Consider the following 57,671-nt stretch of genomic DNA (forward strand, 5'->3'; position numbering starts at 1 on the left):
GAAAGCATCAGGAGGGTCATCGACTTTCATTTCACAGCCTTGCTCAAATAGAAAGCGCAATAAAAAAGGAACAACAGGCATTTGCCCATCGTTCCTTTTCCTTTTTCCCATCTGACTTGAGTCGTCAGGCTTCCTTACTCTTTAGAGCGCATGTGAGGGAACAACAGCACGTCGCGGATCGACGGCGAATTGGTAAGCAGCATCACCAGACGGTCGATACCGATACCCAGTCCGCCTGTTGGCGGCATGCCGTATTCCAAAGCGCGGACGAAGTCATCATCCATCTCATGCGCTTCATCGTTGCCTTGTTCACGTTCGGTCAGCTGAGCTTCAAACCGTTGACGCTGATCAATAGGATCGTTCAGCTCGGTGAAGGCATTGGCATGCTCGCGCGCTACGATAAACAGCTCGAAACGGTCTGTAAAGCGCGGATCCTCGGCGTTCTTCTTCGCAAGCGGAGAGATTTCAACCGGGTGGCCGGTAATAAATGTAGGCTGGATCAGCGTTTCCTCAACAAACTGCTCAAAGAAAGCATTTAGAATATGGCCGAAGGTCATATGTTTTTCAACCGGAACTTTGTGTTCCGCCGCCAGGCGGTGTGCTTCTTCATTGGTCATTTGCACGCCAAAGTCTACGCCGGTTACTTCCTTAACCGCATCCACCATGGATACACGTCTCCACTGTGGTTTAAGATCCACAACATGACCCTGATATTCAATCGTCTGCGTGCCGAGCACTTCCTCAGCAATGTGGGCGACCATATTTTCTGTCAAAGCCATGATATCTTTGTAGTCGGCATAAGCTTCATACAGCTCAATCATGGTGAACTCAGGGTTATGGCGCGTCGAAATTCCTTCATTCCGGTAAACCCGGCCAATCTCGTACACTTTCTCAAGGCCGCCGACGATCAGACGCTTCAGATGAAGCTCAATCGCAATCCGCATGTACAGCTCCATGTCCAGCGCGTTATGGTGCGTAATGAACGGGCGAGCCGCAGCACCGCCTGCAATGTTGTGCAGGGTAGGCGTCTCCACTTCCAAATAGCCCAGCGAATCCAGATAACGGCGCATGGACTGAATAATGCGGGAACGGGTAATGAAGGTCTGCTGAACTTCCGGATTGATGATCAGATCGACATAACGCTGGCGGTAACGCAGCTCCACGTCTTTCAGACCATGATATTTGTCCGGCAGCGGATACAGCGATTTGGACAGCAGCTCAAGGCTGTGTACTTTAACCGTTGTCTCACCGGTCTTCGTCTTGAACACTTCACCGCTGACGCCTACGATATCGCCAAGGTCAAGCAGGTCAAACACATTGTATTCCACTTCGGAAACGGTATCTTTACGGACGTAAATCTGAATTTTGCCGCTAAGGTCCTGAATATGAGCAAAGCTGGCTTTACCCATCGTACGTTTAGCCATAATACGGCCGGCCAGCTTGACGGATACCTTCTTCTCTTCCAGCTCTTCTTTGGTCATCCCGTCATAAACCTTCAGGATATCCCCGGCGTTATGCGTGCGTTCGAATTTCTTGCCGAAAGGGTCTACGCCCATTCCGCGGAGCTCGTCCAATTTGTCGCGTCTGATTTGCAGCAGTTCGCTGACCTCAAGCTCTGAAGCTGCATGTTCCTGGCTTACATTTTCTTCAGTCATTCCTGATTTCAACTCCTTAATTTCGTCCTAACCTGAAGGTCTAACCTAGCACCTCTTACAAAAAAACAGGGAAAGAAGCTTCCGAAGGGAAGCTTCTTGATGAAAAAGAAAAAATCTTATTTCTTGATATCAATAATCTTGTATTGAATCGTGCCGGCCGGAACAGCTACGTCCACGACAGCGCCTTTAGCTTTGCCAAGAATCGCTTTGCCGACAGGGCTTTCATTCGAAATTTTATTTTGCAGCGGGTCGGACTCGGCCGTACCAACGATGACATATTCCATTTTGTCGCCGAATTCAAGATCTTCAACAACAACGGTTACCCCTACGCTTACAATATCGGTATCTATATCATCATTGCTGATAATGCGTGCGTTGCGAAGCATTTTCTCCAGCGTCAAAATCCGGCCTTCAATAAACGCCTGTTCATTCTTAGCGTCTTCGTATTCCGAATTCTCACTAATATCGCCGTAGCCGATCGCCACTTTGATCCGTTCCGCCACTTCGCGGCGTTTCACGGATTTCAAATTTTCAAGCTCTTCTTCAAGTCTCTTTAGACCATCCTGGGTTAAAATAACTTCTTTATCGCTCATCTCAACCGATTCTCCTGTCATGGAAAAAATTTTCGCCTTCTGCACCCCAGGTGCCAGGCCTCTTGGACAAGAGCCTATTCATCGAGGAGGCAGCAAGCACCAAAGACCGGTGCCGGCCGTGAAGTAATCACGTATCATTTGAGAATATCATATGCAATGATGCAGGGATGAGAACGCACTCACCCCTATGGAAGTAATCTCCAAATGGCGAATTTATACTGAGAAATTATAGGTTAACCCATGCCAAATGTCAATGACACGTAAAATGAAAACGGCATGTTCATAACCATGTAAATTCAGGAAATAGGCGTGGTTTTAAACCACCTGCATTTTATCTTCGCCGGCTTCCTGCAGCTTAGCTACGAATTCCTTCAAAATGCGCTCCATTTCATCCCGTTTCGTCTCTTCCATGATCAGGTCCTTGATACGGGAACCGCCCTTGAGCCCTTTCAGGTACCAAGCGATGTGCTTGCGCATCTCCCGGACTGCGACGTACTCTCCGCGAAGAGCGACCAGCCGGTCCATATGCAGAATGGCAATGCGGATCTTCTCTGCGGCATCCGGTTCCGGCATCAGCACGCCGCTCTTCAGATATTCAATCGTACGGTACAGCATCCAAGGGTTGCCAAGCGCACCGCGTCCGATCATGACACCGTCGCAGCCTGTCTCATCCAGCATCCGGCGGGCATCCTCCGGCGTGGCCACGTCACCGTTGCCAATGATCGGAATGGATACAGCCTCTTTAGCCTGCTTGATGTAGCTCCAGTCGGCTTTTCCCGTGTAGTGCTGCTCCCGGGTACGGCCGTGGATGCTGACGGCTTTGCCGCCCGCAGCTTCGACCGCTTTAACGTTGTCCAGGACATAAATATGGTCATGATCCCAGCCGATACGCATCTTGACGGTAACCGGCTTTTGAACGGCGGCTACAACAGCCGCGACCATTTCATTGATTTTGTTTGGATCCAGCAGCCAGCGGGCTCCTGCGTCAGCTTTTGTCACTTTAGGCGCAGGGCAGCCCATGTTGATATCGATGATATCCGCATTGGTTTCCTGGTCCACCACTTTGGCCGCTTCTACTAGGGAGTCTTTGTCCCCGCCAAAAATCTGAAGGCTGAGCGGCTTCTCCCGCTCATCCACAAACAGCATTTCGCGCGTGCGTTCGTTGCCGTGCACAATCGCTTTGCCGCTGACCATCTCGGCACAAACCAAGCCGGTTCCGAATTCCTTGGCGATCAGGCGGAAAGCCGGGTTGCAGACGCCGGCCATCGGTGCAAGCACAACCTCGTTTTTCATTTCAATATCGCCAATCTTCAGCACTTCTGCTCACCTCTTGTTCTTCAATCCTTTAAATTCTGGTGGTCCTGACAAAATTACGCATTCTGATCTTTAAGCTCGGCTACTGAAATTCCCAAAGCCTCTGCAATTTTAGTTAAAATTTGATCTTCCGCACGGCGGTTGCCGCGTTCTACTGCTCCAAGAACCGCGAGCGATATGCCGGTTTCTGCGGCAAGCTGAGCCTGTGTGTATCCTTTTAGTTTTCTGAAGGCGCGGATGCGCTGCGCCAGGTGCACGTTTTCCACAAGCAAATTCCTTTCTTCTCCGGGAGCCGCTCCAATGCGTCATGAAGACTGTCTCGGAGGCCTTTCACGTTCTCGCTGTCCTCGGATCCAACGATGTCTTTCATCGGAACGAGCACAAACGCACGCTCCATCATCCGGGGATGGGGAAGCGTCAATTCCGGGGTATCGAGCGTCAGTCCGTCCATCCAGAGCAAATCCAGATCAACCGTGCGCGGACCCCATCTGATGTTCCTCTCCCGGCCCAGCTGCTGCTCGGTCTCCAGCATAAAGCGCAGCAGCTCCAGCGGCGTCAGACCCGTTCTGACCGAAATGGCCATGTTGACGAAATCCGGCTGATCCAGGTAGCCGACCGGCTCCGTTTCGTAGAGATTGGAACAGCGGGTAACCGTGATGTCCGGGTGAAGGTCCAGCCTGCGGATGGCCTCCATCAAGGTTGCTTCGCGGTCGCCAAGGTTGGCCCCCAATGCTATAAAAGCCTCTGACAGCTCAGAGGACGTGTGATCATTCATCATTTAGGCTCACTTTCTTGTTCTAAACAGCTCGACCGTCACGCCTTCGAAATGAATATCAAACGGCGGATGCGGTTTGGTCAGTTTCACCGTCAAAGCATCTATAACAGTATAAGTGTCCAGCAGATCGGATGCAATATGCTCGGCAAGCGCCTCAATGAGCTTGAAGCTTTTTTTCTCCACAATAGCTTTAACCCGTTCGTGAATTTCGGCATAATTTACCGTTTTGGACAAGTCATCGGATACGCCGGCCTCCCGAAGATCCATCTGCAGCTCCAGATCCACGTAGAAACGCTGGCCCAGCTTTCTCTCCTCTTCAAACACTCCGTGATATCCGTAATATTCCATACGCCGAAGCACCATTTTATCCATAGGCTGCGCCTCCTTGAAAAATTTATTGTATCCATCCGAATCTATTTATTACCCAAAAAACTTCCCGCCTAAGCTCCTATCAGCCAAACAGCATAGCATCGCACATCGCCGCCGTTTGTTTGATCTCCTTCACGTCATGGACGCGTACAATCTGGCAGCCCTGCGCAATGCCAAGCGCTACAGTGGCTGCTGTGCCCATCACCGTCTGTTCGACGGAAACGTCCAGCGCGGTGCGGATGAATCTTTTGCGGGAGGTGCCCAGCAGCAGCGGATAACCCAGCTCCATCAGCTTGTCCAGCGAACGCATCGCTTCAAGATTGTGGGCATAGGTTTTGGCAAAGCCGATCCCCGGGTCCAATATAATCTGCTCCTGCCTTACTCCCGCCTGAAGCGCCAAATCAACACTTTCCTTAAGGTCGGCCATCATATCCTCAATCAGGCTGTTATAGTCCATATTATCCCGGTTATGCATCAGAATAACGGGACATCCGAACTCGGCGGCCACCTTGGCCATCAGCGGATCCTGCTTAAACCCCCAAATATCATTAATGATATGAGCCCCCGCCAGCAGCGACTGTCTGGCAACTTCAGCTTTATAAGTGTCTACGGAAATAGGGCTATGGGGCGCTGCCCGATGAACGGCTTCGACAACCGGAATCACGCGGCGCAGCTCCTCCTCCATGCTTACGCTTTCATGGCCTGGCCGTGTGGATTCCCCGCCAATATCAATGATATCGGCCCCGTCCCGGATCATCTCCAGTGCATGAGCAGCAGCTTGCTCCGCCTCCTGATAACGTCCCCCATCGGAAAAAGAATCCGGTGTGGCATTTAAAATGCCCATCACCAAAGTGCGCGATCCCAGCTCAAAACTGGCCGGTCCGCAGTCATATTTTCGTTTATAATGGATCGGATTCACTTGTATTCTCCTCCTGTCAGATTACCGTAAGCGCTGCGGTAAAGCTCAAGCAGCTTGCGGGTAAGCGTGCCCGCCTTGCCGCCGCTCACCTCAAAGGACGTCCCGTTTGTCCCAATTATCCTCGTGACCGGCACCAGCTCCTGAACCGAATTGGTCAACAGGACCTCCTCGGCTGCAGACAACAGCTCCAAACCAAACTGCCCTTCGACCACCTCGATCCCCAGTTCGCCAGCGTGCCGGATCACCTGACGACGGGTAATGCCCGGCAGGATACCGCTATCAATGGAAGGCGTGTACAGCTTGGAGTCCGCCAGGGCGAACAAATTGCTGACAATCCCTTCGGCGAGCTTCCCATCTCTGGTAAGCATCAGACCTTCAGCCGGGAGCCGGTCCGGGTTAGCAGCCATCCCAAAACGGGCTTCCTTCTCCATCAGCTCCTGCTTGGCCAATAAATTATTCATGTAATGCAGGGATTTAAGCCGTACCGGGCCCTCGGGCGTATTACGCGGAGTATCCAGGACATACATCGCTTTCCCCTTTGTATAAAGCTCCGCAGACAGCGGCGGCAAGGGTTTGACGTAAACAACCTCGGCTGCCTGCTTATAGGGCTCACCAGGCAGGCCTAAAGGCGCCTCCCCTGCGGTAACCGTATAACGAATATAAGCCTCCTGCAGCCTGTTGGCTTCCATCAGGCGCTGGATCAGTCCGGCAATCCGGACTTCATCCAGATCCGCCGGGATTCCGATTGCCAGGCAGCTTTCGTGCAGCCTGTCCAAATGCGCCTTCAGCAAAAAAGGAATACCGCCGTAAGTCCGAAAAGTTTCAAACAAGCCCATTCCGTACAAAAAGCCATGATCCATAACGGATACCATGGCTTCGCCTGCCGGCACAATTCTTCCATTTACTCCAAGATAATTCATGCACTCGCTTCTTTCTTGGTCCGCTTCAGGAAGTTGCGCAGAATCTCGTAGCCGTGATCGGTCACGATAGATTCAGGGTGAAACTGAACTCCTTCAACGTCGTACTCTTTATGCCGCAGGCCCATAATTTCCCCTTCCTGCGTTTCCGCCGTAATCTCCAGGCAATCCGGCAGAGTGCTGCGCTCGACCAGCAGCGAATGATACCGGGTAGCCGTGAACGGAGAGGGGAGGCCGGCAAAGACGGACTTTCCTTCGTGAAAGATAGGCGAGGTTTTACCGTGCATAAGACGCTCCGCCCGGATCACGTTCCCGCCAAACGCCTGGCCGATGGCTTGATGCCCCAGGCAGACGCCGAAGATCGGAATTTCTCCCTTAAAGCGTTCAATCAACGCCAGGCTGATTCCCGCTTCATTGGGCGTACACGGTCCCGGAGAAATCAGAATGTGATCAGGGCTCAGCTTCTCAATCCCCGCAAGATCAATCTCGTCGTTCCGTTTCACTACGACTTCCTCGCCCAGCTCTCCTAAATACTGCACCAGGTTGTAGGTAAAAGAATCATAATTATCAATCACTAATATCATCTAAGCTCAGCTCCTCTAGTCTCTGGCCGTAACTGCCGATACACGGCTTAGCTCGCTGTAGCGAACCGCCGTCCGTGCCGCACGGGCCTTATTCTCGCATTCTCTGTACTCTCTATACGGATCGGAGTCAATGACAACCCCGGCTCCGGTCTGGATATGGCCATAACCGTCTTGTACAATCATAGTCCTGATGACAATATTTAAGTCCATATTTCCCTGATAGTCAATCCATCCGATCGAACCCGTATATGGTCCCCTCGTTACCGGTTCAAGCTCCTCAATGATTTCCATTGTCCGAACCTTGGGCGCGCCGGTAATCGTCCCGCCCGGAAAAGCGGCAGCAATAAGATCAAACAAGCTGTGCCCCTGTCCGAGTTCTCCCTCCACCTGCGAAACGAGATGCATGACATGAGAATAATATTCCACCTTCAGCAGTTCACTGACCTTAACCGTGCCATATGCAGCTACCCGGCCAAGATCGTTGCGTTCAAGATCAACAAGCATAATATGCTCGGCTCGTTCCTTCTCGCTTCCCAGCAGCTCGGCCGCCATGGCCGCATCTTCCTCGGCGTCTCTTCCCCGTCTCCGGGTTCCCGCGATCGGCCTTGCCCCCATTTGACCATCATGAAGACTGACCAGCAGCTCCGGAGAACCGGAGACCAGCTGAAACTCCGGGAACCGAAGCAGCCCCATATAAGGAGAAGGATTGACGATTCTGAACCATTCGTATAATTCCTCTGCAGAGGCCTGCAGCCTGCGCTGACGACGCATCGACAGGTTAACCTGAAATACATCTCCTGCGGCGATATAAGCCTGTATACGATGGACTGCAGCCTCGAATTCAGCCTGGCCGAACGAGGTCGTCCAGCCTTCTTCAGCCATCGGCGTACTTAGATCCCACTCCGGCGGAGAAGCCGCAAGCTGACGGCGGCTGCGGTTCACTTCCGAGTTCTCGGCTTGGCTGACAAGCTGCTCCCAATCGTCCAGCATCGCTTCGGCCCTGTTTATGGCCTGCTTGTAAAGCTGCTCCAGACGCAGCAAAACGGATGTTGAATCTTCCTGCAGAAGTTGGCCCCTTCCAGAAACGGGCACATGGATCAAAGCGTACACCTCTGCGGCCTCATGATCATAAATCCAGACCTCCTCCATCCGCATCCAGATATAATCATCCAGCTGCAGATCATCTTCGGCCTGCTGCGGAAGCTTCTCCAGGGAACGAGCAACATCGTAGCTTAGATATCCGACAAACCCTCCGCCGAATTTGGGCAGCCCTTTCAGCGCCGGAGCCCGGTAAGGGCGCATCCAGTTCTCCAGTACCTGGAGAGGTTGGCCCGACAAAACCTGCTTTTCGTTTTTTTCCACGTGAAACAATTCGGCGGAATCTCCTTTACCGCGCAGCACCTCTACGGGATGCGTCCCTGCCACCGTATATCGTCCGTCTTTGCCGCTCTCCAGCACAAAGGAATAAGGAGAAGCCGATTCCCACAGGCTTTCCCAGCTTTGCGGAAGCCGCCCGCCCGGCCGTTTAACGGCAACGGGAAGCAGGCTCCAGCCTTCTTCATACCCGCTTTTCCATTGATCCCATGTTGTTAGCACCGTGCCCATTTCGTCCTCCATCAACCCATTTCCTCGTCCTATTATTGTCTGCTAGTATACTAAACCGCTCCCGCCTTGACCAGCACTAATCCACCCTTTATAAAAAAACAACCCCGCCGCTCCTTTACAGGAACAGCGGGGCTGTATAAGAACGTTAACCTTAACCTTCGAAGTTATAAAGCGGAGTGCTCAGGTAGCGTTCGCCGTTACTTGGAATAATGGCAACAACACGTTTGCCTTTGCCCAGCTCTTTAGCGACCTTCAGCGCGGCGAATACGGCAGCACCCGAAGAGATACCTGTCAAAAGGCCTTCTTGTTTAGCGACGATACGCGCCTGCTCAAACGCTTCTTCATTCTCCACGTGAATGATTTCATCATAAATCTCACGGTTCAGAATTTCAGGGATGAAGTTGGCGCCAAGACCCTGAATTTTGTGAGGGCCTGGTTTGCCGCCTGCCAGGATTGGGGAAGCTGCAGGTTCAACCGCATAGATCTTGATGCCCGGGAAGTTCTGCTTCAGCACTTCGCCTGCGCCGGAAATCGTACCGCCTGTACCGATACCCGCTACAAATGCATCCAGCTTGCCGTCCAGGGAGTTGATGGCTTCCACGATTTCCGGACCTGTAGTTTCGCGGTGAATCTTCACATTGGCCTGGTTGCGGAATTGGTCAGCCAGAAAATAATCCGGATTCTCGGCCAAAATTTCCTCCGCTTTCTTAACAGCCCCGTTCATGCCTTCCGATCCCGGAGTCAGCACCAGCTCAGCACCGTAAGCGCGAAGCAGGTTGCGGCGTTCCATACTCATCGTCTCAGGCATGATAATGATCGCTTTGTAGCCCTTAGCGGCTGCTACAAGCGCAAGACCAATACCGGTGTTGCCGCTGGTGGCTTCCACAATCGTGCCGCCTGGCTTCAATTTGCCGGATTTCTCGGCTTCTTCCACAATGCTGTACGCAATCCGGTCTTTAACACTCAAACCCGGATTCTGATATTCCAGTTTCACGTAGATTTCAGCACTGTCTTCAGGAACCACACGGTTCAAACGGACAAGCGGAGTATTACCGATAAGTTCGAGTACGTTATTTACAACTTTAGCCATAATGCATACCTCCTCAAATAGAATAAAGTGTATTTCAAATAGGACTTCACTTGTTGGAAAAGCGGCAGGATTGCCGGTAAAGATTTAGCTGGCGCAGTGGAGAATTTTTTTATTTCCGAGTTAATAAGTAGGTATTTGTTACTATTATCTTAACAATCTTCGTTACTTCTTGTCAATAACAACTGATTCCCGGTGTGAACGGCTGAATGCTGCTTCACCGCTCAAAGAAAAGGCCTCGCTTCGTTAACGAAGGAGGCACTTAGCTTTTTTTCAGAAATAGAATTCACTGCTCTTGCGTCCTTACGCTTTCGCCTGCTCGAGCAGTTGTCTCATTTCATCTCCGCTGAACTGGTAAGCTTCGCGGCAGAAGTCACAAACTACCTCTGTAGACTCATCTTCTTCAATCAGACGTTGCAGTTCTTCTTCGCCGAGGCTGATAAGCGTACGCTCCACACGCTCGCGTGAACAGCTGCATTTGAAAGTGATGTCCATTTCGCTCATGATCTGCACGTCGGGCAAGAGCCAGCGCAGCATTTCTTCGACGCTCATGCCTTGCTCCAGCAGCGAGGTTACCGGCGGCATTTGTGCAACCGCCTGCTCGATCGTAGAGATTTCGCTATCTTCCAGACCCGGCAGCAGCTGAAGGATAAAACCTCCCGCTACAATGACTGAGTTGTCGGTATCGACCAGAACCCCCAGTCCAACGGCGGAAGGCGTCTGCTCGGACAAAGCAAAATAATAAGTGAAATCTTCGCCCAGCTCGCCCGAAATAATCGGTACGCTGCCCCGGTAAGGCTCCTTCAGGCCAAGATCCTTGGTGACATGAACGAACCCGGTAGTGCCGACAGCACCTGCCACATCAAGTTTGCCCAGGCTGTTAGCCGGCAGATGGACGTGAGGCTCATACACATACCCGCGGACCTCACCTTTTGCATTGGCATCCACAACGATTTGACCAAGCGGGCCGTCGCCTTTAACCTGGATCGTCAGTCTTTCCTCGCCCTTCAACATAGCTCCCATCATGGCGCCTGCCGTTAACGTACGGCCCAGGGCGGCAGTTGCCGTAGGATAAGTATCATGACGGGAACGAAGCTCCTCCACCAAAGCTGTTGTCCGCACCGCGAAAGCACGTACTTTGCCATCCATTGCGATTCCCCGGATTAACCGGTCTTTTTCCTGTTCCATTTGTACATGCCTCCTCGTTTCCAAAATTTCTTTATTCTATTATGCCCTCAGGCATTCCGCTCATAAATCAGTCTAAGGCCTTCAAGAGTCAGCATCGGGTTCACCTCGCCGATCGAAGCCGTTTCGCTGGCAATCAATTCAGCAAGCCCTCCTGTAGCTACCACTTTCAGTTCGGCGTCCATTTCCTTGGCTATTCGGCCGATAATCCCATCCACCTGTCCAGCATAACCAAAAATAATGCCCGACTGCATCGCATGAACCGTATTGCGTCCAATCACTTTCTTCGGCTTCTCGAGTTCAATGCGCGGAAGCTTGGAAGCCCGGAGATACAACGCTTCTGTAGAAATGCCGATACCCGGAACAATAGATCCGCCCAGATAGTTATTACCGGCATCTATACAATCAAAGGTAGTGGCCGTGCCAAAATCCACAACCACAAGCGGGCCTCCGCCATAAAGCTCCACAGCGGCCACCGCATTGACGATCCGGTCGGCTCCTACCTCGCGCGGGTTCTCATAACGAAGATTAAGTCCTGTCTTGATGCCCGGGCCCACGACTAGCGGCTTTTTCTTCAAATAGGTTTCACACATCCGCTCCAGCACATGCATCAGCGGCGGCACCACCGATGAAATGATAACTCCTTCTATATCCCGTACATCAATTTTGGACATTTGAAACAAGTTGAAAATTAACACGCCGTACTCATCCGTGGTAGCCTGGCGGTTGGTACTGACCCTGAAATGATGCAGGAGCTCCTGCTGCTCGTATATGCCCAATACGATGTTGGTGTTGCCTACATCGACCACAACAATCATGGCTTACCTCTCTTTCTTCGCGTTCAAGTCGAGGCTGATATCCAGATTTTCAAACGAATACGTTAATCGTCCGACAGAAATAAGGTCCACACCGGTCTCCGCAATCGAGCGGATCGTCTGCAGATTCACATTGCCGGAAGCCTCCACGCTGACGTGGGGAGCGGCCGCTTTTATTCGCTTAACAGCTTCACGCATCAGCTCGTTTGGCATATTGTCCAGCATAATAATATCAGCTCCTGCAGCCAAAGCCTCTTCGACCTGCTGCAGGTTCTCGGTCTCTACTTCTATCGTCATCGTATGCGGAATCTGGGCCCGCGCCCGGCTCACCGCCTGGGCAATGCCCCCCGCACCTTTGATATGGTTATCTTTAATCATAACGGCATCATATAAACCGAAACGGTGGTTATGCCCGCCGCCGGTACGAACCGCATATTTCTCCAGCATCCGGTGTCCGGGCGTTGTTTTCCGTGTGTCCACCAAACGGGCCGGCAGGCCTTCCAAGGCATCGACGTAAGTTCTTGTACGCGTAGCAATGCCGGATAAGCGCTGCATGAGATTCAAAGCCAGACGTTCCCCGGTCAGGATACTGTGCGTGCTGCCCTCTACGATAGCCAGTATAGTTCCCTTCGAGACTTTGTCCCCATCCTGAACCTTCGGTGTAAAAATCAAACTCGGATCCACAATTTCAAAGACAAGTCCGGCGATTGGCATGCCGGCAATGATCCCCTCATCTTTAGCATGAATAATGCCTGTGGACTGCTCCCCGGGCGCAATCGTAGCTTGCGTGCTGATATCTCCGGAACCCACATCTTCCCTCAGCCAGCCTTTAATGGACTCGACCAGAGCTTCATTATAACCATTTAGAATCATAAGCTTTGTACCTCCAGCAGTTGTTGATCGCGGCGGCACAGCTGATGTTGGCGCCACTTCTCATCATTTCGTTCCGGGAAGTCTTCCCGGTAATGTCCCCCACGGCTTTCCTCGCGCTGCAGCGCCATCTCCGCTATAAGAAGGGACGAAGTGAGCATATTGGCAAATTCCAGCTGCTCAGCGGTCACCAGTTTGGCCTGAAAAATCCCCAGCTCACGCTTCAGCTCCTCCAGCCCTTCCTGCAAAAGCTCGCCAGTCCGGCGAAGTCCGACCTTGCGGACCATCGTCTTCTGCAGCTTGAGCTTTCGCTCGGCAAGGTCCCGGGCGGGCTGAGCCGTGCGGGTTTCATCGTAGCCGGTGCAAACCTGCTCCGGCAGAACCTCGAGCTTCTGTATCCGCTTAACGATACGGGAACCAAACACCAGCGCTTCCGATAACGAATTGCTGGCCAGGCGGTTGGCACCGTGTACTCCCGTCGAGGAAACCTCTCCACAGGCAAATAACCTTGGAATATTCGTCTCCCCATCCAGGTTGGTCCGAACGCCCCCCATCATATAATGCGCAGCCGGAGCCACAGGAATCCAGTCTGTGGTCATATCGAGGCCATAACTTAAACAGGTTTCATAGATGGTAGGGAAACGATGCCGGATCACCTCCGGCTTCTCGTGCGTAATATCCAAATAAACCATATTGGCATGCGTTTGTTCCATTTCACTTACAATCGCCCGCGCTACTACATCACGTGGTGCCAGCTCAAGCTGAGGATGGTATTTCTCCATAAAACGTTCCCCGCGACTGTTGCGCAGCACCGCTCCTTCGCCCCGCACAGCCTCTGAGATCAGAAACCGGGGAGCTCCCGCATAACAAAGAGCTGTAGGATGAAACTGAATAAACTCGGCATCCCGAATAACGGCCCCTGCGCGATAAGCCATAGCCAGTCCATCGGCCGTAGCGACTTCGGGGTTGGTCGTATAACGATACAGCTGGCCAGCCCCGCCCGAGCATAAAACAACCGCCGTGCTCTGCAAATAAATCCGGTCGCCGTCCGGACGCTGAACCAGCACCCCGCGACAGCCCAGCTCATCCTGCACGAGGTCAATCACATAATGATGTTCGAGAAGTTTAATATTGGCATGGTTCCTTGCTTTGCCGGCGAGCGCACGAACAATTTCAAATCCGGTCGCATCCCCGTGCGCATGCAGAATCCGGCGGTGGCTATGCGCCCCTTCTTTCGTCAAGGCCAGCCTGCCGCCCTCCACATCGAACTCGGCACCAAGAGCCATCAGCTCGTGAACCGCGGCGGGTCCTTCTTCTGCCAACACCTGCACGGCCTCCGGACGGCATAAGCCAGCTCCGGCCACCAGGGTGTCCTGCATATGCTCGGCTGTTGAATCCTCCTCCGACATAACCGCAGCGATGCCGCCTTGCGCGTATCGGGTGTTGCTCTCCATCAGCTCTTTCTTCGTAATCAAGGTTACCTTACGGGTCTCGGCTGCCTTCAAAGCGGTGAACAAACCGGCAATTCCAGATCCGATAATGACGACATCGGTGTAAGCCGACGGCATTGTCTTCAAATCAAAATCGACCAAATATTGCGGTATCATAGCCTTCACCTATCTAAACAAGAGAGTAGCGCATGCTACTGAACTTGTAACATGCGCTCTAGGGATGTTCTGGCCTTGTCGGCAACCTCGGTTGGAACGTAAATCTGCGGCTGCATGGTCTCGAGACATTTGACCAGCTTCTTCAGGTTGTTGACTTTCATATTCGGACAAACCAGAAATTTGGTGGCAAAAATAAATTCCTTGTCCGGGCTGTCCAGACGGAGCTGGTAGCCGGTTCCGTCTTCCGTGCCGACGATAAACCGTTTGGCAGGGGAATTTTTGCAATAATCCAGGATTGCTGTAGTGCTGCCAACAAAGTCGCCCATCGCGACCACTTCGGGCCGGCATTCCGGGTGTACGACAAATTCGGCATCCGGGTATTTGGCTTTCATCTCCATGACATGTTTGACCGTCAGCATATCATGAGTGTTGCAGTAGCCTTCCCAAATGATCATTTTCTTATCTGTATGCTGCTGGACGTAATGACCGAGATTCTTATCCGGCACCCAAATGATTTCTTCCGCATCCAGCGACTGGATCACCTTAACGGCGTTGGATGAGGTGCAGCATATATCGGTTTCCGCTTTGATTTCGGCTGAAGAGTTAATGTAGGTGACAACCTTGGCATTGGGATGCTGGGCTTTCAGCTTGCGAAGACCATCCACATTGACCATGTCGGCCATTGGACAGCCGGCGCGTTCATCCGGAATCAATACCGTTTTGTTCGGGGCCAGAATTTTGGCGCTTTCTCCCATGAAATGAACCCCGCAAAACACAATGACCTCAGCATCGGTTGCTGCGGCTTTCTGGGCAAGGAGAAAGGAATCCCCTCTGAAGTCAGCGACCTCTTGTATTTCATCACGCTGATAATAATGAGCGAGTATAATGGCATTGCGTTCTTTCTTTAAACGAAGAAGCTTCTCTCGCAGCTCGCGGTTCTGTTCCGCTTTCCGCTCCAAAGCTAATGCTTCCACCTTGGTTCCCCCCCAAACTCTCGCAGCACAAGCCGCCGCGGCGTTCATAATAAGCTATAAATTAAGTTTCATAGACAATGTCTTCATTGATAACAACTAATTTACACAACGTTAGTGCCTCTGTCAATGAATACAGCGGCTGTAACAGCCCTGGAAGCTGCCCGATTCTAACCGCTTTAAAGGTAAATATCGTGTCCAAAAAGGGTTTGTTCCACGCGTCAGATAAGGGTCTAAGCGCCTGGCCCCACAATCAGCCTCAGTGAAGGTTTAAAAAGGATACCGTTTGCAGTATCGAAAAAAAAGACTGCCTTTAAAGGAAATCCTCTAAAGGCAGTCTCTATTTATTTCACTTTGATCAAACGCTGCGGTTGCCGCCGCCGTTTGGATCCTCATCTTTATGACCATCCTCGGACGGACCTGTTGGAAGATCTTTTACCGTACCATCAGGGGTATCCAACGGAATATCACGGGAAGGCTCGCCTTCGCCCGGCAGGTTGTTCGGAATATCACCCTGAGGAATATTCGGTTCCGTACCTTCTTTACCTTGAATGCGGACTTTAACGTCACCGACATTATCGATGATTGGGGTACCGGATTCATCGCCGCCATTATGGCTGCCGCCGTCATCATTGTTACCTTCCTCGATGCGGCCGTTCTCGATCAATTGCTTGATATCTTCAAGCTCAAGTGTTTCACGCTCAAGCAGCGTTTCGGCGATTAGGTGCACTTCTTTGGAGTGTTCGGTCAGAAGCTGACGACAGCGCTCGTAACATTCCGTGATGAAACGCTGCATCTCCTGATCGATCTCATAAGCGATCTGATCACTATAGTTCTGCTCGTGGCCGATATCACGGCCCAGGAATACCTGGCCTTGGGAGGTTCCAAACTGCATCGGTCCAAGCTTATCACTCATACCGTATTCCACAATCATACTGCGGACAATGCTGGTCGCCTGCTGGAAGTCACTGTAGGCACCGGTTCCGATTTCACCGATAAACAATTCCTCCGCGACACGGCCGCCAAGCAAACCGGTAACGCGATCCAGCAGCTCCTGTTTGGTTACGAGTGTGCGGTCTTCCTTCGGCATCATGATGACGTATCCGCCAGCACGACCGCGAGGAATAATGGTTACCTTGTGAACCATGTCAGCGTGCTCCAAGAAGTAGCCGACAATAGTATGACCTGCTTCGTGGAAAGCCACAATCCGTTTCTCGCGGTCGCTGATCACGCGGCTGCGTTTCTCCGTACCTACGATGACGCGGTCGATCGCTTCGTCCACTTCGGTCATGGAAATATCTCTGCGGTTGCGTCTTGCCGCCAGGAGGGCTGCTTCGTTAAGCAGATTCTCCAGATCGGCTCCGGTGAAGCCGGTTGTACGCTTCGCGATGGTGTTCAGGTTGACGTTCTTGGTCAGCGGCTTGTTGCGCGCGTGGACTTTCAGCACCGCTTCGCGGCCTTTGACGTCTGGACGGTCAACCGTGATTTGACGGTCAAAGCGGCCCGGACGCAGCAGCGCAGGGTCAAGAATGTCAGGACGGTTAGTAGCCGCCACGATAATAATCCCTTCATTAGCGCCAAAGCCGTCCATTTCAACGAGCAACTGGTTGAGGGTCTGCTCGCGTTCGTCATGTCCGCCGCCGAGTCCGGCGCCGCGCTGACGACCTACAGCGTCAATTTCATCGATAAAGATAATACATGGGGCATTCTTCTTGGCATTCTCGAACAAGTCACGGACACGGGATGCGCCGACACCGACGAACATTTCCACGAAATCCGAACCTGAAATGCTGAAGAACGGTACGCCAGCTTCGCCTGCTACGGCTCTGGCTAGGAGTGTCTTACCTGTTCCCGGAGGACCTACAAGCAGTACCCCTTTCGGGATACGTGCCCCGACTGCCGAGAACTTACGAGGATCCTTCAAGAATTCAACAACTTCGACCAGTTCCTGTTTCTCTTCGTCTGCCCCCGCTACATCTTCAAAAGTAACCTTCTTCTTCTCTTCATTATATAAGCGGGCACGGCTCTTGCCGAAATTCATGACTTTGCCGCCGCCCCCCTGGGCTTGGTTGAACAGGAAGAAGAACAAAATAAACATAATCGCCAACGGAATAATGGAGGTCAGGAAAGTCAGCCAAATGCTTTCCCCTTCCATTGGCTTCATACTGAATTTAACGTTATTCTGCTGGGCCTTAATCGTTAATTCGCTTATGACCGCAGTATCATAAGGAACGTAGGTGGTAAAGTTTTTGGATTTATTATCCCCAATTTGCTCTCTGTATTTGCCGGTTACCCGATAGGTGTAGCCGTCAAATTGCGCGGTCATTTCCTCTACTTGATTCGCTGCAAGCTGCTGGCGCAGTTCATCATATCGAGGGGTATTTGCCGATTCATTACCGCCGCTTAGGAATTGGACAATGCCCACCACTACTAAGAAAAGTATCAAATAAAAACCAGAATTCCGGATGAACCGATTCATCCCCTACCTCCTCTCAAGACACATTAGTTATTTTACCATAGCCGTTGCGGCGTTCTCAACCGGACGGACCGGCGGTGCGGGCAAGGCTCCTAACGCCTTTGTCCTCAGGTTGTATAGACCTCTGGCTTCAGCACTCCGATGAAAGGGAGGTTGCGGTATTTCTCGGCGTAATCCAAACCATAGCCTACAACAAACTCGTCTGGCAATACAAAACCGGTGTAGTCTGCCTGGAGATCCGCCGTCCGGCGCGCCGGCTTGTCAAACAGCGTAACCACCACTGTCGATTTCGCTCCGCGGCGGCGAAGCACGTCAATCAGATAGGTCAACGTGAGTCCGCTGTCGATGATGTCTTCGACAATCAGCACGTCGCGGCCTTCAACGGAGGTATCCAGATCTTTAATAATCTTAACCACGCCGGAGGATTTAGTTGATGCTCCATAACTGGAGACAGCCATAAAATCAAGCTCGATCGGCACGGTGATCTCCTTCACCAAATCCGCCATAAAGATAAAGGCGCCCTTGAGCACGCAAATCACAAGCGGGTTCCGACCTTCGTATTCTTTGCTGAGGATGGCCCCCAATTCCGCTACCTTATCCTCAATTTCTTTCCGTGTGATGAGTACTTCTTGAATGTCATTCTGCAACTTAACGCGAACCTCCTAAAGTTATACTATGAATATCCGTCTCCACCCATGACCAGCCCGGCATTGCCGTCTTCGGCCTCCCAGCTCATCGCGATGACGGTTTCCGTGTCCGCCCGGACCCAAGCCGCATCCGAACGGCGGATGCCTGGAATCCAGAGAATCCGGCCCGCTGCATCCACAACCAAAGGAATTTTGTCACGCGAGGAAGGTGGAACCTTGTCATCAATAAAGATGTCTTTGACCTTCTTGCTTCCGTCGAGCCCCGCCACACGGAGGGTATCGCCCGGAAGCCGGGTACGTACGGTAAGCGGACAGGACAGCTCGTCCGCATCAAACAGAGCTTCGTCTTTGCTAAGCGGTTTCAATGCCTCTGGCACACGAGTTCTCTGCAGCTGCCGGATATGTAAAATCCGGCCTGTTCCCGGAACGGGGACAACAGCCGGCAAAACCTCCACCAGACATTGAAAAACGCCTTTATTCCCTGCCTCTTGATAAGCAAGGAAACTCAAGGTATCGTATTCCCGGCGGCAAATGGACCCGCCGCCCAAATCGATTCTCCACGTGGTCGGATGCTCTTGCAGCGCCCCGTGTCTAACCGCTTCAACCTTGGCAAAATCCGTTTCTTCCGTATTTAAAGGCAGATAAGTTAATATTAGTTTAATCAACCTCCGTTGTAAAGCGACATGTAGCCCGGCCAAAGAAGTACAGCTCAGGTTCAGGGCGCCGCTTCTGTCCCGGCTCACCAGCCGCTTCATCTGTTCTTCCGCGGCCACGTTCATAAAGTCGTCTTCACTTTCGGCGATGATCGCCATCCGGTTTAAAGATGGAACCAACTGACCATTATATTGCCCCAAAAAAGGAAGCACATCCAGCCTGATCGCATTTCTTGTGTACTTGTTGATCAGATTGCTGCTGTCTGTTACGAACTCAAGTCCGCTTTCCTGGCAGATCTGGACAAGGTCCGTCTTGTACATACGCAGCAGCGGACGGATAAGTTCCACATTTTTTTCCTCCCGTTTAAGACGCATTCCGCCAAGGCCGGTTAAGCCGCTGCCCCTGATCAGTTTCATGAGAATCGTCTCGGCTTGATCATCCCCGTGGTGAGCTAAAGCAACGGATCTGGCCCCGTATTCGCGTGCAACTCGGAATAGAAATTCATATCTCAATTTCCTCGCCGCTTCCTGGCTGCCTATGCCGTGTTCCTTCATATAAAGAGGCACATTAAATTCCGCAAGCTCAAACGGCCAGTCATATGACAAAGCCAAATGACGTACAAAATCGGCCTCTCCCGCCGATTCTGCCGGCCGAAATCCATGGTTCACATGGGCAACCACCAGCTTCAGACTCGTTTTCTCTTCGCGGGCAATATGGCTCAATATATGCAAAAGGGCCACAGAGTCCGGTCCTCCCGAAACTGCGACCACGATGACATCTCCAGGCGTCCATAAGCCGTTGTCCTGTGCGAGTTCTTTAACCTGCTGCACCGCTTGGTTTAGGTTCGGTTCCATCAGGCTTCCTTCTTTCTGTCTACTGTCCTGTTTTTAGGTTTCAGTATATAAGTCTATGTATAATAATCAAGTCCTTATTCCGAGCTTACCGGAGAAACAAATATAAAGCACAGCCCAGCAGCACAACGGATACCGCAAAAGTTCCCGTCAGCCATGCTGGCGTAGGCTTTCGGTTCGTCCTCCCGGAAGAGCGCCTGCATACCGTCCGGTCCCAGAGCTCGCAGGCCTCCCTGCTGCTCTCAAACCGTCCGGTTAACCCGCGTTTGAGCCAGCTCGCATAAGGTGTAAGTCTCGGATGGCTCGCTGCAAGGCTGAGAAGATCATCCACTGTTCGCATCTGGGGAAGGACCTTGGCCGCCCTCTTCAGCTCTTCTCCGCAAAGCAGGTGAATGCATACTACCGAGAAAGAGAACCAGTCATAGGCTTCATCAGCTGTCCGGCTCCCGGCATTCCAAAATCCCCGGTCATACCACTCCGTGAACTGCTTGACGCTCCGGCCAATTTGGCTCACTCCGCCATAATCAATCAGCTCAATGCTTCCATAGCTGCCGGCCATAATATTATCCGGCTTCAGATCCCCGAATACATATCCGCTCTCATGCAGCATCCGAAGCTGCTTCAGCACATGCAATCCGGTCAGATCCAGCCAGTCGGGACCTTTGCGTGAGATAAACACGCTTAAAGGTTCGCCTTTTACATAACGCATCACGTAAAAAGGAATATGTCCTCCAGGCAGCTCCGCATCGTCTACCTCAATCAGGAACGGCGCCCCATCTTCCGGGCTTCTTCGTATCCCTTTCTGCTGCAGCGCCTTTAATACGTTAATTTCAGATTGCAGATCCACCGTATCAAAACCAAGCTTAAGCGCATACTGGCGGCCGCCGTTCTCCTGCTGAACAAGATAGACTACCCCATTGGCGCCTTTCCCAAGCAGTCTGCAAATCCGGTAGCTCCCTCTGCGCCAGCGTCCGCGGATGACATCCCCCGGTATGAAAGCATGGTCAGTGGACATAGTCACTGAGAATTCCTTCTCCCGCACCCTTCTCACCCAGATCTGTTTGATATCCATTTAGTGTACCATATCGGAAGAAATCAATCACCTTGAGGAGCGCAGGACCGGTAGGCGTAGCTCCCTTCATCACCAAACGCTGAAACAACGAACGTGTGCTGCTTAAATCTGAGGTCCAGTCCATATCCAGTACAGCCTCTTCGCCGCCATGGTTTCCCGGAAAATGAAACACCGCAATCCGGCTTTGGCCTTCTCTGGCCGCCAGGCTCAGCAGCAGATCCCGGATCGCTTCTTCCACAGCCGCAAGCTTTGGTTTCATGCTGGCACTCACGTCAATGAGCAGAGCTACGTCCAGCGGCGAGGTTTCCGTGAGCTCATCCATGACTTCTACAACTTCGCTGCGTTTAGCCGGAGGCAGGGATTCCAGCGATTCGCCGCCCAGAATTTGCTTTAGCTCCTTATTAACCGCCTGCTGGATGGTCTGAACCACGGTTTTGCGCGTCATCATCTGCATCGTTCTCGCCAGCTGCTTCGTATCCGCCAGCCTGCTCATCCCGCCGCCGGCTTGAGCTATCTCATGAATCTCTTGTGCGCCAAGCTCGCCGATTGTCCCGTAGTCGACAATGCCGACCACATTAACGGTAATCCCTTCCTGTTTGGCATAGGAGGCAGCCATAACCGGGCTTTGTCCCACATTTGAGCAGCCGTCCGTGATCAATAGAATTTGCTTCATCAACGTTTCCCCCGTTTCGATGGTCCGTTTGCAGGCAGGGCAGAAGCGAATGCCTGACAGGTCCCCTTTTGTCTCTAGCTTTGCCATCGAAACTATCATTTAAACGCAGGAAGTCTATTTATTTTGCAGAGGAAGAGAGTTTTCAATCAAAAAACAGAAAGAAGCCGCACCTCACCGTACGACTTCTTCTCAAAAAACGATTTCTGTCCTCAAAGACAGTCAGCTTACTGTCCGCGGTCGTTCCATTCGCTGCAGCCCTGGAATCTGCAGGTTTGACCAAGCCGGCATGTGGTGATTCACCTTGGCAATAACAACGGTCATATCGTCCTCGATCTGATTCTTCTGGTAGCGAATTACAGACTCAAGCAAGCAGTCTGCCATTTCCTGCGGATCGTCGCTTTCAATCTCGGTAATTAAACGTTTGATCCACAGCTCTTTGTTGATCGCATGGCCCGGCGCGTCATAAATGCCATCCGTCATCATGATCAAGGTGTCGCCCGGATGAAGCTGCAGCGTGACCAGATCAATTTCGATATCCTGAATGATCCCGACGGGCAGATTGCTTGCGCTGACGGGGATAACCTCGCTGCCCCGTTTAATAAAGCTCGGCGAGGAGCCTATTTTCAGAAAGGTCGTTTTGGCTGAGTATTCATCTATCAGCGCCATATCAACCGTTGCATAAACCTCATCCGGAGAACGCAGCATGAGCACGGAGTTGACCGACTTGATCGCCAGCGTCTCATCCATGCCGGATTGCAGCAGCTGCTCCAAAATACCCAGTGCCGTGCTGCTCTCCAGCTTGGCCCGCTCGCCGTTCCCCATCCCGTCGCTAAGCGCAACCGCGAATTTGCCGTTGCCAAGCTCAACGGCGCTGAAGCTGTCTCCGGACAGCAGGTCGCCGCCTTTAGCCGTTCCGGCCACGCCCGTCGCAATTTCATAGGTTTTCGCTGAACCAAACGTGACTGTCCGGATACCCTCTTTCACTCCGGCCGTTTCATTCACCACCGTGATCTGCTCGCCTAAAATATCCGATAACAGCGGCGCGATCAGCTTCCGGCATTCATCATAACCTTTGGTGAAATTATGCATCATCTCAATCTCGACCTGCCCGTGGTCAAGCGAAATAATATCAACGCCGTGAATGGATAAACCCATCTGTTCCAAAGCTTCGCGGATCTGCTCCTCCTGCAGCGACATTTCCTGGCCTTCCCTTTTAATTTCTTTGGCCAAGTCCTCCATAACCTGAGAGACGCCGGACAGCTGCTCGGCCACAAGCTGGCGGCTGTCGTAAATTTGACGTTTCCAGTGCATATCATGCTGATACAGATCATATTCATGTTTCATAGCGGCAAGCACGCCATCGGTCTTGATGCAGATTTTTTTCCAGCTTCCCGGCACATCCCCCTTGCCAAACTCCGGGTTCTCTTCGATAGCTGACATTACCTCAGTCATATATTTATAGGTCTGATAGAATTTCCCGTCCCAGCATTGATTCTTGCGGAAGCAGGTCGCGCATACGCCTTCGGTGGCTGCGTTCATGAAATGGTCCAGCTCCTGGGTCCGCTTGGAGATTTCGGAGGCTCCGGCCACCTGTCCGAAGCTGCGCGACAGCTGCTTGAACACCTGAGAGAACTGGGTAACACGTTCCGCAGTAATATCCCGGATCCTTTTTGCATATTCATGTTGTGACTGGCTGTGATCCTGCGTTCCCGGAACATATTTGGCAATCATCGCCGTAACCGTCTTAGGGGTAAGCAGGAACAGCGCCACGGCGACGCAGGTTTCCCAAGTTGAGGCCATGACATCACCCGGCCCTGACAGGTAAATAGATAAAATCGAAGACCCCAGCAGCATGCCAAAGCCGACCGCCCACTTTCTTCCTTCCTTCAGCATACCCGCCAGCATCCCGGAGAAAGCAAGCAGGCTCATCTGATAGATAGCCGACATATCGGCCAGGCTAAGGATCAGCCCCGTCACGACGCCCACGGAAGCGCCGAGCGGGGCTCCCCCCACTAAAGCGAACAGCAGAATCAGATACCTGGATAAAATATGTTCCACCGACAGCCCGTACACCTTCCAGCCCACGGCCCCTGTCATCACCGAAGCCAGCAGAATGATGAGGCATAAAATCTCTTCATTCCTGAGCTGGGTCGTCTTTTTCCGGAAGGTAAACACGGGCAGCGCCTGGATGAACACCAGCGTTAATACAAAGCTGAGCACCGAATCCATCACTGCCATCGTCAGCGCATACCAGGTAAGCGATGGGCCGATGACCGCCTCAAACAGATTAACGAAAAAAGCTGCCGTAAACACCATGATCGGCGCATAAGACAATTCGGAGCGTTCGAACGTCTCCATACCTTTTTTCATCAACAGAATCATGATCATTTCACATAGAACCGTCGGCAAATGAGGCTGAACCGCAAACAGCGAGCCCAGCAGAATCGAACCGAATACCGGAATGATCAAATCCCTCCGCATAAAAGCAATGACCGCAAAAAACGCAGCCGCAAAAGGACTAAGCTCATTCAATATGGTTGCCTTGCCGAGAAGGAATCCAACCAGGGTCAGCAGCATGCCCCATTTATTGGCCGTAACGAACCGAATAAAACGGTCTGCCGCAGGCCACTCTCTCCACTTGCCAGCAAGCCCATTTTTCTCCCCTTGCTCTCTGCTTCTCTTCATTCCCGGAAACGCAATCACATTTCGCTTCTCCATTTAACCGCACCACCTGTTCTCAAGTTTGGGTATGTCCCATTATAGGCGGGGGGTTACGGAAAGTTTGTCAAACAAGGGAGACCGCGTCAAAGAAATTTACGACAAATTGAGAGATGACTGCATATTTTTGCAATTCCCCGCCACAGCTGGAAAAAGAGCGCCTCAGGCGCTTTTATGTTCGCCTTTTGCCAGGCTTATTCGTCTGCTCTTCTCCGGCCATTTGCTAGCGATTCGGCCTGAGATTGATGGAAATGCGTAATAAACTGTCGTTAATTTATTCGGACACGACAAAAAGCCCCGCAATCGCGGAGCTTGATCATCGGCACAAAAAAAACCGCAGTGCGCGATCCGCGCCTACGGTTCTAATCTATATAGGGCAACTACATGCGTTTCGCGCCGCGTCCACCACGTTTGCCTTCGGTGTTCTTCTTCAGCGACGAAATACGCTCTTCACTATCCTTCAGGAAGCGAGACACCTTATCCTCAAATGAAGTCTTGCCGGCTGGAGGCTTGAAAGAACGTCCGCCACGATCACGGTTATAACCGCCGCCACCGCCGCCGTTTCCACCGAAATCTCCGCCTTGGCGATCTGGTCTTGGTGCGCGAGGAGGTCTTGGCGTGGATTCAACCGGTTTATCAACGGCCTGCTTAATCGACAATCCGATCTTGCCGTCCTTATCAACATTGATTACTTTGACGGTCACAACGTCGTTAAGCTTCAGATGGTCGTTGACATCTTTAACGTAATTGTCGGCGATTTCCGAGATGTGAACGAGACCTGTGACACCTCCTGACAGATCCACAAATGCTCCAAAGTGCGTGATGCCTGTCACTTTACCCTCTAACTTGGTGCCCACTTCAATTGCCATAAAATAAAATGATCCTCCCTTAAAAATATACAGCAAGACTTTAGGTCCTTAGCTGCGGTGATTTGATTATACCGAATGACACATAACAGGTCAACCAGTCGGAAGCCTGTTATAGCAAGGAAAGTCCCGGGTTTGGGTCTCCTAATCCATATTATGTTCAATTGCCGCCAGTTGACTTTCGGATTGGCGTTTCTCCCGGCTTGTACAAGCCGTATTTTTTGCGGGCGAGCTGCCCGATATATTCAGGATCATTTAAGCGATTGATTTCATATTTAATCTGATTCAAGCTGTCCTTGGTGGCCTGCTCCTTGGCACGAATGTCGGCAAGCTGCTTGGATTTCTCATGAAGTTCGGATGACTGGGAATAGAAGGCATAACCTGCCCACCCTACAAAAAGAATGATAAAACAAAACCAGAGCCTGAGCCGTCTCTTGGCACCGGCGTTGCTGTTTGTTTTTCGTTCCCGTTGATTTGCAGCGGCTGCAGCACTCATGCGAACCCCCCTGTCTTGTCCGTTATGGCTTCCTGAACCACCGGTTCCGAACAGCTTCAGCCTTTCGATTCACCCATTGCCAAGCTTCGGGCAGCTTCAGCCTCCGACCGAGCGGTAGAAGGAAGAACTTCAGCAGCTTCCAGAGCGGGTGCAGCATTCTGAGCAAAAACAGAAGCGTTACCCCCAGGAATCCGAACAGAAGTTTGGCAGCTTTATAGACAAGCTTCAGCGGTGCGATGATCAATATCTGAACCAGTCGCACACCAGCCAAACAAACCTTGTCCACTACCTTCAATAACATTACCACAAAACGTTCGGTTGGAACACTTAGGAATAAAAAATAGATCAAAACTCCCAGAAACAGGCCTAGAAAAACATAAAACCTGAGCTCCCCGTGATTGGTATGATACAACGTGCGGAATACATACAGCGCTGCCCAGATCCAATAAACCAGATCCAGACCATGGATGCTCCACCTCGGAAACCGGTACCTCGTTTCGACAATCCGTACGCCATCAAACACAACGCCCAGCACACAGCCCGAAATGAGCATCCACAGCAGCGTCATCCACTGCATCTCCAGATTCATCGCAGAAGTTTGCCCAGCAGTCCTTTATTTTTGGGTTGGGAGCCCGGATTTAGATAAGACAAGGAGTTGACGGTTCCTTCGATGGAGACAAACCCCTGTTCCAAATTGAGGTTCTTAATATGGAGATTGCTGCCGCGAATCGTCAAATGCCCCAGTTCAGTCTGCAATAAAAACTCCTCGTTGTCGAAGCTTTCGACATTGTTGACCCCGGAAATCTCCAGCAGCTTGCGGCTATGTAACCTGATGTCCTGCACCTTGTTACTGTTATTGTTCTTGCCTGTTTCGATCATGGCCTGTACCCCTCCTTCTACTGATAAGCTTATGGAGGGCCAACAGCCTTTAGAACAATTTGTTCGGTTGAAAAATAGAAAAGAAGCACATCCAAAAGGATATGCTTCCCGGGCTGATCTTCAGCGGAGAACGGTTCCCGCTGATTGTTCGCGGGTTACCAGTCCAGTCCGCTGCTCTTCGCAATCGGCTCTTCCTTCACCACGGTGTACATCGTAGCGGCCTCTTCCTTGCGGGTCGTTTCGGCCAGACGCTCTACACGAACGGTTACCAGCTTCTGCCCGAACTGCACGGTAATTTCGTCTCCGACCTTAACTGTGCCGCTCGGCTTGGCTTCACGTCCATTAATCAGGACCCTTCCTTGCTCCGAAACGTCTTTGGCTACGGTACGCCGTTTGATCAGACGCGATACTTTCAAAAATTTATCTAAGCGCATTACTTAACAGCTTCTTTAAGTTTGTTGCCCGCTTTGAAAGCAGGAACGTTTGCTTCTGGGATTTCAATTGTGCCGCCTGTTTGCGGGTTGCGGCCGGTACGTCCGGAACGCTTGCGAGTTTCGAAAGTGCCGAAGCCGATCAGCTGAACTTTGTCGCCGCCGGAAAGAGCATCGGTAATTTCGCTGAGCAGGCCGTTGAGCACAACTTCAACGTCACGTTTAGTCAAGCCGCTTTTGCCTGCAATATTGTTGATCAGATCTTGTTTGTTCATGTTTAAAAGCCTCCCAAATTCCAAAAAATAGTTCTTCTTCTTATCCGCCCGCTGCCGGTTTGCAAACAGGTCGTCAGACCGCGAGAGCCCCGTTGTCCGGTTGTCTCTTAGTCTATAGGCCGGATATAGTTACTAATTCTTGTTTCCTTACCAAAATCCTGCCGGGTCTTTAAAATATTTTGTCGAGATTCCCGGAAATCAGCCGAAAGACCTAGACGATAAACACTCCCGGCTTCAAATGCCCCGCCTCTCCGCCTTGAAAGGATGGCTTCGAAATTCGAAAGAGTCAGGAGTGATCGTGCCTTTTCGCTTCCTCCCACAGTTTATCCATCTCAGCCAGTGTGCTTTGTTCAGGGGAAAGCCCCTGTTCTCTCAGCTTGGCCTCAACATAACGAAAGCGGGCAACAAACTTGCGGTTCGTTCTTGACAGGGCTTCCTCCGGGTCGGCGCCAATAAAGCGGGCGGCATTCACCACGGAGAACAGGACATCGCCCAGCTCCAGCTCGATCTCCGCAGCAGGATCGCCCTGCTGAATGGCCTGCTTCAGCTCGGCCAGCTCTTCTTCCATCTTGGCCAGCGCCCCTGCGGCATCCGGCCAATCGAAGCCCACCTTCGCCGCTTTCTTCTGCAGCTTGAAAGCCTTCATAAGTGCTGGCAGGCCGCGCGGAACGCCGTCCAATGCCGACGACTCCTCAGGCTTCAAGCCTTTGCAGCGTTTCTCCTCCGCTTTCATATCTTCCCAGTTGCCCAGCGCTTCGGCGGCATTGCCGGCGTTTCGGTCGCCAAACACATGGGGATGACGGAAGATCAGCTTCTCGTTTAAGGTGCCGATCACATCATAGACATTAAACGTGCCTTCTTCTTCCTCCATCTGCGCATGAAGCATGACCTGCAGCAGCAGGTCTCCAAGCTCCTCCTGCATATGCTCCGGATCATCCTCGTCGATCGTCTCCAGCACCTCATAAGCTTCTTCGATCAGATTCTTCCGCAGCGAGCTGTGGGTCTGCTCCTGGTCCCACGGGCAGCCGCCCGGACTGCGCAAAATATCGACAATCTCATGCAGACGGGCAAAACTCTTCATTTGAAGCGTATCATCTTCGCTTCGCGGAATGTAGATCAGGGAGAGGTTCCCGTAATCCTGAATACGGTCGAGCTCGTACAGAGGCACTTTCAGAATCTGCTCCTGGCCTTCTACACCGAGGGCATGGCCGACGACGACCTCGAAATCCTCCGGATAAAGCTCCATCAGGCTCAGCTTCACATCCGAAGCCGTAAAGGTATCATAGACCTGACCAATCAGCGTATGCAAATTTGGCTTCAAATCCTGCATCGACAGATCTGCCGCATCCAGCAGCTGGAATCCCTCGATCGGGTCAAATCCGAGCCGGGCAAAAGCTTCATCCAGAAAGCTTTCCCCGCCTATGATCTCCAGCGCAATTCCCTGCTGCGGACAGCGCTCCTTGAGCAGCTTAACCGTAGCCTCCGCCACCATCGGATGGCCCGGCACCGCGTAGGTCACGGTCCCCCCGTCCCCGGACACCGCTTCAATCAGCCGCTCAGCGATCTCTTTGTACACGGAAGGGAAGTCATCCTTGGCTTCATAAATACGGTCGAACGACTCGAAGGTGACGCCCGATTCGGCCAGCCAGTCCAGCACCGGATGATCTTTCGTGCGCACATACAGCCTGTCCGCCTGCTGCAGCTTCTTCAAATTACCTAAGGTCAGACGATCGGGATCACCCGATCCCAAACCTATGACCGTTATGGTCCCTTTCACATTCTTTCACTCCCCGGCGCTCCCATTTATCATGTGGACTCTATCCAATACGACCACTATATCACTTGTGCGCAGCCAGCACCAAATTTTGCGCCCGGCGATTGGAAAGCCGGGACGCTGCTGGCGCTGAAGCTGGCGGCCATAGCCCCCGGCAGGCCGCCAGCAGACTGGACCCCGGCAGGTGCTAGGACCGTCGGGGGAGCAGGCGTAGCTTGCCGAGCACAGCGGCAAGCTTTGGGCCAATGCGGGGCAGCGCAGCCAGCTCCGCCCCGGTAATCAGCCGCAGGCGCAGCGCTGCGGCCAGGAACACGGCGGCGCCTAGCAGCACGCCGCCGAGACTTTCGGCGGCCGCGCCCAGCCGGCCGCCGCCCACCCCTGTGGCAGCGAAGCCCAGCCGCAGGAGCAGCACCGACGCTGCCATGGCCGCAAGGCCCAGCAGCGGCTGCCACAGCGCCGTCCGCAGCGACGGCGCAAACCCCAGGCGCCGCGTCAGCAGCGCCAGGTTCACGGCCGCCGCGAGCCCGTACGCGGCGATGCCGGCGAGCGCTGCGCCGCTGACGCCCAGCTGCGGCACGAGCAGTGCGTTCAGTGCCGCCTTGAGCACCGCGGCGAGCACCATGGCCAGGGCCGGAGCTTTCACCGAGCCCAGCCCCTGCAGCAGCGCGGCCGAGACCGTAGCCAGGGCCGCCGGCGCTGCCGTGAAAGCGAGCCACAGGAGCGTGTCGCTGCCTGTGTTATTTCTGTACAGCATGATATTGATCGGCTCTGCCAGCACGCCAATCCCTACCGAAGCTGCGCAGCCAATCAGCCAGAACCAGCGCAGCGCCGTTCCTGCCTGCACCGCTGCCGCGCGCAGCTCGCCTTTGTATTTCAGCTCCGCCATAGCGGGAATAAACAAGACGGACAAGGAGGTTGCCAGCATATTAATCAGTTGAACCAGCGGAATCCCGCGGTTATAAATGCCGATCTGCTCCATCACCGATTGGCCGCCTTCTTCAAGCAGCCTCGGCAGCGAGAAGGTATCAACCAGACTCAGCAGCGGAACCGCCAGCGCTGCAAGGCAGATCGGCAGGGCATAAGCCAGCAGCGGCTTGACTAATCGCATCCCGCTCAAGGGATCAGCTGCATGACGTCTGGCCGACGCCTCCACATTCAGGCCCTTCAACTTGTCCGTAACATGCCCGGTGCGTTCTCCAGTCAAGGCCTCGGTCTCAGCCGCCGCCCCGGTCCCGGTGAAGGCCTTCATCCTCCCCGTCTTCCTGCCGGCATTCCGCCAGAACACAAGCATGGCCAGCAGACCGGCCGCACCTCCGGCCGCTGATCCAAACATCGCTCCGCCCGCGATGGAAGCATCCGAAGCGTTAAGCGAAGTCAAATAAAGCAGCAGCAGGATCATCGTCGCCACCCGGACGGCCTGCTCGGTCACCTGGGAAACCGCCGTGGGCAGCATATTCTGCCGGCCCTGAAAATAACCGCGCAAAGCGGCCGACGCAGGGACAAACAACAGCGCTGGCGCGGATGCCCGAAGCGCCGGGATCAGCTCCCGGCTGCCGATCCAGCCGGCCACCCAGGAGGCGCCGAAGAACAGCAGCGCACTGCCGACCAACCCAAGCGCCATCATGATGAAAGCTGATATTTTCAGAACCTGCCGGGCACCGCGTTCATCCTGGTCCGCCTCACGCTCCGCTACGAATTTCGACACGGCTGCCGGAAATCCGGCTGTCGCCAAAGTGACCAGCAGCGTATAAAAAGGATAAACCGTATTATAAATGCCGAATACTCCGTCACCGCCCAAATTCTGCAGCGGGATCTTCTGCAGGGTGCCGAGCAGCTTGGATAGAATAGCCGCTATGCCAAGCAGCGCAGCTCCCTTTAACAGCTTTGAAGCCGTAGATGATTCTTTCATGTTCCTCTTCCCGCGATCGGCGTATTAGAAGCCTTCCAACCGCTTTTCTTATATAATGGTTTGACTTGATTCATGATGATTCTCCCTGATTCACAGGCCAATGTCCATTATAAAAGGTTTTGCGGGCAGGCAAAAGGTTCCTCAGGCATACAAAAGCTCCCGCATCCGGTTCTTCCTTTACAGGAAAGACGGGCAGGAGCTTTTTATTTGCTTGGTATATGAACCTCTACTGCTCCATTTGTTTCGCAAGGAAACCGGCAGCCGTTTCGGCCATTTTTGTCTCCAGCTGAGACATTTTTACGGATTCGTCTTTATTGAGCAATACAACGGTTCCAATAGGGTCTCCGCCCGCGATAATCGGGGCAATGACGAAGGTCGAGATTTTCTCTGCGTGGTCCTTGCTGATTTCATAATTACCTGTATTCGTTTCCATCACCGATTTACGGCCGTCCATGCAGTTCTCGAGCAGCATGCCCACCTGTTTATCCAGGTATTCTTTCTTCGATGCACCCGCAACGGCAATCAGCGTATCCCGGTCTGAAATAAGCGTAATATGGCCTGTGCTTTCGTAAAGGGATTCGGCATATTCCTTGGCGAAATCCCCGAGTTCACCGATAGGTGAATATTTTTTCAAAATCACTTCTCCATCCCGATCCACAAAAATCTCAAGCGGATCTCCTTCGCGAATCCGGAGGGTACGGCGGATTTCCTTAGGGATAACCACCCTTCCGAGATCATCAATACGGCGCACTATACCAGTAGCTTTCATAACATGTTGCCTCGCTTTCTTAAGAAGTATTGGACTACTGTGTAAATGTGAAGCTTTAGCAAACGCACTATAAGTGCTATTTGTTTTAGTGTGCATACAGACCATAACCTCAGGACGTCCGAACGCTTCCGGTATGCTGCCAATTCTCCGCCCTGTGCAGGAGCCTGTCTCTTGACGTTGTACCGGCTCATTAGAAGTTCCAAGTTTGGTTAAATTCTTGACCATAGTATTCATCTGTTCCCAATTCCTTATTCATGCGCCTGTTAAATCGGGAATGTCTGCCCGGCAATGGCAAAAATCCCCCATGGCCAAGAGTTCCCCCGCCCTTGAAGGCTGCCTGCGGCCATGACCAGGCCCCGCTCGGCAGGCCATTCAGTCCCAAGCCGCAACCGCAGCAAAAAGGACGACACCCGCGGGTATCGTCCTTTCCAATTCCGGACTAACAGATATACGTTTAAAGCCTGTCCATTGTTACTTGGACCTCTCTTACTTCGACGGAGCCGAAGAAGCCGGTGCTTCCGGTGCACCGCTTTCAGCAGGCGCTTCCGAAGCGCTTGTCCCGCCGGCATCAGCGCTGGCAGCCGGTTCAGCCAGCTTAGGCAGATCAATCTTCTTGATGATCTTCTTCTCCAAATCGCCGGACATAAATGTGTCCAGGTTCTGGGAACCGATTGTATTCTTGATCGTATCCTTCTGCTCGGTCGTCAAATCCTCAAATGTTTTGGCTTGACGGGATTCCACACGCATCACGTGATAACCGTAGCTGGTCTCGACCGGATCACTGATCGTATTCAGCGGAAGCGTCAAGGCTGCCTGCTTGAACTGATCTACCCAGGTGCTGACCTGCGTATCCGCATACAACCCGCCGTTATCCTTGGAACCAGGATCTTCGGAATACTCCTTGGCCAGCTCGGCAAAATTCTTGCCGCCGTCCGCATCAAGCTTCGCTTTCACCTCTTGAGCCAGCTTCAGGGCCTCTTCTTTCGTACGCTCCTGGCCTTCGGCATCTTTAAACGTGATCAAAATATGACGGACCGATGCAACGGTATAGTCGTCTTTGGTTGCCTCAAACTGCTTCTTCACTTCATCATCCGTGACTTTAGCCGTCTCAGCCTGTACTACGGTAAAGATGCGCACCATATAATCTTTGAACTCCTGCTCGGATACGTTTTGTTCCTTCAGCATATTGGCAAAAGCTTCATCGCCGAGCTGGGTTTTGAACTGTGAAAGCTGGGAGTCCGCCTGTTTGGCTCCTGCTTCCTTCTCTTTATCATCAGCTTTAGCAGCCAGATACTTATAAGCGATTTCCTGCTTCAGCAGATATTCACGGAAATCGTTGTTGGACATGTATTGTTCCATCTCAGGGGAAAGAATCAACATAATCCGCTGTTCCAGGTCGTATTCGCCTTCCGTGATTTCGCCGCCATCATAAGTAGCGACTACCTTGCCGCTGTCTGCGGAGCTGCCTCCGCCATTCGCGGCGCTGTTCGAGCTTTCAGGTGCATTGCCTGTTTCATTCTTCTTGCTGCATCCTGCCAATACCACGGACAAGCTCAGTACAGCTACCAGAGCCATAAACGCGATTTTCCAGGAACGCCTCTTATTTTGCAACATCTTGTAGTTCCCCTTTCGATTTGAATACCGGTTGTAAAGAGCCCAGGAACTCCTCAAGCAGCTCAAGCATCTCCTTGTCGTCCATTCCTTTGGCTTTGAAATGAATTTCCAGATCAGGCCCTTGAGTAAATTGTACACGTCTTCCATACTGATTGCCAACCTCGGCCAGCTTGGAAAGATTCATCTCTTTGACCTTTTGCGGATAAAATTTCACCGTTACGTCATCGCCGCGCCGGTTCATCGACTCAATGCCGTAGGTTCGGCCATAAATCTTCAGTCTGGCTGCAGCCAAGAGATTGCTGACCGCTGCCGGCGGTTCGCCAAAGCGGTCCAGCAGTTCATCGGCCAGCTCGGACACTTCGTCAAACGTAGCAACAGCCGCTGTCTTCTTGTAGATTTCGATCTTCTGCACACTGTCATAAATATATTCAGGCGGCAGGTAAGCGTCGATCGCCAGGTCCAGCGTGGTGTTCCACTTCTTGTCCTCGGGCTCTTCTTCGCCAAGCAGTGTGACCTTGCGTTTCTGAATCTCTTCAGCCAGCATTTGCGAATACAGATCGAAACCGACGGACGCAATAAACCCGTGCTGCTCGGCACCTAGCAGGTTGCCTGCACCGCGGATCGACAAGTCGCGCATAGCGATCTTGAAGCCGGAACCCAGCTCGGTGAATTCCTTGATGGACTGCAGGCGCTTCTCCGCGACTTCAGTCAGCGATTTGTCCCGCTGATAAGTGAAATAAGCATAGGCAATCCGGTTGGAACGCCCTACCCGACCTCTCAGCTGGTACAGCTGGGACAAGCCCATTTTATCCGCGTCATGTACGATCAGCGTATTTACATTCGGAATGTCTACACCGGTTTCAATAATGCTGGTGCTGACCAGCACATCATATTCTCCATCCAGGAAGTCCAGGATGGTCTTCTCCAGCTCCTGCTCGGACATTTGCCCGTGGCCGATGCCGACTCTCGCCTCCGGCACCAAAGCTGAAATCTGCGCAGCCATCTCCTGAATGCCCTGTACGCGATTATACAGGTAATAAACCTGTCCGCCCCTCGCCAGCTCGCGTTCAATCGATTCCCGGACAAGGGCCTGACTGTGCTCCACCACATAGGTCTGAACCGGAAACCGGTTCTCCGGCGGCGTTTCGATGACCGACAAATCGCGTACGCCCAGCATGGACATGTGCAAAGTCCGCGGAATCGGCGTGGCCGTAAGGGTCAGCACGTCCACGTTCACTTTGAGCTTCTTCAGCTTCTCCTTATGCGTTACGCCAAAACGCTGCTCTTCATCGACGATCAGCAATCCAAGATCCTTAAAGACCAGATCCTGGGACAGGAGGCGGTGCGTGCCGATGACGACATCGACCGTTCCAGCCCGAACCCCTTTGATGGTCTCGTTCTGCTCCTTGCGTGTGCGGAACCGGCTGAGCACCTGAATGTTGAACGGATAGTCGGCAAAACGCTCGCGGAACGTCTCGTAATGCTGTTGGGCCAGAATGGTGGTCGGCACCAGAACGGCAACCTGTTTCCCTTCAATCGCCGCTTTGAAAGCAGCGCGGATGGCCACTTCGGTTTTGCCGTAACCCACATCGCCGCACAGCAGGCGGTCCATCGGACGTTTCTTCTCCATGTCCTTCTTGATTTCCTCAATGGCCCGGAGCTGATCTCGTGTCTCTTCATAAGGGAACATATTCTCAAACTCGCGCTGTTCCGGCGTATCCTTATCGAAGCCATAACCTTCCGTCGCCTGTCTCTCGGCATACAGCTTGATCAGATCGTCGGCAATGTCCTCCACAGAAGAACGGACTTTATTTTTAACTCGGGTCCACTCGTTGCCGCCCAGTTTATAAACCTTCGGCTCCTTATCCTCTGAACCGACATATTTCTGGATCAGGTCAATTTGGTCGATCGGCACGGACAGCTTATCCCCGCCGGCATACAGAATATGCATGTAATCCTTGTGGATGCCGCCGATCTCCAGCGTGCCGATACCCATATATTTACCGATGCCATGGTTCTGGTGAACCACGTAATCGCCGACCTTAAGCTCGGTATAGCTCTTGATGCGCTCGGCATTATCCATGCTGCGGCCGCCCTTGCGGACTTTACGCTGCTTCTGGGAGAACATCTCCCCTTCTGTAATCACCACCAGATGAGCCGCCGGCAGCTCAAAGCCGGTCTGCAAATGGCCCTGCAGAATGGTAGGCTCGGGAATGCTGTAATCCTCCAGCACCCGGATCATCCGTTCCTTCCGCTCGGCACTGCTGGCGAGCATAATAATTTCAGCGCCGCTCTTCTTCCAGCGTTCCATTTCGGACTTCAGGACGTTCATCTGACCGTGGAAGTCCTGCATGCCGCGGGTTACGAAATTAAGAATATTCTGCGGCTGTGTATGCGGAACCTGACGCAGGAAGATCGACAGGAATAACGTCTGGAACGGACGGTGGTACAGCACCTTGTCGCTATGGACCGATAGCGGCAGCTCCGGCAGGCTTTTTCCGTTCTGGAACAAATGCAGATTCCACTCCGCCTCATCGCGCTCCAGCTGTTTGGCTGTCTCCAGCAGTCTGGCCGGCTCATCCAGGATAAGCAGGGTATCCTTCGGCATGTAATCAAATAAAGTATTTTGTTCGGGGTAGATCAAGGATACATATTTATAAATATCCGTAAAATAAACATGCTCGCGCAGCATCTCCATCTCCCGCGAGATTTCTCCCTGCAGGATGCCCTTCGCCTGGCGATCGGTCATTTTCTCCAGCTGCGCCGCCAGTTTCTGGCTGACCTGCTCTGCGGCGCGGTCAAGCCGCTCCCCGGCTGCAATCAGCTCCTTACACGGCGTAATGTATATTTCCTTCACCTGCTCCACGGACCGCTGGTCGGCAGGGTCAAATACCCGGATTGAATCCACATCTTCATCAAACAGCTCAACCCGGTAAGCAAGACCAGATGGCGACATCAGCGGGAAGAAGTCGATGATCCCGCCCCGTACGCTCATTTCGCCGCGTGTCTCGACCCGTTCCACCCGTTCGTAGCCGAGTTCGATCATTTTAGTCAGAAAGGCTTCAAGCTGCAGGGTACCTCCTAGCTCCACCCGGATTCCGGCTTCCGCCAGCGCTTCCGGAGCAGGAAGCAGCTTCCGCACCCCGGAATAAGGCACAACAATAATGCCGCGGAATCCCTGGGAGGCTTTCAGCAGCACGTCTATACGCTGGGACAACGTTTCAGGCCCGGAAATAGCCGATTCAGCCGCGACCAGCTCGTTGGCCGGATAAAGCAGCACCTGATCCGATGATAGCGCTTCCTGTAAATCATCTGCGATTTTCTGCGCAGAGAACATATTATGGGTCACAACGAGCAGCGGCCGCTGCGTTTGTTCATGAAGGGCAGACAGCATGATCTGTCTGGACGAGCCAGACAATCCCGAGACCAGCTGCTCCTTCATTCCGGCTTCAATGCCGGCCGTCAGCGATCCAAAGTCGGTATCTTTAGAAAAAGCTTTTATGAGTGCTTGTAACAAAAGCGGCACCTCTCTTATTCGCCGTGATAGGCATACTCTCGTGTCAGCTGCCTTCTTAATTTCTTTTATAACTAACCAAAATAAGCCTCAGCAAAAGGGCCAAGGCTCTATAAACAACCATTCCTGAATTTGCATGCTATTTAAAAGTTCCTACCGAATCCGATCAAGCTTCCTTACTGCAGCGGGCTGGCCACCAGCAGCAATTCGGGGTTCATGGTCATGGCTTCCGCGCAGTAATCGCACGTAACACGCACGGTAATATCCCCATTGGAATCATACGCTATTATATCTCTACGTTCTTCGGGGGTCAAGGCGGTAAAGCCCAACTGGCCTTCCGAAACAAAAGGCGAATCGATGCGCCCGATTGAGGTTTTGCAGTGTCTGCAAACGTAATGTACTGCCATTTATATGCCTCCTGAAGGTTGGTTTATACCTTCATTATGCCCGGAGACCCTGTTTGCTAGCCGTCTGGCAAGACGATTAACGGTTAAATTTGGCCATGGTTTGTTCAAACGTTGCTTGCAGACTATATTCCAAAGCATCGCAGGTTTGTTCAATAGAAGACTTCAAAGCCTCTGCCTGCTGCTTCGGGAAGGTGCCAAGCACATAATCAATAATGGCATAACCAGGTTCAGGCCGGGAGATCCCCATCCGAATCCGGTTAAATGTTTGAGTGCCGGTATGCTGAATAATCGACTTGATCCCGTTGTGTCCGCCGGAGCTGCCCTGATAACGCAGTCTGATCTTGCCCACCTCTGTATCCAGGTCATCATAAACGACGATTAAATCCTCCAGCGGAACCTTATAATAATCCATAAAAGCACGAACCGCTTCCCCCGATAAATTCATGAAGGTCATGGGTTTAATCAAATATACTTTGGTGCCGCCGATATTTCCTTCGCCGATCAGCGCTTTGCATTTGCTCTGCTTGATTGCGATCTGATGGCGCTCCGCCAAAGCATCCAAGGCCATCCAGCCGATATTATGACGTGTTTTCTCATATTTGGGACCCGGATTGCCGAGTCCAACGATCCATTTCATTGCTTTACAATCCTTTCTATAAACAGTTAACGCTCCCTCCCAGGGAAAACCTGTTAATCCACGCTCATTCTTTGGTACAATAAGTAAACAAACCGGAGAAGAGCATTTGATTCAGAAGAAGGTGAAGACGTATCCTGTCAGCATTTGGTTCAGAGCTTATTGTGGATTCCCATTTCGATGAACATCTGAAGAAATCTATTCCCGTTCAAATTTATTACAAAGGCCTACATGAACAAATCGGCCGGATCACGGCTTATGACCGTTTCTTTGTTGAGGTTGAGGGGACGCTTTACAACCGGAAAATATTTACCTTTATTTCCCGCCCAGGCTACTAAACGGGCCCGGAATCAGACGAAAGGCGATTGCCATTTCAAGTCAATATAGGGGCTAATCCTCCCGCTTGGGGAAGATTAGCCCCTGTTTATGGCTTATATTATTCAATTTCGAACAGCTTGCTGATCGACAATTCCTCATGTACCCGAATGATGGCTTCTCCCATCAAAGGGGCTACAGACAGCACTTTCAGCTTGCTGGTCGGATTCGGATGCGTGATCGGAATCGTATCGGTCACCACAACTTCTTTAAGCGGAGAGTTCTCGAGGCGCTCCATAGCCGGACCGGAGAGCACCGGATGGGTACAGCAGGCGTAAACCTCTTTCACGCCGCCTTCTTTAAGCGCATTGGCACCCAGCACGATCGTGCCAGCTGTGTCGATAATATCATCGACCAGAATCGCCGTCTTGCCTTCGATATGTCCGATAATATTCATGACCTCACTTACGTTCGGCTCCGGACGGCGTTTATCGATAATCGCAAGCGGAGCATTCAGGAAGTCCGCAAGCTTGCGAGCTCGAACCACACCGCCGTGGTCCGGCGAAACCACAACCGGATTCTCGATATTTTTGGAGCGGAAGTATTGAGCCAGAATAGGCACGCCCAGCATATGGTCAACCGGAATATCGAAGAAGCCCTGAATCTGCATCGCATGCAGGTCCATCGTAATGACACGGTGGGCCCCGGCTTTCTCAATCAGGTTCGCAACCAGCTTCGCCGTAATAGGATCACGTGAGCGTGCTTTGCGGTCTTGACGGGCATATCCGTAATAAGGAATTACGACATTAATGCTTTTGGCTGAAGCCCGTTTGAGGGCATCAACCATAACAAGCAGCTCCATCAGGTTATCGTTAACCGGAGCGCAGGTAGACTGAACGACATAAACATGCGAGCCGCGTACGCTTTCGTTGAGCTTAACCTGAATCTCGCCGTCACTGAAGCTGGTAATGTTGGAATCGCCCATCGGAATTCCGATATAATCAGCGATTTGCTGCGCCAGCTTGGGATTAGAGTTACAGGTGAATATTTTCAACTTCGAATCAAAATAAGTCATAGAATAAAAACCCTCCGTGCTGTATAGATTGCAGGTCCACAATCTGTAAGGTCATTAGATAAATCGGTACTGCTAAAGCTGCTCCGACCGCAGGTGACATCCACTTTAACGGCTTATGATTTATTTCTTGTCTTGATTTTCTTTCTTGGCTTTGGCACGAGCCCGGATTTTATCTGCATAACCCGTTTTGTTCTCCTGACGCTGACGGGCAATCGCCAGGTCGTTATCGGGCACGGAGTGGGTAATCGTCGAACCGGCTACAACATAAGCGCCTTTGCCGATCTTCACCGGCGCGATCAAATTGACGTTGCTGCCGATAAAAGCATGATCGCCGATTTCAGTAATGGATTTATTATACCCATCGTAGTTTACGGTTATCGCACCGCAGCCGATATTTACATTCTCGCCTACGGTTGCATCCCCCACGTAGCTGAGATGCGAAACCTTCGATCCATTGCCGAGCTTGGCGTTCTTGATCTCCACAAAGTCACCGACTTTCACTTCTTCCCCTAGCACACTGCCAGGGCGGAGATAAGCGAACGGGCCAACGGAGGTCGAGGCGCCAACCTCTGCCTGCACCAGGACAGACTTCTTAACCGAAGCTCCGTTATGAATGATGCTGTCTTCGATCTGAGTATCCGGTCCAATCGTACAATCCTCGCCGATCTTGGTGCTGCCGCTGAGAACTGTTCCCGGGTAAATGACCGTATCGGCGCCAATTTCAACATCCGCCCCGATATAAGTGGAGCTTGGATCAATCAAGGTTACACCGCCGACCATGTGCCGTTTATTAATGCGGGCGCGCATATAGCCCTCCGCTTCGGAAAGGGCAACACGGTCGTTAACCCCGATTGATTCGGCATGGTCAGCAGTCCTATAAGCGGCTGCTTTCTCCCCCTGCGAAACCAAAATTCCGATCACATCGGTCAAATAATACTCTTGCTGGGCATTGTGATTCGTAACCTTGTCAAGAGCATCAAAGAGCTTGGCGTTGTCGAAACAATACGTGCCTGTATTGATTTCCTTAACAAGGTTCTCCTCTTCGGAGCAATCCTTCTGCTCAACGATCCGGTTCACATGACCCGATTCATCGCGAATAACGCGGCCGTAGCCATGAGGTTCATCTATGGAAGCCGTAAGCACGGTTGCAGCCGCGCCCGTTTGTTCATGATGCACGAAAAGAGCCTCCAGCGTTTCCGGCGTCACAAGCGGCGTATCTCCGCAAACGATAACGGTTGTGCCGTTCTCGCTTCCCAGGAGCCCTTTCGCCTGCTTCACGGCGTGACCCGTTCCCAGCTGCTGCTCTTGTAATACGTACTCTGCTTTCGTTCCCAGATAGGTCTTGACGGCTTCCGCTCCGTGGCCAACGATCACAACCTTGCGTTCGCAGTTGACTTGATCCACGGCGTCCAGCACATGTCCAACCATCGGTTTGCCACAAACAGGATGGAGCACCTTATATAGTTTCGATTTCATGCGCTTGCCCTGCCCTGCAGCAAGAACAATGGCTAATCTCTTCAAGTCCCCGTCCTCCTTCTCTTAAACTCCATACTGAATATATCTCATTCTGCCTAAAAAGAAAAGAGACCCACAAGCATGGCCTCTTCTCTTGAACCCCAATTAAGTTAAAAAATAACGGCAGAAGGTTAAGCTCCTTCTTCAATGACATCTTCCTCCAGCGCGGCTCGCTCGTATTCGGCAAGCACTGCAGCTTGGATCTTCTCACGTGTCCCGGAAGAGATCGGATGCGCGATGTCGCGGAATTCGCCATCCGGGGTACGTTTGCTTGGCATAGCTACAAACATCCCGTTGTTTCCATCAATGACACGAATATCGTGGACCACGAATTCATTGTCGATCGTAATGGAAGCAATTGCTTTCATTCTACCTTCCGAGCTCACTCGGCGGAGTCTTACGTCCGTAATTTGCATGTGTGTTCACCACCTTTTTCCAAATGAGACTTGGTGTAATATTCCACACTGCAATCCGAATTCCTCTTTTTTTAACGAACAAATTACCCTAAAATCAGGAATTTTTTTGAACTACGGACTTTTCGACAATTCTCGCACTATTCCGATAAAATTCTCTCGTTTTCTTGTTCTACTTGAATCAAGCGCTTTCTTGCTACACCCATTCGAAATAATTGCCTGGATGTACTGTAACACTTTTGTTCTTGGCATCGACTGCGCCAAGCGAAGCCAGAGAAACATATTCCTGCAGAAGCCGCTGCTCCATATCAATGGCCCCGGATTCAACCAGAACGCCTACACCGGCTACTGTAGCGTTAAATTCGGCAAGCAGATCGACCATTCCCTGTACCGTTCCACCCGCTTTCATGAAATCGTCCACGATCAGTACCCGCGACTTCTCTTTGAGCGCTCTTCGGGACAAGGTCATCGTATGCAGGCTCTTATGGGAGCCGGATACATAGTTGATGCTAACCGCCGATCCTTCCGTCACCTGATGGTCTCTTCTGACTAGTACGACCGGCAAATTGAGCTGCGCCCCAATCGCATAAGCAAGAGGGATCCCTTTAGTCTCCACGGTCATGACCACGTCGATCTCCCGGCCTCCAAACACGGTGGCGAACAGCTTGCCGGCTTCGTTCATCAGTCCCGGCAGACCGAGCAAGTCGGACATATATAAATATTCCCCCGGCAAAATACGGTCCGGTTCGGATAACATGCCGCATAATTGGTCAATAAAAGCTTCTGCCTGAGCCCGCCCGATCTTCGGAATGAACTTGACGCCACCTGCAGCGCCAGCCAGGGTCTGCAGCTCTCCCATGCCGTCTTCCTCAAAGACCTCTTTAATGATCGCCAGATCTTCGCTGATCGACGATTTGGCAGCTCCGTAACGGTCGGCAAAGGTGGTAAGCGGAATCAGCTGATGAGGCCGGGTAAGCAGATATTCTGTCATCTCCACCAAACGCGCGCTTCTTTTTAACTTCTTCACGAAAGACCCCTCGCTAAAATCCGAATATTTTATAGAAAGAATACCATCTTTGTACGGGTTTATCAAATGAATTTCCGGATTTTAGGTCAAGAGCATCAAGTAAGAAGCCTCACCGCGTAAACCTCTTTGCAAAAACCTCGTAATCCGTTATAAATACGGGCAACCTTGGCCTCTTTGGACACCAGCCCAAATACAGTGGGCCCGCTCCCTGACATCAGCACCCCATCGGCGCCCAAACGGCCCATTGTCTCTTTCAGCTGCTGCACCTCCGGATGAAGCTGGAACGTCACGCCCTCCAGCACATTCCCGAGCTCCTGACAGACCTCCCCAAAAGACTGTCGGCTGATCGCTTGGATCATGCCTTTGGCAGAAGGATGCTGCTTCACCCGATCCACCCTGAATTTGCCGTACACTTCGGCTGTCGAGACGTTGATCGGCAGTTTGGCCAGTATAGCCCAGCACTGCGGCGGATTGTCAAGCGGAGTAAGCACCTCGCCGCGCCCCGTGGCCAAAGCCGTACCTCCTGTGACGCAGAAAGGCACGTCGGACCCAAGCTCCGCGCCCAAGGAACAGAGCTCCTCGTTGCTAATGCCCAGGTTCCACAGGCGGTTCAAGCCGCGAAGCGTAGCTGCGGCATCACTGCTGCCCCCAGCCAGCCCTGCGGCAACCGGTATATGTTTATCCAAATGGATATAAACGCCGCTTCGGACGTTGTATCGTTCTTTAATCAGGCGTGCAGCCTGGAAAGCCAAATTTTTCTCATCGAGCGGAATATAACCGGCCTGGCTAGAAATAATAATGGTATCGCGCGGGAGCGCGCTCATCTCCAGTCTGTCGGCCAGATCAACCATCGTCATCACCATTTCAACTTCATGAAATCCATCCGGTCTTTTATGTAGGACATCCAGCATCAAATTAATTTTAGCCGGGGCCTTCTCGTAAATTTTCAAGGCGTTCACCCACCTTCAGTCAGTCCAACTAAACAACTTAACATATTATAGGGAAAATGGCTTGGAAAGTCCATTTCTTTTGCAAAGGGCGCCTTGACGCGCCTTTTCCCCATTTTAACAGAAAGTGGGCGCTGCCCAAAATGACCGGTATAAAAATAAAAGCCTCCGGACTGACCGGAGACCTTTTATCCCTCAAATCCTCAGTAATCTCAGTTTATGACTGTAATAAAATTATTGGCGTTCTGAAGCAGCCTTCTCGGCCAGCTCAATCGCCCTTTTGACCATATTGCCGGCATCCTTAGCTTTAATACCGCCCCAGCCTTCTTTCCGAACCGTATCGTAAAAACCCAGCTCTTTGGCAAGCTCTACCTTCAGGTTCTCGGACATGACGCCGCGTCTTCTTCGTGACATGTACGTTCTCCTCCTGACCATCATGGAATATAGGACGTTATCAGTATTGACTTTCCTCGGTCTGTCCTATTCCCGGTAATGGCTGGCCTGGCCTTAAGAGCGTCTGCGCACCAAGATGCTAGAGTAAAGGGCTGAGTTTTTTTTTTTTTTCAGCCCCTCCTCATCAAACCGTACGTGAGGTTTTCCCTCATACGGCTTTCCGATGTTCGTCATTCATGTGCGTGCGACTTACAAAAGCGTTTTGAGTCCATACATTTGGCAGAGCAACTTAACCTCATTTCCAGAACTGCGCCAGCGACTACGTTGGCGCTTCTTTGCGTACCACTTCGTTAGCCTTGTGCGGATGTACCCATCTAACTTTGTCATCCATTTGGAACTGTATGGCGTCGAATAGTAGTTCTTCCAGCCTTGGATTCTCAGGTTGAGCCAGTCCACATGTTCTTGGAACGAAACGTGCCGCATTTTCGGCGGCGCGAGTCGTTCTTTAACGACTTCCCGAATGTGTTTCTCTGCTTTAACACAGAGCCATTGTTGCGTCGTATAGTACACGCGGTTCTGCCCCGTTTCTGCTTTCGTCTTCCGGTGGTGCATGCCGAGGAAGTCAAACCCTTCTTCTCCCGTCCATATCCCCACAATCCGCGTCTTTTCCGGATGCAAGGTCAGTTCCAGACGCTCCATTATCGCTTGAATGAGTTTGTACCCATGGAGCGCATCTTTCTTTGTCTTGCACACGACGACAAAGTCGTCTGCGTACCGCGTGAGTTCCCCGACCTCTTTGCCATGCTTTTCCCACAATCGGTCGAAGTAGTTCAGGTAGATGTTCGCCAGTAGCGGCGAGATCACCCCGCCCTGCGGCGTTCCCAGATCGGAACGTCTGACCGTTCCTTCCTCCGTCACTCCTGCTCCGAGCCATTGCCGAATGAGCTTGAGAATGCGTCTGTCGCTGATTCGCATTTCTACCAGTTTCATGAGCTTCTCTTGGTTAATGTTGTCGAAGTAGCCTTGGATGTCGACGTCGACCACCCAATTGCCTTTGCGGTTGCAGGCTTTACGGATTTGCTCCAGCGCTTGTTTTGCGCCTCGCTTCGGTCGAAAGCCAAACGAGCATTCCTGAAAATCGGCTTCAAAGATCGGTTCCACTATGAGTTTCGTTGCCATTTGCACGACGCGGTCCCTTACCGTTGGAATGCCGAGCGGGCGTTTCCGTCCGTCTTTCTTCGGAATGTAGTGACGGCGCACGGGCTGGGGGCGGTAGGACTTCTTCTGGAGCCGTTCTCGGCATTCCGCTACGAATCGGTCTTCACCCATCTTCGCTATATCTGCCAAGGTTTCACCGTCGATGCCTGCCGCTCCTTTGTTTGCCCGTACTCTCCGCCACGCTTCCTGTAGCACATCCAATCGATGGACTTTGTCGTACAGTGCATGGAACTTTCTGCTCTTGCTCGTCTTGGCCGCATGACCTAGCTTCTCTTGGAGTTGTTGAACTTTTTCTGTTGGTGTCGTTAGCCTTCTGGCATTCACTCACTCGTACCTCCTTGTGAAGCTTGAACAAAGCAGGGCGCCTTCCCTCCCGCAGGTTGTGTTGTCCTGCGTTCCCCGGTACTATTCGCCCCTCGGACTCCCTTCCTGCAGACGGATCACTTCACCTTTTGGCTTATAGAGCGTCTCTTTACGGTTTCGAAAAAAAAAAAATCTCCGTGCAGGGGAGGGTCTCCCCAGTTCACTGCATCCTCTTTCATCCCATGCCGATCCCTCTACGCCGGAGGATTCTTCGCTGACGCTCCAAGTTCTTATCAGCTTCCATGGCCTTCGCCCATGCTCGCGGGGCTCGGCTTCCTCTTTTCCCTCTTGCGAGGCCTTTTTGACGACGCGGCAGGATTCACTTTATGTTACGGCCTGACATGTTGCTCGCCCTGTCTCCGACAGGTACTTTCGTCGATACGCTTCTACGCACAGCTTTCGCCATACGCAGGTATCCTAGCTACACAGGGGCTTGGCCCCTCCTGTGACCGGACTTTCACCGGCTAGAAGATGCGTGCTTAGCTGGGCACGCCAGGCAAGAAAAAACGGCCCCAGGGGCCGTTTGCAAGTTATCTCATGCTGTCTCAGGAAAAAATCTGTGGTTCGCTTCCATCCTGGAACAGGGTTACTTCCACTGTTTCCGTCAGGACGTCTGCGTAACTGTAAGACACCCTTTTAGAAGTCTCTTGCTCCTCATCCAGCTTAACGATGAATACAGAGGGGTAGGTCTCTTCCAATATGCCTGTGCGCTCCACCGTCTTGCGACGGCCACCATTCGCACGGAGCATAATCTTCTGGCCTACATAAGCATCAAGACTGTGTTTGATCTCAGACAAAGCGTTTTTAGCCATACCTGTAACCACCTCTTTCCTAAACCATTATATCACCATCGTTCACTAAAGTCAAATTTTATATTATATCAAGTGAAAAAGTTAGGTGTCAACGATTATTTTTATGAAAAATGAATGTAATGCAAAGAAAATATTTGGCTGAACCCAAAAAAAGAACCGGCTCCTAAGCCGGCTCTGATTAAACTTATATTCCCACTGGCAGCTGCCCTCAGCTGCCCTCCTTACATAACGGAAGGAACCACATTCAATTGAGTTAGATCCTGGAATTTGGGCAGTCCGATCCGGTAGCTCCCACGGGTTTCAATTCCGCCTACCCCCTGGATGCCGCTGATCGTATGCTTCAGCACATCCGTGATATGAATGGTGCCTCTGACGGACGTAAATGCGGCTTTAGCCGCAATATAGACCGGATCAAGCGCATGGATCAGAATCCGGCCGGGAGAGCTTGCAAAATTGGCGCCGGCCTGCAGCAGCGCTTCAAAATGCGACTGGCAGGCGCCGGCCACGATCGTCAGGGAATCAAAGTTGCGTTCATACTGGCGGGCGACTTGGATCGCTTCCACAAAGCTGCGGGAATTCTTATAGCTGGACAAGCTGTATAGGTCATTATGGACCCTGTTCTTGAGGACCCCGTCATGACCGGTTATGACCACGATATCCGGCCTTACGCTGGGCAGCAGACGGTAGAGAACATCCGGCATGGATTTCTCATTTACGTAATGCCCTTGGGCAGGAACACGCAGCTTCTCGTATAGATCCATGCTTTTTTTCAAATAAAGAGGATCGCCGTCCAGATGGAGCACTTTGCCGGGAACTTCAAAATAGGACTGCGCAGAAATATCGCTCGGCAGAACAGCTCGCTCAATGCCTAGCATAGCCCGGTTCTGTTCCTCCAGCGACTTACGTTCCTCATGAAGCCGCTGCAGGCCCTGCTCGGCTTTAATACGTGCTTCCTTAGCTCTGCCGGTAAGGGCATCGCCTTTCACGGGAACAAGATCGTATACGGGCGCGTCAGCCAATAAACGGAATTCGGTCCCTTTAATGATTGCCCGGTTCCGTTCCAATGCCTCTACACGGAAGGTTACGTCCCTTCCATAGGATTGGCGGGCAACCAAGTCTCCTATATTCGTCAAGTCCATCACCTCTGCATCCATCCTATGGGCGTTTGAGGATAATGGTTCCTTATCAGGGATAAATTCCAGAAGGCCGGGTTCTCTAACGAACCCCCGCCTCATATAACACGTTGGATAAACTTGCAAACTCCTCGATGCTGAGCGTCTCTGCCCGGCGGACAGGCTCGATTTCAGCCAGCTCCAGAAGCCGTTCCAGCTCTGTGCGATCCTCTTTGGCAAAGAACCGGCTCTTGAGGTTATTCGCAATCGTTTTGCGCCGCTGTGCAAAGGAGGACTGTACGACCTCAAAGAAAAAGGCCTCATCTGCCACTTCAACCGGCCGCTCCTGTCTGACCTTAAGACGGATCACCGCTGAGTCGACATTCGGCTGCGGAATAAAGACCGTATGCGGCACTACACATACCAGCTCAGGCTCGCTGAAGTACTGCACGGCGATGCTGAGACTGCCGTAATCTTTGCCGCCCGGCGATGCCGCCATGCGCTCGGCTACTTCCTTCTGGATCATCACGACGATGTTCTCCAGCGGCAGGCGCTCTTCCAGCAGCTTCATCAGGATCGGCGTTGTAACGTAATAAGGCAGATTGGCCACTACGCTGACGCCGGATACCTCTTTGAATTCCTCCTGGAACAGCTGCTGAAGATCCAGCTTCAGTACATCCCCATGCACAACCTTTACATGTGAAAAAGGCTGCAGCACTTCGCCGAGGATCGGCAGAAGCCGCTGATCAATCTCTACGGCTACGACTTTGCTTGCGGCATCAGCAAGCTTCTCGGTCAGCGCTCCGATGCCCGGGCCGATTTCCAGCGCTCCCTTGGAGCTGTCCAAATCTGCCGCCCCCACGATCTTGCCAAGAATATTCTGATCGATCAGGAAGTTCTGACCGAGGCTTTTCTTAAATGAGAATCCGTATTTCTGAATGATTTCTTTCGTCCGTCTGGGCGTAGAAATCTCTTCTCTCCTGTTCATGTCCATCAATTAAACTCCTTTATCCTCCAGTTGGCGCAGCGCATCCGCAAATTCCTCGCGGGTAATTCTAAAGACCGCCAATCGCTTATGAAATTGCTTGCCGTTGCAGTAGCCGATGCCCAGCACCTCGCCCATAAACCTGCGGCGTTCAGATGCACGGGGATGAACAATAAGCCCTGCGGTCATCAGATCTTCCCAGTCGATCTGCGGCTGCTCCTCCGGGGCTTCGCTGCGCACCCGGGCCAGTGCTTCGCGTATAGCTTCCGGCGAAGCGTTCTCCACGCCGATGTCGCCTTTTTTCGTGGCGGCCGACTCGGTCAGAAAAGCGTGCTTGCAGCCGGGTACTTTAGCCGCTACAATTTTGCGGATCCGCTCTCCCGCATGATCCGGGTCGGTTAAGATGATGACGCCGCGCCGCTCCTGGGCCAGCGCAATTTTGCGCAGCACTACCGGCCCGATCGCCGAACCGCCGGTTTCAATCGTGTCGGCCTCTACAGCCCGTTTAATGGCTACTGTGTCATCTTTACCCTCCACGACAATGACTTCCTTAATCATTTCCGGGTTCCTTCCTTCCATCCAAGAGCTTCTTCAATCGCACCCGATTTTATGCCAAATCAGAACCACCCGTCCAACGGGTGGTTTGCACTAGGGGTATAACCCCTTGTTGCCAAACTGCGCCTAAAGACGCTAGCCTGACCACAAAGCGTTCAGGCTCAGTGTTATTTGTCTCTTTCACTTACCAGTTAAACTGGTTTTACTTTTTCTTGCTCTTGTTGCTGCTGAATGGATCTTCATACTCTTTTACACTCAGCTTATCCACTGCCTGGTCATGTGCCTCTTGCTCTCGAATGTATTTGGCGACGGTGGCTTCATTTAGCCCCACTGTACTTACGTAGTAGCCTTCCGCCCAGAATTTACGATTCCCATACTTATACTTCAAATTGGCATGCTTCTCAAAGATCATGAGTGCGCTTTTCCCTTTTAAATAGCCCATAAAGGAAGACACAGATATTTTCGGTGGAATCGCCACCAGCATGTGCACATGATCCGGCATCATATGTCCTTCTAATATCTCGACTCCCTTGTATTTACATAGACGCTTCATGATTTCAATTAGATCTCGTCTCACTTGATTGTAGATCTCTTTACGTCTATACTTCGGGGTGAACACAATGTGATACTTACACATCCACTTTGTGTGCGCTAAACTAAAGTTTTTATTTGCCATTTAAGACCATCCTTTCGAATTGAGCCTGAACATCTCAATTTTATCGGGATGGTCTTATTGGTGTAACCCTAGATCCCTCCACCCGCATAGCGGGTGGTTTTATATTTCGCGCGTTTCACGCGCTCAACAGGCTGAAGCCTAAAAACAAAAAGAAGAGGAATTCTCCTCTTCTATATATCGTCTATGATTAACCCTATAATAGCGAATTCCCAAGTTAAAGTAAATGAATCAGTTCAGTTCAGGTTTGACAGGACCAATCACGTATACCGTACGTCCTGTTTTGCGGCCGAAGTTATTTGCCGCTTTGATCGTATTGTAATAAACGTCGATTTTGTTGCCTTTAATCGCTCCGCCCGTATCTTCCGCACGACGGAAACCCAAACCTTCGATATAAACCCACCAACCTAGCGGGATCACGTTCTTGTCGACAGCAATCGTTCTGCCTTCCTGAACACGTGTGCCTGATGCGGTTTTTGTTCCAATGCCGGCTTCTTCAGACGAATAGGCAGTCATCGATACGTTTTTCAGCATCTTCTTGTATTTAAAGCTTACCCCATTCTTGGTTATCGAATTTGTACCGCTTACGCTGACCGTATTGGCTTTGCGTGTAATGCTCGCTGCCAGCACCTCGGTCTTAGGCTCTTCTTTCTTTGTGCCTACCGCAATAACTTGAGGTTGTGCCGGTTTAGCCACCTCTTTGCCGACCCAGCGCTTCGAGATCATTTCCCCATCCTGAAAAACCTTCTCGACGGTATGCACGACCCGGCCTTTGCTGCCGGATTGAAGCAGTTTGGTTTTGCCTTTCAGCAAGTTGGGGTCAGAAGTCTTCACCACGGTGTAAGGAACTTCTTGCGTCTGCTTCACCATGACCTTGTTCACGCGTACAACATGAATTTTCATGTTGGGTGTCACTTCTGCATCCAGCTCCGGATAAATCTTATCCTGCTCGGAAACGGTGATTCCCGATTCAAGCAATGCACTTCTTACGGTGTCTGCCGTTGTATATTTCTGATTGGCCGTTCCATCAGCAATCAAAGTAACTGGAGCGGCATGGTCGATGATGACCTTGTCGCCGTCCTTCAACTCGCTGTCAAGCGCCGGCGTGATTTGATCTTGGGATTTAAGTTCGATTTCCTGCTCGCTCAGGAGTCCTTCCACATTCTCCTGCCGGGTTTGCACGGCCACCGCCTTGCCGTCAATCAGCAGCTGTACGTTTTTCTTGCTTTGGGTGTAGAGATACGCAAGAAAGATGGATATAACCGCAACAGCAAGTATGGCATAGATTGCAATTTGACGAGCATTTTGATAACTCCACCGCAAAACGTAAGACATACTGGATGATGGTGATTCATGGGTTTCGTTGTTTCTTATAAAGCCCACTTCTTCAGTCCTCCTCCATAGCCCCGCCGTCCTAGGTCGATACAGAATACATATGACGCGACTATTTACCGATTTTTGTACGTAATCCGCCAAAATCGCGCATTACGCATCCTTCCCCAGTCTGCCCCGAGCGACATCAATGGCTGTTTAGATACACCATATGACGGCCCTATCGCATTTTATTCAAAACAAAAAAAGCCAACAAAAGAGTTAGAGGAACTCTTTCGTGGCTTCCGTTAATGTCTTGGATGCTGATAGGATGCACGAGGTTGCCTCTCTCATATACGCTTACGGGGTTAGCTGTCGGGTTCGGACGAATGAGAGACGTCCTATCTTGATTCATCCGCTCATGGCGGTTGATCGCAAATTCACCCCATAGACTCACACAAAGAAATCAAATGCATTCGCTCCGGCTCAATTTAATTCAAGTGGCCTGCAAGCTTCTGCATCGGTTCCCCCGTTCTCCATTCGGAGATTCAGCGAGACTGGTTCATGGAACCAAAGAATCGAAGTGACGCAATGGCGTCAGTCCATTACGCAATTCGATTACTGAAAAGATTCTATCCTTTTTGGCCATCGGTTGTAAAGGAGTAATCAACCACGTATTTAAAAATAAATGGTTAAAAATCTGTAATAAACAGCGAATTCTTGATTAAAATTCTTTAATATGTCTCGAATGCTCCTTTTTTCGCTCTTTTTTCTCCTGTTTTCAGCGAATACCAAATCGTTCCAGTGCATTTCGGGTCGTCAGGCTTGCAATTTCTTCCAAAGTTATCCCTTTGAGTTCAGCAGCTGCTTCCGCCACCAATTTGACGTAAGCGGACTCGTTTCTTTTGCCTCGAAAAGGGTGAGGGGTCAAATATGGGGCATCCGTTTCAAGCAGCAACCGGTCATCTGGAACCTGAACCAGGACCTCTTTAGGTTGTCTGGCATTTTTGAACGTAATCGGCCCGCCGAATGAAAGATGAAATCCCATATTCAGACAAATTTTGGCGGTTTCCCAGCTGCCCGAGAAGGAGTGCATGATGCCTCCAACCTCACTCGCTTTTTCCTCGCGTAAAATGTTGACCACGTCTTCATGAGCATCCCGATTATGGATCACGATAGGCATCTTAAGTTCCCTCGCCAAGCCAATCTGTCTTCGGAACACCTTCTGCTGCACCTCTTTCGGCGACGTGTCCCAATGATAGTCGAGGCCGATTTCGCCGATCGCCACCACCTTCTCATGCTGGCACAGCTCGGCAATCCACTCCAGGTCTCCATCCTTCATCGTGATGGCGTCAACCGGATGCCAGCCCACTGCCGCATAAATAAAATCATACGTTTCGGCAAGTTTCATCGTGGTCGGAATGGTTTCCCTATTGAAACCGACATTTACCATGCGCGTAACGCCTTGTTCAACAGCTCTCGCTATCGTTGCTTCGCGGTCTTCGTCAAATTGCTCCGCATCGAGATGGGTATGGGTATCAAATAACATGTCAGATTTTCCTCCTTAGTTGTCAAAAAAAGTACGCACACCCGCCGGAAGTTTGTCTTTCACGTTTTGAAGTTTATCCTGCGGGTAATATAGCTGGTAGCGGCCCCGGTGAATACCGCTGATGGATCGGACGATATCCGATACTTCCGAAATCTCCTTTAATCCCTCCTGGCGGTCGAGCAGCAGAATCTGATTGGTCGTAAGCCCGTCCTCCGGCCGAAATACGTCATAAGGAAGATCTGCCGGCGAATCAATTTCCAAATCGTACAACGGATTTAACCCTGCCGCCTCGAAGGCTTGTCTAATTTCTTCAAAAGACTCGCTGTCTGATTGTTTGATTTCTACATATTTATACAGATTACGATTCATAAAACGTTCACATAAATCTTTAAGCACGGCATCTTCTTCATTCTGCCATTTCATGAAAACCGTTTGGATCAGCGCCTCATCAAGCTGCAGATATTCCGACACCGTCAGCTCACGGGTAAAGAGACCCGGCAGAGGGTCAAGCATTGTTTTGAATGAATATCCGGATGCCCACAGCTCTTTGGCCCTGCGAAAAATTTGCCGCAGCAGAATTTCGGAGCTCCGTGTAACCGGATGGAAATAAACCTGCCAGTACATTTGATAACGGGCCATCAGATAATCTTCTACGGCGTGCATTCCGGATTCCTTGACGACCACCCGGCCGTGGAAAGGACGCAGCATCCGCAAGATCCGGTCAATATCAATTGTACCGTAGTTGACCCCCGTGAAATATGCATCCCGCAGCAAATAATCCATCCGATCCGCGTCGAGAGGACTGGAGACCAAATTAACGACAATAGGTTTGTCATAATCTTTTTGAATAACGGCAGCTACTTTCTCCGGAAAATGTTCGGAAATCTGCTTCAGCAGCCGGTTGACCTCGGTATCGCCAAGCAGAATTTTGCAGGTCCAGTCCTCATGGTTCATTTCAAAAGCTTCTTCTATAGAATGGGAAAAAGGTCCATGGCCCAAATCATGCAGCAGCGCTGCGCAGAGCGCCACCATCCGCTCCTCCTTGGGCCAATCCGTGTACCCGCTTCGCTCAAACTGAGAAATAATGCGCCGCGTAATCTCATAAACCCCCAAGGAATGGGAGAAACGGCTGTGTTCTGCCCCATGGAAGGTCAGAAAGGTCGTGCCCAGTTGCCGGATTCGCCGCAAGCGCTGAAATTCCGGGGTATTGATCAAAGCCCAAATCAGCTCATCCTGCACGTGAATATAGTTATGTACGGGATCTTTAAATACTTTTTCCTCACCGAGCGGCTGTCGCATAAAAATTACCTCCTTTTTGTCGAAAAGAAAAGTTATTTCGACAATTATTGTCGAATTATGTAGAATTTCAGAATAGTTTCCTGTATTCTTTACATTATCGGTATTTTTCTGAAAAACGTTGATAAATCACTGTTTTCCCCTTTTGCCATAATTTAATTAAGGAATAGAAGCGCATATTTTCCATTAATAGGTTGACTATTATGGCAATGGTTGGTATTATAATTATCATAAAAGATAGAATCATGTCGAATAATGGCATTTTAAATTGATAGCGAGAGGGGCAATCATCAGTTATGATGAAATCAACAGGTATTGTAAGAAAAGTAGACGAACTCGGACGCGTAGTTATTCCTATTGAATTGCGCCGTACACTGGGCATTGGCGAGAAAGACGCTCTTGAAATTTATGTCGATGGCGAACGGATCATGCTGAAGAAATATGAGCCGGCTTGCATCTTCTGCGGAAATGCAGAGAACGTGACTTATTTCAAAGGAAAAATTGTTTGTCACGAATGTCTCAGTGAAATGCCTATACCTGTGACAAATTAAGATTTATAGGTTATAATAGGTTTACTGAAAATTGTTAATTCTAACCTTTTCATATCTCCTTGTACCTTCCTTGGCTTGAACCCGGCCAAGTGAAGGTCTTTTTTTGTTCATTTTCACAAATTTTTCTTCTATTATACCCGTTTATAATAAGGCATTGTAAATATCTCTTTTGGAGACGCCACGATCCGCTGCCGTTCTCTTCATAGCCTCTTTACGGGCCAGCCCTTCCTTCTCATAATGCTCCACATGCTGCTCAATCGTCAGCTCCTGCCACCACAGCCCCTGCTGCTCCTCCAGCTCCTCAGCCTGAATGCCTTCCAGAGCAATACAGTATTCGCCGAGAGGAGGATGCTCCGCCAACCAGGCTAAACAAGCTTCGAGGGTGCCTCTGGCCAACTCCTCATAACGTTTCGTCAGCTCACGAGCCAGCACAACCCGCCGATTGCCAAGATGCTCAAGCAGATCCTGCAGCGTCTTGATAATGCGGTGCGGCGATTCATACATCAATACCGTACCTTCATACGATTGAAATTGCCGGATGGCCCGCTCTCTTCCCTTCTTGTCCCGGGGGAGGAACCCGATGAACTGAAAGCGTTCCGTAGGTAAACCCGAGACGATCAAAGCCGATAAAGCCGCATTGGCGCCAGGCACCGGAATCACATCAATTCCCTGTTCAATGGCCAGACGAACCAGATCGCTGCCCGGATCGGAAATCGCCGGCAGACCGGCGTCGCTGACCAGCGCTAAATTTTTTCCTTCTATTATAAGTCTAACCAATTCCGGACCACTTGCCCCTTTATTATGCTCATGGTAGCTGTACAATTTTTTGGGCGTAATCTCGAAATGGGTAAGCAGCTTCCGGGTCTGCCGGGTATCCTCGGCTGCAATCAAATCCGCTTCCTGCAGAATCCGCACTGCCCGGAAGGTCATATCCTCAAGATTGCCGATTGGCGTGCCTACGAGATAAAGTTTGCCAGGTACCGTTGAAGCCCCTATGGCTGCTCCTACTCCCTCGTTCGCATAACTCCGTTGTACCCCGATCTCCAAACCTTCCTTCATGCCTGTCCCCCATTATCTCCATAATAAATCTCCATCAATTCCTTCGTATACTGTCCATCCGGCTCATACACAACCAAAGGCGGTTTAAGACGGATATCCGGTTTCCCGCCGCGCAGTGCCTCAACGAGCACCATATTCGCCTCCTGCGTCAGCTTAGGATGGACAAACCGGAGCACTTTAGGCTCCAGCTTGTATTGCCTGAGCAGCGAAAGGATCTCACCTAGACGCTGGGGTTTGTGCACCATATAAAACTTCCCGCCCGGCCGAAGCAGCCGCATCGCTGCGGCAATAATCTCTTCCAGACTGCCGTTCACCTCATGCCTGGCCATAGCCTGATGCGGATTCAGCTTCTGATCTCCCGTCTGCAGCGGCATATAAGGCGGATTTACCGTAATTGCATCATAAACATTAGCCCCTACCTCCTGAACCAGTTCCCTGAGATCCCCGGTGCGAATCAGAATCCTGTCCTCCAAGCCGTTCAGGCGAACACTGCGCCGGGCCATTTCAGCCAGCCGTTCCTGGATCTCGATCCCTTCGATTTGACCTTCGGTTCTCGCCGATAACAGAATGGGGATAACTCCATTTCCGGTGCACATATCCAGTATCCTTCCATTTTTAGGCACGGAAGCAAACCTGGAGAGCAGCACGGCATCCATCGAGAAGCTGAACACCTCGTCACTTTGAATCAGCCTCAGCCCTGCGTTCATTAAATCATCTATTCGTTCCTGGTCATAAATTTCAACCTGTTCATTCATGTCTGATTCTTACGGCTCCTCTTTCCTCTATTCCCGTTCTTATTATAATGGAAAAAACCGTAGGTTCTCACCTACGGTCCTTTATTTATTCAAAAATGACAGGCAGAACAGACAATCGCCTTCCGTTCGCAAATGCCCGTAATACACATTGCATATATGAAAACCTTCATGATAAAGACGGGCCAGATTATCGTGGCCTTCCCCAATCACATCCGCCTTGCGCTCTTCCTCACTGGCAGCTTCGGCTTCTTTGCCGGCTACCAAATCGCTGCCCGGTTCCCCGGTCTCACGTTTCAGCACCCTGCGCAGCTGCTCGTTCTCCGTCGTCAGCCGCTGGTTCTCTTCAAGCAGCTTCTTGACCTCCAGCTTCAGCGCACCCAGCTCGGTTTGAGCTTCACCCATTTGTGATTCCATCTGCTGTAAATGTGCAAAAATATCTATTTTCTCCAAGTTCCCACCCCAGAGTCAGTCTCTATGGTATTTACTTGATGACAACGTCATCGAGCGAAAGCTCCTTCACTTTGCCGATTTCAAAGAGCTGAACATGAACGGTGCGGGACCCCGTGTTGAGTCCGACAACCTTGCCGTCTCCTAATGAAGTCACCACGATCTTACCCACGCTTGGCAGCTCTTCCTTCACGCTTTCGTAATTATCATGCTCAAACTTCAAGCAGCACATCAATCTTCCGCACAAACCGGAAATTTTGGTTGGATTCAGAGACAAGCTCTGATCCTTCGCCATCTTGATTGATACGGGCTCAAAGTCGCCCAGCCAGGAGGAGCAGCAGAGAATCCGTCCGCAAGGACCGATGCCTCCCAGCATTTTCGCCTCATCCCGTACACCGATCTGCCGAAGCTCAATGCGCGTCCGGAAAATGCTTGCCAAATCCTTGACCAGCTCCCGGAAATCAACACGTCCTTCGGCCGTGAAATAGAAAATGACTTTGTTACGGTCAAACGTGTATTCTACGTCCACCAGCTTCATTTTCAAATCATGGTCCTTGATTTTATTTAAACAAGTCGTGAAGGCATTTTTGGCGGCTGCCTTATTCTCCTCCACAACGTTACTATCTGACTGATCAGCGATTCGGATGACCTTCTTCAGCGGCAGGACAACATCCGATTCACCTACTACCTTCTTGCCAATGACTACCTTTCCGTATTCGACCCCGCGAGCCGTTTCAACAATGACACATTGCTCCTTCTCGACAGGGAAATCCAGCGGGTCGAAATAATAAATTTTGCCCGCCTTCTTGAAACGGACACCCACTACAGTGTACAAAAACTAACCCCCTTATAACAGCACTTGGTTCATCAAAAATGGCGGAAGCTGCGCTTCCCTAAACCTTCAACTCTGGGAGATAGCTTGTCTCTTCAGTTCCAGGCCGGAACCGCATGTCCTACATTCAATAAAAATTGCTCCAAACAAAGCTGGCCATTCATATTGTACCGGAGCTTCTTCTTGGACTCTGCCGCAAATGCCATACAGGAAACCCAGGCTCCGGCGCTGCGGGTTCCGGCTGTCTTGGAGATAAACTCCCATTCATCTATAAAAACGATACGATCATGTCTGTTCGCCTGAGCCTGAAGCATATCTTTGAACCATAAATGGAACAAATCAAAGATCATCTCCAGGTGGTCACCCAAACCTGCCTTAAACACACTCTGCTGAGCGGTTATCAGCGGAGATCCGCCTCTGCCTGCGGATTCCTTCCCTAATTGTAACACTACGTTTCTAATTTCTGCAAACCAATTCTGACCTGCCAATTCCCGGCAGGCCGGGAGTCCGGCCGCCAAATGGACGACCGTCCGTGCAATCGCA

General features: G+C 51.5%; 59 protein-coding genes and 1 riboswitch (2 of these 60 cut by a window edge). Of the genes, 2 read left to right on the plus strand and 57 right to left on the minus strand.

Annotation, left to right across the window (positions count from 1 at the left end; all coding sequences use genetic code 11):
* From AWM70_RS18665 to pth, 37 genes are all read right to left on the minus strand, one after another.
* On the minus strand, nt 1-111 hold the 5' portion of the coding sequence (locus AWM70_RS18665; protein ID WP_068698915.1) for a hypothetical protein. Its footprint begins 153 nt before the window's first position; the window shows 111 of its 264 coding nt (coding positions 1-111); the start codon lies at nt 109-111; its stop codon lies beyond the left edge, outside the window.
* 23 nt (nt 112-134) lie between these two features.
* Nucleotides 135-1,655 carry a lysine--tRNA ligase gene (gene lysS, locus AWM70_RS18670; protein ID WP_068698917.1) on the minus strand — a complete coding sequence of 507 codons (1,521 nt, stop codon included), beginning with the start codon at nt 1,653-1,655 and terminating at the stop codon, nt 135-137.
* Nucleotides 1,656-1,771: 116 nt separating this feature from the next.
* Nucleotides 1,772-2,248 (minus strand): transcription elongation factor GreA, encoded by a 477-nt coding sequence (gene greA / locus AWM70_RS18675; RefSeq protein WP_068700840.1) that lies wholly within the window; start codon nt 2,246-2,248, stop codon nt 1,772-1,774.
* Nucleotides 2,249-2,563: 315 nt separating this feature from the next.
* Nucleotides 2,564-3,565 (minus strand): tRNA dihydrouridine synthase DusB, encoded by a 1,002-nt coding sequence (gene dusB / locus AWM70_RS18680; protein WP_068698918.1) that lies wholly within the window; start codon nt 3,563-3,565, stop codon nt 2,564-2,566.
* A 53-nt stretch (nt 3,566-3,618) separates the two neighbouring features.
* A complete protein-coding gene (locus AWM70_RS22970; RefSeq protein ID WP_083180423.1) occupies nt 3,619-3,828 on the minus strand; it encodes a helix-turn-helix domain-containing protein in 210 nt (69 codons plus the stop codon).
* The gene (gene folK / locus AWM70_RS18685) at nt 3,780-4,337 is read right to left on the minus strand and encodes a 2-amino-4-hydroxy-6-hydroxymethyldihydropteridine diphosphokinase (protein WP_068700841.1); all 558 of its coding nucleotides are present in this window, start codon (nt 4,335-4,337) and stop codon (nt 3,780-3,782) included. The genes AWM70_RS22970 and folK overlap by 49 nt, the downstream gene beginning before the upstream one ends.
* 9 nt (nt 4,338-4,346) lie before the next feature.
* The gene (gene folB, locus AWM70_RS18690) at nt 4,347-4,709 is read right to left on the minus strand and encodes a dihydroneopterin aldolase (RefSeq protein ID WP_068698922.1); all 363 of its coding nucleotides are present in this window, start codon (nt 4,707-4,709) and stop codon (nt 4,347-4,349) included.
* Between the two features lie 79 nt (nt 4,710-4,788).
* Complete coding sequence (gene folP, locus AWM70_RS18695) at nt 4,789-5,625, minus strand: dihydropteroate synthase (RefSeq protein ID WP_068698924.1); 837 nt, start codon at nt 5,623-5,625, stop codon at nt 4,789-4,791.
* Nucleotides 5,622-6,545: an aminotransferase class IV gene (locus AWM70_RS18700; protein ID WP_068698926.1), complete on the minus strand. Its 924-nt coding sequence runs from the start codon at nt 6,543-6,545 to the stop codon at nt 5,622-5,624. Before AWM70_RS18700 ends, folP begins: the two co-directional genes overlap by 4 nt.
* Nucleotides 6,542-7,126: an aminodeoxychorismate/anthranilate synthase component II gene (pabA, locus tag AWM70_RS18705; protein ID WP_068698928.1), complete on the minus strand. Its 585-nt coding sequence runs from the start codon at nt 7,124-7,126 to the stop codon at nt 6,542-6,544. Before pabA ends, AWM70_RS18700 begins: the two co-directional genes overlap by 4 nt.
* A 15-nt stretch (nt 7,127-7,141) precedes the next feature.
* Nucleotides 7,142-8,731 carry an anthranilate synthase component I family protein gene (locus tag AWM70_RS18710; protein ID WP_068700843.1) on the minus strand — a complete coding sequence of 530 codons (1,590 nt, stop codon included), beginning with the start codon at nt 8,729-8,731 and terminating at the stop codon, nt 7,142-7,144.
* 151 nt (nt 8,732-8,882) lie between these two features.
* Nucleotides 8,883-9,821 carry a cysteine synthase A gene (gene cysK, locus AWM70_RS18715; RefSeq protein WP_068698929.1) on the minus strand — a complete coding sequence of 313 codons (939 nt, stop codon included), beginning with the start codon at nt 9,819-9,821 and terminating at the stop codon, nt 8,883-8,885.
* A 300-nt stretch (nt 9,822-10,121) separates the two neighbouring features.
* A complete protein-coding gene (hslO, locus tag AWM70_RS18720; protein ID WP_068698932.1) occupies nt 10,122-11,006 on the minus strand; it encodes an Hsp33 family molecular chaperone HslO in 885 nt (294 codons plus the stop codon).
* A 47-nt stretch (nt 11,007-11,053) separates the two neighbouring features.
* Nucleotides 11,054-11,821, minus strand: coding sequence for a type III pantothenate kinase (locus tag AWM70_RS18725; RefSeq protein ID WP_068698934.1), 768 nt, complete (start codon nt 11,819-11,821; stop codon nt 11,054-11,056).
* A 3-nt stretch (nt 11,822-11,824) separates the two neighbouring features.
* Nucleotides 11,825-12,691 carry a carboxylating nicotinate-nucleotide diphosphorylase gene (gene nadC / locus AWM70_RS18730; RefSeq protein WP_068698937.1) on the minus strand — a complete coding sequence of 289 codons (867 nt, stop codon included), beginning with the start codon at nt 12,689-12,691 and terminating at the stop codon, nt 11,825-11,827.
* Nucleotides 12,688-14,295 (minus strand): L-aspartate oxidase, encoded by a 1,608-nt coding sequence (locus AWM70_RS18735; RefSeq protein WP_068698939.1) that lies wholly within the window; start codon nt 14,293-14,295, stop codon nt 12,688-12,690. Before AWM70_RS18735 ends, nadC begins: the two co-directional genes overlap by 4 nt.
* A 35-nt stretch (nt 14,296-14,330) precedes the next feature.
* Complete coding sequence (nadA, locus tag AWM70_RS18740) at nt 14,331-15,269, minus strand: quinolinate synthase NadA (RefSeq protein WP_068698941.1); 939 nt, start codon at nt 15,267-15,269, stop codon at nt 14,331-14,333.
* Between the two features lie 355 nt (nt 15,270-15,624).
* Nucleotides 15,625-17,745, minus strand: a complete 2,121-nt coding sequence (gene ftsH, locus AWM70_RS18745) for an ATP-dependent zinc metalloprotease FtsH (RefSeq protein ID WP_068698943.1) — start codon at nt 17,743-17,745, stop codon at nt 15,625-15,627.
* 104 nt (nt 17,746-17,849) lie between these two features.
* Nucleotides 17,850-18,389 carry a hypoxanthine phosphoribosyltransferase gene (gene hpt, locus AWM70_RS18750; RefSeq protein WP_068698945.1) on the minus strand — a complete coding sequence of 180 codons (540 nt, stop codon included), beginning with the start codon at nt 18,387-18,389 and terminating at the stop codon, nt 17,850-17,852.
* A gap of 26 nt (nt 18,390-18,415) precedes the next feature.
* Complete coding sequence (gene tilS, locus AWM70_RS18755) at nt 18,416-19,897, minus strand: tRNA lysidine(34) synthetase TilS (RefSeq protein ID WP_068698948.1); 1,482 nt, start codon at nt 19,895-19,897, stop codon at nt 18,416-18,418.
* Between the two features lie 85 nt (nt 19,898-19,982).
* Nucleotides 19,983-20,915 (minus strand): serine/threonine protein kinase, encoded by a 933-nt coding sequence (locus tag AWM70_RS18760; protein ID WP_068698951.1) that lies wholly within the window; start codon nt 20,913-20,915, stop codon nt 19,983-19,985.
* Nucleotides 20,899-21,639 carry a vWA domain-containing protein gene (locus AWM70_RS18765; protein WP_068698953.1) on the minus strand — a complete coding sequence of 247 codons (741 nt, stop codon included), beginning with the start codon at nt 21,637-21,639 and terminating at the stop codon, nt 20,899-20,901. Before AWM70_RS18765 ends, AWM70_RS18760 begins: the two co-directional genes overlap by 17 nt.
* A 219-nt stretch (nt 21,640-21,858) precedes the next feature.
* On the minus strand, nt 21,859-24,357 hold the full coding sequence (spoIIE, locus tag AWM70_RS18770) for a stage II sporulation protein E (RefSeq protein ID WP_068698956.1): 2,499 nt from the start codon (nt 24,355-24,357) through the stop codon (nt 21,859-21,861).
* A 380-nt stretch (nt 24,358-24,737) separates the two neighbouring features.
* Nucleotides 24,738-25,226, minus strand: a complete 489-nt coding sequence (locus AWM70_RS18775) for a S1 domain-containing RNA-binding protein (protein ID WP_068698958.1) — start codon at nt 25,224-25,226, stop codon at nt 24,738-24,740.
* A gap of 157 nt (nt 25,227-25,383) precedes the next feature.
* Nucleotides 25,384-25,719, minus strand: coding sequence for an FtsB family cell division protein (locus tag AWM70_RS18780; protein ID WP_068698960.1), 336 nt, complete (start codon nt 25,717-25,719; stop codon nt 25,384-25,386).
* Between the two features lie 22 nt (nt 25,720-25,741).
* Nucleotides 25,742-26,308: a spore cortex biosynthesis protein YabQ gene (gene yabQ, locus AWM70_RS18785; protein ID WP_068698963.1), complete on the minus strand. Its 567-nt coding sequence runs from the start codon at nt 26,306-26,308 to the stop codon at nt 25,742-25,744.
* Nucleotides 26,305-26,598 (minus strand): sporulation protein YabP, encoded by a 294-nt coding sequence (gene yabP, locus AWM70_RS18790; RefSeq protein ID WP_068698966.1) that lies wholly within the window; start codon nt 26,596-26,598, stop codon nt 26,305-26,307. Before yabP ends, yabQ begins: the two co-directional genes overlap by 4 nt.
* Nucleotides 26,599-26,753: 155 nt before the next feature.
* Nucleotides 26,754-27,032 carry an RNA-binding S4 domain-containing protein gene (locus AWM70_RS18795; protein ID WP_068698968.1) on the minus strand — a complete coding sequence of 93 codons (279 nt, stop codon included), beginning with the start codon at nt 27,030-27,032 and terminating at the stop codon, nt 26,754-26,756.
* Nucleotides 27,032-27,304: an HU family DNA-binding protein gene (locus tag AWM70_RS18800; RefSeq protein ID WP_068698970.1), complete on the minus strand. Its 273-nt coding sequence runs from the start codon at nt 27,302-27,304 to the stop codon at nt 27,032-27,034. The genes AWM70_RS18795 and AWM70_RS18800 overlap by 1 nt, the downstream gene beginning before the upstream one ends.
* 286 nt (nt 27,305-27,590) lie before the next feature.
* Nucleotides 27,591-29,081: a bifunctional methyltransferase/pyrophosphohydrolase YabN gene (gene yabN, locus AWM70_RS18805; protein WP_068698972.1), complete on the minus strand. Its 1,491-nt coding sequence runs from the start codon at nt 29,079-29,081 to the stop codon at nt 27,591-27,593.
* Nucleotides 29,082-29,265: 184 nt separating this feature from the next.
* Nucleotides 29,266-30,987 carry a putative polysaccharide biosynthesis protein gene (locus AWM70_RS18810; protein WP_068698974.1) on the minus strand — a complete coding sequence of 574 codons (1,722 nt, stop codon included), beginning with the start codon at nt 30,985-30,987 and terminating at the stop codon, nt 29,266-29,268.
* A gap of 226 nt (nt 30,988-31,213) precedes the next feature.
* On the minus strand, nt 31,214-31,756 hold the full coding sequence (spoVT, locus tag AWM70_RS18815) for a stage V sporulation protein T (RefSeq protein WP_068698976.1): 543 nt from the start codon (nt 31,754-31,756) through the stop codon (nt 31,214-31,216).
* Between the two features lie 263 nt (nt 31,757-32,019).
* Nucleotides 32,020-32,145 (minus strand): hypothetical protein, encoded by a 126-nt coding sequence (locus AWM70_RS24135; protein ID WP_257784532.1) that lies wholly within the window; start codon nt 32,143-32,145, stop codon nt 32,020-32,022.
* A gap of 97 nt (nt 32,146-32,242) precedes the next feature.
* Nucleotides 32,243-33,370 (minus strand): peptidylprolyl isomerase, encoded by a 1,128-nt coding sequence (locus AWM70_RS18820; RefSeq protein ID WP_068698978.1) that lies wholly within the window; start codon nt 33,368-33,370, stop codon nt 32,243-32,245.
* Nucleotides 33,357-36,887 (minus strand): transcription-repair coupling factor, encoded by a 3,531-nt coding sequence (gene mfd, locus AWM70_RS18825; RefSeq protein ID WP_068698979.1) that lies wholly within the window; start codon nt 36,885-36,887, stop codon nt 33,357-33,359. The genes AWM70_RS18820 and mfd overlap by 14 nt, the downstream gene beginning before the upstream one ends.
* A 173-nt stretch (nt 36,888-37,060) precedes the next feature.
* On the minus strand, nt 37,061-37,291 hold the full coding sequence (locus tag AWM70_RS18830) for an anti-sigma-F factor Fin family protein (RefSeq protein ID WP_068698981.1): 231 nt from the start codon (nt 37,289-37,291) through the stop codon (nt 37,061-37,063).
* A gap of 76 nt (nt 37,292-37,367) precedes the next feature.
* Nucleotides 37,368-37,928, minus strand: coding sequence for an aminoacyl-tRNA hydrolase (pth, locus tag AWM70_RS18835; RefSeq protein ID WP_068698983.1), 561 nt, complete (start codon nt 37,926-37,928; stop codon nt 37,368-37,370).
* Nucleotides 37,929-38,089: 161 nt separating this feature from the next.
* Between pth and AWM70_RS18840 the strand changes: the two genes are divergently transcribed.
* Nucleotides 38,090-38,263, plus strand: a complete 174-nt coding sequence (locus AWM70_RS18840) for a hypothetical protein (RefSeq protein ID WP_237167755.1) — start codon at nt 38,090-38,092, stop codon at nt 38,261-38,263.
* 98 nt (nt 38,264-38,361) lie between these two features.
* Here AWM70_RS18840 and AWM70_RS18845 read toward each other — a convergent pair whose 3' ends face one another.
* The 15 genes from AWM70_RS18845 to AWM70_RS18915 all read right to left on the minus strand — a co-directional run bounded on the left by AWM70_RS18845 (nt 38,362) and on the right by AWM70_RS18915 (nt 53,487).
* Nucleotides 38,362-39,315 (minus strand): ribose-phosphate diphosphokinase, encoded by a 954-nt coding sequence (locus AWM70_RS18845; RefSeq protein ID WP_068698987.1) that lies wholly within the window; start codon nt 39,313-39,315, stop codon nt 38,362-38,364.
* 120 nt (nt 39,316-39,435) lie between these two features.
* Nucleotides 39,436-40,836, minus strand: coding sequence for a bifunctional UDP-N-acetylglucosamine diphosphorylase/glucosamine-1-phosphate N-acetyltransferase GlmU (gene glmU / locus AWM70_RS18850; RefSeq protein ID WP_068698989.1), 1,401 nt, complete (start codon nt 40,834-40,836; stop codon nt 39,436-39,438).
* Nucleotides 40,837-40,961: 125 nt separating this feature from the next.
* The gene (spoVG, locus tag AWM70_RS18855) at nt 40,962-41,246 is read right to left on the minus strand and encodes a septation regulator SpoVG (protein WP_068698991.1); all 285 of its coding nucleotides are present in this window, start codon (nt 41,244-41,246) and stop codon (nt 40,962-40,964) included.
* Between the two features lie 193 nt (nt 41,247-41,439).
* A complete protein-coding gene (gene purR, locus AWM70_RS18860; RefSeq protein ID WP_068698993.1) occupies nt 41,440-42,270 on the minus strand; it encodes a pur operon repressor in 831 nt (276 codons plus the stop codon).
* Nucleotides 42,271-42,365: 95 nt separating this feature from the next.
* Nucleotides 42,366-43,220: a 4-(cytidine 5'-diphospho)-2-C-methyl-D-erythritol kinase gene (gene ispE, locus AWM70_RS18865; protein ID WP_068698995.1), complete on the minus strand. Its 855-nt coding sequence runs from the start codon at nt 43,218-43,220 to the stop codon at nt 42,366-42,368.
* Between the two features lie 231 nt (nt 43,221-43,451).
* A complete protein-coding gene (locus AWM70_RS18870) occupies nt 43,452-43,631 on the minus strand; it encodes a small, acid-soluble spore protein, alpha/beta type (RefSeq protein ID WP_068698997.1) in 180 nt (59 codons plus the stop codon).
* 228 nt (nt 43,632-43,859) lie between these two features.
* Entirely contained in the window at nt 43,860-45,023 is a 1,164-nt protein-coding gene (gene ltrA, locus AWM70_RS18875) for a group II intron reverse transcriptase/maturase (protein ID WP_237167918.1), read from the minus strand.
* A gap of 713 nt (nt 45,024-45,736) precedes the next feature.
* A complete protein-coding gene (gene veg / locus AWM70_RS18880) occupies nt 45,737-46,003 on the minus strand; it encodes a biofilm formation stimulator Veg (RefSeq protein ID WP_068698999.1) in 267 nt (88 codons plus the stop codon).
* A 221-nt stretch (nt 46,004-46,224) separates the two neighbouring features.
* On the minus strand, nt 46,225-47,142 hold the full coding sequence (gene yabG / locus AWM70_RS18885; protein WP_068699001.1) for a sporulation peptidase YabG: 918 nt from the start codon (nt 47,140-47,142) through the stop codon (nt 46,225-46,227).
* A 76-nt stretch (nt 47,143-47,218) separates the two neighbouring features.
* Entirely contained in the window at nt 47,219-48,103 is an 885-nt protein-coding gene (gene rsmA / locus AWM70_RS18890) for a 16S rRNA (adenine(1518)-N(6)/adenine(1519)-N(6))-dimethyltransferase RsmA (protein WP_068700847.1), read from the minus strand.
* Nucleotides 48,104-48,112: 9 nt separating this feature from the next.
* Complete coding sequence (gene rnmV, locus AWM70_RS18895; protein WP_068700845.1) at nt 48,113-48,658, minus strand: ribonuclease M5; 546 nt, start codon at nt 48,656-48,658, stop codon at nt 48,113-48,115.
* Nucleotides 48,659-48,857: 199 nt separating this feature from the next.
* The gene (gene tnpA, locus AWM70_RS18900) at nt 48,858-49,331 is read right to left on the minus strand and encodes an IS200/IS605 family transposase (RefSeq protein ID WP_068693347.1); all 474 of its coding nucleotides are present in this window, start codon (nt 49,329-49,331) and stop codon (nt 48,858-48,860) included.
* Nucleotides 49,332-49,559: 228 nt separating this feature from the next.
* Complete coding sequence (locus tag AWM70_RS18905) at nt 49,560-50,711, minus strand: resuscitation-promoting factor (protein ID WP_068699003.1); 1,152 nt, start codon at nt 50,709-50,711, stop codon at nt 49,560-49,562.
* Nucleotides 50,712-50,981: 270 nt separating this feature from the next.
* Nucleotides 50,982-51,203, minus strand: a riboswitch (cyclic di-AMP (ydaO/yuaA leader).
* Nucleotides 51,204-51,420: 217 nt separating this feature from the next.
* Nucleotides 51,421-52,188, minus strand: coding sequence for a TatD family hydrolase (locus tag AWM70_RS18910; protein WP_068699005.1), 768 nt, complete (start codon nt 52,186-52,188; stop codon nt 51,421-51,423).
* A 15-nt stretch (nt 52,189-52,203) separates the two neighbouring features.
* On the minus strand, nt 52,204-53,487 hold the full coding sequence (locus AWM70_RS18915) for an HD domain-containing protein (RefSeq protein WP_068699007.1): 1,284 nt from the start codon (nt 53,485-53,487) through the stop codon (nt 52,204-52,206).
* 293 nt (nt 53,488-53,780) lie between these two features.
* Between AWM70_RS18915 and AWM70_RS18920 the strand changes: the two genes are divergently transcribed.
* Nucleotides 53,781-54,035, plus strand: a complete 255-nt coding sequence (locus AWM70_RS18920; RefSeq protein WP_068699009.1) for an AbrB/MazE/SpoVT family DNA-binding domain-containing protein — start codon at nt 53,781-53,783, stop codon at nt 54,033-54,035.
* 141 nt (nt 54,036-54,176) lie between these two features.
* Here AWM70_RS18920 and rsmI read toward each other — a convergent pair whose 3' ends face one another.
* From rsmI to holB, 5 genes are all read right to left on the minus strand, one after another.
* The gene (gene rsmI / locus AWM70_RS18925; protein WP_068700849.1) at nt 54,177-55,082 is read right to left on the minus strand and encodes a 16S rRNA (cytidine(1402)-2'-O)-methyltransferase; all 906 of its coding nucleotides are present in this window, start codon (nt 55,080-55,082) and stop codon (nt 54,177-54,179) included.
* Nucleotides 55,083-55,090: 8 nt separating this feature from the next.
* A complete protein-coding gene (locus AWM70_RS18930; protein WP_068699011.1) occupies nt 55,091-55,849 on the minus strand; it encodes a tRNA1(Val) (adenine(37)-N6)-methyltransferase in 759 nt (252 codons plus the stop codon).
* An 81-nt stretch (nt 55,850-55,930) separates the two neighbouring features.
* A complete protein-coding gene (locus AWM70_RS18935; RefSeq protein WP_418303187.1) occupies nt 55,931-56,263 on the minus strand; it encodes an initiation-control protein YabA in 333 nt (110 codons plus the stop codon).
* Between the two features lie 67 nt (nt 56,264-56,330).
* The gene (locus AWM70_RS18940; protein ID WP_068699015.1) at nt 56,331-57,131 is read right to left on the minus strand and encodes a PSP1 domain-containing protein; all 801 of its coding nucleotides are present in this window, start codon (nt 57,129-57,131) and stop codon (nt 56,331-56,333) included.
* A 92-nt stretch (nt 57,132-57,223) separates the two neighbouring features.
* Nucleotides 57,224-57,671 carry the 3' end of a DNA polymerase III subunit delta' gene (gene holB, locus AWM70_RS18945; protein ID WP_068699017.1) on the minus strand. It continues 542 nt past the right edge of the window, so only the last 448 of its 990 coding nucleotides appear in the window; its start codon lies beyond the right edge, outside the window — the gene reads right to left on this strand; the stop codon is at nt 57,224-57,226.

Origin of the sequence: Paenibacillus yonginensis, from assembly GCF_001685395.1 — a bacterium.
GTDB classification, from domain to species: Bacteria; Bacillota; Bacilli; order Paenibacillales; family Paenibacillaceae; genus Fontibacillus; species Fontibacillus yonginensis.

Excerpts from the sequence above, each read along its gene's own strand:
- lysS (WP_068698917.1), bottom strand. The coding sequence starts at position 1,655 with ATGACTGAAGAAAATGTAAGCCAGGAACATGCAGCTTCAGAGCTTGAG.
- greA (WP_068700840.1), bottom strand. The coding sequence starts at position 2,248 with ATGAGCGATAAAGAAGTTATTTTAACCCAGGATGGTCTAAAGAGACTT.
- folK (WP_068700841.1), bottom strand. The coding sequence starts at position 4,337 with ATGAATGATCACACGTCCTCTGAGCTGTCAGAGGCTTTTATAGCATTG.
- folB (WP_068698922.1), bottom strand. The coding sequence starts at position 4,709 with ATGGATAAAATGGTGCTTCGGCGTATGGAATATTACGGATATCACGGA.
- AWM70_RS18700 (WP_068698926.1), bottom strand. The coding sequence starts at position 6,545 with ATGAATTATCTTGGAGTAAATGGAAGAATTGTGCCGGCAGGCGAAGCC.
- pabA (WP_068698928.1), bottom strand. The coding sequence starts at position 7,126 with ATGATATTAGTGATTGATAATTATGATTCTTTTACCTACAACCTGGTG.
- AWM70_RS18710 (WP_068700843.1), bottom strand. The coding sequence starts at position 8,731 with ATGGGCACGGTGCTAACAACATGGGATCAATGGAAAAGCGGGTATGAA.
- cysK (WP_068698929.1), bottom strand. The coding sequence starts at position 9,821 with ATGGCTAAAGTTGTAAATAACGTACTCGAACTTATCGGTAATACTCCG.
- hslO (WP_068698932.1), bottom strand. The coding sequence starts at position 11,006 with ATGGAACAGGAAAAAGACCGGTTAATCCGGGGAATCGCAATGGATGGC.
- AWM70_RS18725 (WP_068698934.1), bottom strand. The coding sequence starts at position 11,821 with ATGATTGTTGTGGTCGATGTAGGCAACACCAACATCGTATTGGGCATA.
- nadC (WP_068698937.1), bottom strand. The coding sequence starts at position 12,691 with ATGATTCTAAATGGTTATAATGAAGCTCTGGTCGAGTCCATTAAAGGC.
- AWM70_RS18735 (WP_068698939.1), bottom strand. The coding sequence starts at position 14,295 with ATGATACCGCAATATTTGGTCGATTTTGATTTGAAGACAATGCCGTCG.
- ftsH (WP_068698943.1), bottom strand. The coding sequence starts at position 17,745 with ATGAATCGGTTCATCCGGAATTCTGGTTTTTATTTGATACTTTTCTTA.
- tilS (WP_068698948.1), bottom strand. The coding sequence starts at position 19,897 with ATGGAACCGAACCTAAACCAAGCGGTGCAGCAGGTTAAAGAACTCGCA.
- AWM70_RS18765 (WP_068698953.1), bottom strand. The coding sequence starts at position 21,639 with ATGAAGCAAATTCTATTGATCACGGACGGCTGCTCAAATGTGGGACAA.
- spoIIE (WP_068698956.1), bottom strand. The coding sequence starts at position 24,357 with ATGGAGAAGCGAAATGTGATTGCGTTTCCGGGAATGAAGAGAAGCAGA.
- AWM70_RS18775 (WP_068698958.1), bottom strand. The coding sequence starts at position 25,226 with ATGGCAATTGAAGTGGGCACCAAGTTAGAGGGTAAAGTGACAGGCATC.
- AWM70_RS18780 (WP_068698960.1), bottom strand. The coding sequence starts at position 25,719 with ATGAGTGCTGCAGCCGCTGCAAATCAACGGGAACGAAAAACAAACAGC.
- yabQ (WP_068698963.1), bottom strand. The coding sequence starts at position 26,308 with ATGAATCTGGAGATGCAGTGGATGACGCTGCTGTGGATGCTCATTTCG.
- yabP (WP_068698966.1), bottom strand. The coding sequence starts at position 26,598 with ATGATCGAAACAGGCAAGAACAATAACAGTAACAAGGTGCAGGACATC.
- AWM70_RS18795 (WP_068698968.1), bottom strand. The coding sequence starts at position 27,032 with ATGCGCTTAGATAAATTTTTGAAAGTATCGCGTCTGATCAAACGGCGT.
- AWM70_RS18800 (WP_068698970.1), bottom strand. The coding sequence starts at position 27,304 with ATGAACAAACAAGATCTGATCAACAATATTGCAGGCAAAAGCGGCTTG.
- AWM70_RS18810 (WP_068698974.1), bottom strand. The coding sequence starts at position 30,987 with ATGAAAGAATCATCTACGGCTTCAAAGCTGTTAAAGGGAGCTGCGCTG.
- spoVT (WP_068698976.1), bottom strand. The coding sequence starts at position 31,756 with ATGAAAGCTACTGGTATAGTGCGCCGTATTGATGATCTCGGAAGGGTG.
- AWM70_RS18820 (WP_068698978.1), bottom strand. The coding sequence starts at position 33,370 with ATGTTGCAAAATAAGAGGCGTTCCTGGAAAATCGCGTTTATGGCTCTG.
- AWM70_RS18830 (WP_068698981.1), bottom strand. The coding sequence starts at position 37,291 with ATGGCAGTACATTACGTTTGCAGACACTGCAAAACCTCAATCGGGCGC.
- pth (WP_068698983.1), bottom strand. The coding sequence starts at position 37,928 with ATGAAATGGATCGTTGGACTCGGCAATCCGGGTCCCAAATATGAGAAA.
- AWM70_RS18845 (WP_068698987.1), bottom strand. The coding sequence starts at position 39,315 with ATGACTTATTTTGATTCGAAGTTGAAAATATTCACCTGTAACTCTAAT.
- spoVG (WP_068698991.1), bottom strand. The coding sequence starts at position 41,246 with ATGCAAATTACGGACGTAAGACTCCGCCGAGTGAGCTCGGAAGGTAGA.
- AWM70_RS18870 (WP_068698997.1), bottom strand. The coding sequence starts at position 43,631 with ATGTCACGAAGAAGACGCGGCGTCATGTCCGAGAACCTGAAGGTAGAG.
- veg (WP_068698999.1), bottom strand. The coding sequence starts at position 46,003 with ATGGCTAAAAACGCTTTGTCTGAGATCAAACACAGTCTTGATGCTTAT.
- yabG (WP_068699001.1), bottom strand. The coding sequence starts at position 47,142 with ATGGACTTGACGAATATAGGAGACTTGGTTGCCCGCCAATCCTATGGA.
- rsmA (WP_068700847.1), bottom strand. The coding sequence starts at position 48,103 with ATGAACAGGAGAGAAGAGATTTCTACGCCCAGACGGACGAAAGAAATC.
- rnmV (WP_068700845.1), bottom strand. The coding sequence starts at position 48,658 with ATGATTAAGGAAGTCATTGTCGTGGAGGGTAAAGATGACACAGTAGCC.
- tnpA (WP_068693347.1), bottom strand. The coding sequence starts at position 49,331 with ATGGCAAATAAAAACTTTAGTTTAGCGCACACAAAGTGGATGTGTAAG.
- AWM70_RS18910 (WP_068699005.1), bottom strand. The coding sequence starts at position 52,188 with ATGTTATTTGATACCCATACCCATCTCGATGCGGAGCAATTTGACGAA.
- AWM70_RS18915 (WP_068699007.1), bottom strand. The coding sequence starts at position 53,487 with ATGCGACAGCCGCTCGGTGAGGAAAAAGTATTTAAAGATCCCGTACAT.
- AWM70_RS18920 (WP_068699009.1), top strand. The coding sequence starts at position 53,781 with ATGATGAAATCAACAGGTATTGTAAGAAAAGTAGACGAACTCGGACGC.
- AWM70_RS18930 (WP_068699011.1), bottom strand. The coding sequence starts at position 55,849 with ATGAATGAACAGGTTGAAATTTATGACCAGGAACGAATAGATGATTTA.
- AWM70_RS18935 (WP_418303187.1), bottom strand. The coding sequence starts at position 56,263 with ATGGAATCACAAATGGGTGAAGCTCAAACCGAGCTGGGTGCGCTGAAG.